The sequence below is a fragment of the Nocardioides sp. GY 10127 genome (genome assembly GCF_004919085.1).
Classification (GTDB): domain Bacteria; phylum Actinomycetota; class Actinomycetes; order Propionibacteriales; family Nocardioidaceae; genus Nocardioides.
The window spans coordinates 171393-227455 of record NZ_STGL01000007.1 but is presented as its reverse complement, the minus strand read 5'-3'; the positions used below and the strand labels follow the sequence as shown (position 1 = coordinate 227455).

Annotated in this window: 56 protein-coding genes (1 of these 56 only partly in view); 9 read left to right on the top strand and 47 right to left on the bottom strand. The window is 74.5% G+C overall.

All coding sequences use genetic code 11. From position 1 onward, the window contains the following. Nucleotides 1-45: 45 nt before the first annotated feature. Both tsf and rpsB read right to left on the bottom strand, forming a co-directional pair. Nucleotides 46-858: a translation elongation factor Ts gene (tsf, locus tag E8D37_RS13490; RefSeq protein WP_136570292.1), complete on the bottom strand. Its 813-nt coding sequence runs from the start codon at nt 856-858 to the stop codon at nt 46-48. Between the two features lie 94 nt (nt 859-952). Further along, complete coding sequence (rpsB, locus tag E8D37_RS13485; protein WP_136570291.1) at nt 953-1834, bottom strand: 30S ribosomal protein S2; 882 nt, start codon at nt 1832-1834, stop codon at nt 953-955. Between the two features lie 419 nt (nt 1835-2253). On the opposite strand from rpsB, the gene E8D37_RS13480 reads away from it, so the two are divergent. After that, a complete protein-coding gene (locus tag E8D37_RS13480; RefSeq protein WP_136570290.1) occupies nt 2254-2820 on the top strand; it encodes a M23 family metallopeptidase in 567 nt (188 codons plus the stop codon). A 48-nt stretch (nt 2821-2868) separates the two neighbouring features. On the opposite strand, the gene E8D37_RS13475 is transcribed toward E8D37_RS13480, so the two are convergent. The 35 genes from E8D37_RS13475 to E8D37_RS13305 form a co-directional block, all read right to left on the bottom strand. Next, complete coding sequence (locus E8D37_RS13475) at nt 2869-3756, bottom strand: tyrosine recombinase XerC (protein WP_168929765.1); 888 nt, start codon at nt 3754-3756, stop codon at nt 2869-2871. 104 nt (nt 3757-3860) lie between these two features. Continuing rightward, on the bottom strand, nt 3861-5060 hold the full coding sequence (dprA, locus tag E8D37_RS13470) for a DNA-processing protein DprA (RefSeq protein ID WP_136570288.1): 1200 nt from the start codon (nt 5058-5060) through the stop codon (nt 3861-3863). Then, nucleotides 5057-6649: a YifB family Mg chelatase-like AAA ATPase gene (locus E8D37_RS13465; RefSeq protein ID WP_136570287.1), complete on the bottom strand. Its 1593-nt coding sequence runs from the start codon at nt 6647-6649 to the stop codon at nt 5057-5059. Before E8D37_RS13465 ends, dprA begins: the two co-directional genes overlap by 4 nt. Then, nucleotides 6649-7035 carry a YraN family protein gene (locus tag E8D37_RS13460; protein WP_136570286.1) on the bottom strand — a complete coding sequence of 129 codons (387 nt, stop codon included), beginning with the start codon at nt 7033-7035 and terminating at the stop codon, nt 6649-6651. Before E8D37_RS13460 ends, E8D37_RS13465 begins: the two co-directional genes overlap by 1 nt. Before the next feature lie 161 nt (nt 7036-7196). Then, entirely contained in the window at nt 7197-8963 is a 1767-nt protein-coding gene (locus E8D37_RS13455; protein ID WP_136570285.1) for a hypothetical protein, read from the bottom strand. Nucleotides 8964-9034: 71 nt separating this feature from the next. Next, the gene (locus tag E8D37_RS13450; RefSeq protein WP_136570284.1) at nt 9035-9583 is read right to left on the bottom strand and encodes a TadE/TadG family type IV pilus assembly protein; all 549 of its coding nucleotides are present in this window, start codon (nt 9581-9583) and stop codon (nt 9035-9037) included. Nucleotides 9584-9691: 108 nt separating this feature from the next. Then, the gene (locus E8D37_RS13445) at nt 9692-10000 is read right to left on the bottom strand and encodes a DUF2469 domain-containing protein (protein WP_136570283.1); all 309 of its coding nucleotides are present in this window, start codon (nt 9998-10000) and stop codon (nt 9692-9694) included. Continuing rightward, the gene (locus E8D37_RS13440; RefSeq protein WP_136570282.1) at nt 9997-10731 is read right to left on the bottom strand and encodes a ribonuclease HII; all 735 of its coding nucleotides are present in this window, start codon (nt 10729-10731) and stop codon (nt 9997-9999) included. The genes E8D37_RS13445 and E8D37_RS13440 overlap by 4 nt, the downstream gene beginning before the upstream one ends. Nucleotides 10732-10737: 6 nt before the next feature. Next, nucleotides 10738-11571: a signal peptidase I gene (gene lepB / locus E8D37_RS13435; RefSeq protein ID WP_136570281.1), complete on the bottom strand. Its 834-nt coding sequence runs from the start codon at nt 11569-11571 to the stop codon at nt 10738-10740. A gap of 44 nt (nt 11572-11615) precedes the next feature. After that, nucleotides 11616-11966: a 50S ribosomal protein L19 gene (gene rplS / locus E8D37_RS13430; RefSeq protein ID WP_136570280.1), complete on the bottom strand. Its 351-nt coding sequence runs from the start codon at nt 11964-11966 to the stop codon at nt 11616-11618. A 212-nt stretch (nt 11967-12178) separates the two neighbouring features. Next, nucleotides 12179-13360 (bottom strand): tRNA (guanosine(37)-N1)-methyltransferase TrmD, encoded by a 1182-nt coding sequence (gene trmD / locus E8D37_RS13425; RefSeq protein ID WP_136570279.1) that lies wholly within the window; start codon nt 13358-13360, stop codon nt 12179-12181. 2 nt (nt 13361-13362) lie between these two features. Beyond that, nucleotides 13363-13911, bottom strand: coding sequence for a ribosome maturation factor RimM (gene rimM / locus E8D37_RS13420; RefSeq protein ID WP_206055745.1), 549 nt, complete (start codon nt 13909-13911; stop codon nt 13363-13365). Between the two features lie 139 nt (nt 13912-14050). Then, the gene (locus tag E8D37_RS13415) at nt 14051-14293 is read right to left on the bottom strand and encodes an RNA-binding protein (RefSeq protein WP_136570278.1); all 243 of its coding nucleotides are present in this window, start codon (nt 14291-14293) and stop codon (nt 14051-14053) included. 5 nt (nt 14294-14298) lie between these two features. Then, nucleotides 14299-14745 carry a 30S ribosomal protein S16 gene (gene rpsP / locus E8D37_RS13410; protein WP_136570277.1) on the bottom strand — a complete coding sequence of 149 codons (447 nt, stop codon included), beginning with the start codon at nt 14743-14745 and terminating at the stop codon, nt 14299-14301. Nucleotides 14746-14921: 176 nt separating this feature from the next. Beyond that, entirely contained in the window at nt 14922-16004 is a 1083-nt protein-coding gene (locus E8D37_RS13405; RefSeq protein WP_136570276.1) for an amidohydrolase family protein, read from the bottom strand. 56 nt (nt 16005-16060) lie between these two features. Further along, entirely contained in the window at nt 16061-16432 is a 372-nt protein-coding gene (locus E8D37_RS13400; protein WP_136570275.1) for a hypothetical protein, read from the bottom strand. Further along, on the bottom strand, nt 16429-17985 hold the full coding sequence (gene ffh / locus E8D37_RS13395; protein WP_136570274.1) for a signal recognition particle protein: 1557 nt from the start codon (nt 17983-17985) through the stop codon (nt 16429-16431). The genes E8D37_RS13400 and ffh overlap by 4 nt, the downstream gene beginning before the upstream one ends. A 61-nt stretch (nt 17986-18046) precedes the next feature. After that, nucleotides 18047-20281 (bottom strand): [protein-PII] uridylyltransferase, encoded by a 2235-nt coding sequence (locus E8D37_RS13390; protein WP_136570273.1) that lies wholly within the window; start codon nt 20279-20281, stop codon nt 18047-18049. A 121-nt stretch (nt 20282-20402) separates the two neighbouring features. Beyond that, nucleotides 20403-20741 carry a P-II family nitrogen regulator gene (locus E8D37_RS13385; protein WP_136570272.1) on the bottom strand — a complete coding sequence of 113 codons (339 nt, stop codon included), beginning with the start codon at nt 20739-20741 and terminating at the stop codon, nt 20403-20405. A gap of 191 nt (nt 20742-20932) precedes the next feature. Then, nucleotides 20933-21271: a P-II family nitrogen regulator gene (locus tag E8D37_RS13380; protein WP_136570271.1), complete on the bottom strand. Its 339-nt coding sequence runs from the start codon at nt 21269-21271 to the stop codon at nt 20933-20935. Next, the gene (locus E8D37_RS13375) at nt 21268-22545 is read right to left on the bottom strand and encodes an ammonium transporter (protein ID WP_240770417.1); all 1278 of its coding nucleotides are present in this window, start codon (nt 22543-22545) and stop codon (nt 21268-21270) included. The genes E8D37_RS13380 and E8D37_RS13375 overlap by 4 nt, the downstream gene beginning before the upstream one ends. 225 nt (nt 22546-22770) lie before the next feature. Next, nucleotides 22771-23934: a signal recognition particle-docking protein FtsY gene (ftsY, locus tag E8D37_RS13370; protein WP_136570270.1), complete on the bottom strand. Its 1164-nt coding sequence runs from the start codon at nt 23932-23934 to the stop codon at nt 22771-22773. Between the two features lie 119 nt (nt 23935-24053). After that, complete coding sequence (locus E8D37_RS13365) at nt 24054-24329, bottom strand: hypothetical protein (protein ID WP_136570269.1); 276 nt, start codon at nt 24327-24329, stop codon at nt 24054-24056. Nucleotides 24330-24528: 199 nt separating this feature from the next. Then, nucleotides 24529-28107, bottom strand: a complete 3579-nt coding sequence (gene smc / locus E8D37_RS13360) for a chromosome segregation protein SMC (RefSeq protein ID WP_136570268.1) — start codon at nt 28105-28107, stop codon at nt 24529-24531. Nucleotides 28108-28215: 108 nt separating this feature from the next. Beyond that, the gene (locus E8D37_RS13355) at nt 28216-29436 is read right to left on the bottom strand and encodes an MFS transporter (protein ID WP_240770458.1); all 1221 of its coding nucleotides are present in this window, start codon (nt 29434-29436) and stop codon (nt 28216-28218) included. A gap of 71 nt (nt 29437-29507) precedes the next feature. Beyond that, nucleotides 29508-29702 carry a hypothetical protein gene (locus E8D37_RS13350; protein WP_136570266.1) on the bottom strand — a complete coding sequence of 65 codons (195 nt, stop codon included), beginning with the start codon at nt 29700-29702 and terminating at the stop codon, nt 29508-29510. Between the two features lie 148 nt (nt 29703-29850). After that, nucleotides 29851-31041, bottom strand: coding sequence for a sulfotransferase (locus E8D37_RS13345; RefSeq protein WP_136570265.1), 1191 nt, complete (start codon nt 31039-31041; stop codon nt 29851-29853). A gap of 68 nt (nt 31042-31109) precedes the next feature. Further along, complete coding sequence (mutM, locus tag E8D37_RS13340) at nt 31110-31973, bottom strand: bifunctional DNA-formamidopyrimidine glycosylase/DNA-(apurinic or apyrimidinic site) lyase (protein ID WP_136570264.1); 864 nt, start codon at nt 31971-31973, stop codon at nt 31110-31112. Between the two features lie 4 nt (nt 31974-31977). Beyond that, entirely contained in the window at nt 31978-32796 is an 819-nt protein-coding gene (gene rnc, locus E8D37_RS13335) for a ribonuclease III (protein ID WP_240770416.1), read from the bottom strand. Next, nucleotides 32717-32902 carry a 50S ribosomal protein L32 gene (gene rpmF, locus E8D37_RS13330; protein ID WP_136570263.1) on the bottom strand — a complete coding sequence of 62 codons (186 nt, stop codon included), beginning with the start codon at nt 32900-32902 and terminating at the stop codon, nt 32717-32719. The genes rnc and rpmF overlap by 80 nt, the downstream gene beginning before the upstream one ends. A gap of 41 nt (nt 32903-32943) precedes the next feature. After that, a complete protein-coding gene (locus E8D37_RS13325; protein ID WP_136570533.1) occupies nt 32944-33498 on the bottom strand; it encodes a YceD family protein in 555 nt (184 codons plus the stop codon). A gap of 110 nt (nt 33499-33608) precedes the next feature. Next, entirely contained in the window at nt 33609-34109 is a 501-nt protein-coding gene (gene coaD / locus E8D37_RS13320; RefSeq protein WP_136570262.1) for a pantetheine-phosphate adenylyltransferase, read from the bottom strand. After that, complete coding sequence (gene rsmD, locus E8D37_RS13315) at nt 34106-34726, bottom strand: 16S rRNA (guanine(966)-N(2))-methyltransferase RsmD (RefSeq protein ID WP_136570261.1); 621 nt, start codon at nt 34724-34726, stop codon at nt 34106-34108. Before rsmD ends, coaD begins: the two co-directional genes overlap by 4 nt. Before the next feature lie 45 nt (nt 34727-34771). After that, nucleotides 34772-37018: an ATP-dependent DNA helicase RecG gene (locus E8D37_RS13310; protein ID WP_136570532.1), complete on the bottom strand. Its 2247-nt coding sequence runs from the start codon at nt 37016-37018 to the stop codon at nt 34772-34774. 65 nt (nt 37019-37083) lie between these two features. Then, nucleotides 37084-38844, bottom strand: a complete 1761-nt coding sequence (locus E8D37_RS13305) for a DAK2 domain-containing protein (RefSeq protein WP_136570260.1) — start codon at nt 38842-38844, stop codon at nt 37084-37086. Nucleotides 38845-39033: 189 nt separating this feature from the next. Between E8D37_RS13305 and rpmB the strand changes: the two genes are divergently transcribed. Beyond that, a complete protein-coding gene (gene rpmB, locus E8D37_RS13300) occupies nt 39034-39219 on the top strand; it encodes a 50S ribosomal protein L28 (RefSeq protein WP_136570259.1) in 186 nt (61 codons plus the stop codon). 127 nt (nt 39220-39346) lie between these two features. On the opposite strand, the gene E8D37_RS13295 is transcribed toward rpmB, so the two are convergent. Then, entirely contained in the window at nt 39347-40333 is a 987-nt protein-coding gene (locus tag E8D37_RS13295) for a thiamine-phosphate kinase (protein ID WP_136570258.1), read from the bottom strand. Between the two features lie 139 nt (nt 40334-40472). On the opposite strand from E8D37_RS13295, the gene E8D37_RS13290 reads away from it, so the two are divergent. The 3 genes from E8D37_RS13290 to E8D37_RS13280 are packed head-to-tail and all read left to right on the top strand — an operon-like array spanning nt 40473 to nt 42305. Then, nucleotides 40473-40709 (top strand): Lrp/AsnC ligand binding domain-containing protein, encoded by a 237-nt coding sequence (locus E8D37_RS13290; RefSeq protein ID WP_136570257.1) that lies wholly within the window; start codon nt 40473-40475, stop codon nt 40707-40709. Between the two features lie 16 nt (nt 40710-40725). Beyond that, nucleotides 40726-41271: a DUF3515 family protein gene (locus E8D37_RS13285; protein WP_136570256.1), complete on the top strand. Its 546-nt coding sequence runs from the start codon at nt 40726-40728 to the stop codon at nt 41269-41271. 41 nt (nt 41272-41312) lie between these two features. Next, nucleotides 41313-42305 (top strand): ATP-grasp domain-containing protein, encoded by a 993-nt coding sequence (locus E8D37_RS13280; protein ID WP_240770414.1) that lies wholly within the window; start codon nt 41313-41315, stop codon nt 42303-42305. A 105-nt stretch (nt 42306-42410) separates the two neighbouring features. Here the strand turns inward: E8D37_RS13280 and E8D37_RS13275 are convergent, their stop codons facing one another. The 3 genes from E8D37_RS13275 to E8D37_RS13265 all read right to left on the bottom strand — a co-directional run bounded on the left by E8D37_RS13275 (nt 42411) and on the right by E8D37_RS13265 (nt 45929). Next, nucleotides 42411-43523: a hypothetical protein gene (locus E8D37_RS13275; protein ID WP_168929751.1), complete on the bottom strand. Its 1113-nt coding sequence runs from the start codon at nt 43521-43523 to the stop codon at nt 42411-42413. A 118-nt stretch (nt 43524-43641) separates the two neighbouring features. Then, nucleotides 43642-45156 carry a UDP-N-acetylmuramoyl-tripeptide--D-alanyl-D-alanine ligase gene (murF, locus tag E8D37_RS13270; protein WP_136570254.1) on the bottom strand — a complete coding sequence of 505 codons (1515 nt, stop codon included), beginning with the start codon at nt 45154-45156 and terminating at the stop codon, nt 43642-43644. Beyond that, nucleotides 45153-45929, bottom strand: coding sequence for an alpha/beta hydrolase (locus E8D37_RS13265; RefSeq protein ID WP_136570253.1), 777 nt, complete (start codon nt 45927-45929; stop codon nt 45153-45155). The genes murF and E8D37_RS13265 overlap by 4 nt, the downstream gene beginning before the upstream one ends. Nucleotides 45930-46043: 114 nt before the next feature. Between E8D37_RS13265 and E8D37_RS13260 the strand changes: the two genes are divergently transcribed. Next, complete coding sequence (locus E8D37_RS13260) at nt 46044-47198, top strand: aminotransferase class I/II-fold pyridoxal phosphate-dependent enzyme (RefSeq protein ID WP_136570252.1); 1155 nt, start codon at nt 46044-46046, stop codon at nt 47196-47198. 43 nt (nt 47199-47241) lie between these two features. On the opposite strand, the gene E8D37_RS13255 is transcribed toward E8D37_RS13260, so the two are convergent. Both E8D37_RS13255 and E8D37_RS13250 read right to left on the bottom strand, forming a co-directional pair. Continuing rightward, a complete protein-coding gene (locus tag E8D37_RS13255) occupies nt 47242-48261 on the bottom strand; it encodes an NAD(P)H-dependent glycerol-3-phosphate dehydrogenase (protein ID WP_136570251.1) in 1020 nt (339 codons plus the stop codon). Beyond that, the gene (locus E8D37_RS13250; protein ID WP_136570250.1) at nt 48258-49061 is read right to left on the bottom strand and encodes a lysophospholipid acyltransferase family protein; all 804 of its coding nucleotides are present in this window, start codon (nt 49059-49061) and stop codon (nt 48258-48260) included. Before E8D37_RS13250 ends, E8D37_RS13255 begins: the two co-directional genes overlap by 4 nt. Nucleotides 49062-49164: 103 nt before the next feature. Here E8D37_RS13250 and cofC point away from each other — a divergent pair, with 103 nt between their 5' ends. Beyond that, nucleotides 49165-49866: a 2-phospho-L-lactate guanylyltransferase gene (gene cofC / locus E8D37_RS13245; RefSeq protein ID WP_240770413.1), complete on the top strand. Its 702-nt coding sequence runs from the start codon at nt 49165-49167 to the stop codon at nt 49864-49866. Between the two features lie 128 nt (nt 49867-49994). Here cofC and leuD read toward each other — a convergent pair whose 3' ends face one another. Together leuD and leuC are read right to left on the bottom strand one after the other, a co-directional pair. Then, nucleotides 49995-50594 (bottom strand): 3-isopropylmalate dehydratase small subunit, encoded by a 600-nt coding sequence (gene leuD, locus E8D37_RS13240; RefSeq protein WP_136570248.1) that lies wholly within the window; start codon nt 50592-50594, stop codon nt 49995-49997. 27 nt (nt 50595-50621) lie between these two features. After that, complete coding sequence (gene leuC, locus E8D37_RS13235; RefSeq protein WP_136570247.1) at nt 50622-52046, bottom strand: 3-isopropylmalate dehydratase large subunit; 1425 nt, start codon at nt 52044-52046, stop codon at nt 50622-50624. Nucleotides 52047-52309: 263 nt separating this feature from the next. On the opposite strand from leuC, the gene E8D37_RS13230 reads away from it, so the two are divergent. Beyond that, nucleotides 52310-53035, top strand: coding sequence for an IclR family transcriptional regulator (locus tag E8D37_RS13230; protein WP_136570246.1), 726 nt, complete (start codon nt 52310-52312; stop codon nt 53033-53035). A 29-nt stretch (nt 53036-53064) separates the two neighbouring features. Here the strand turns inward: E8D37_RS13230 and E8D37_RS13225 are convergent, their stop codons facing one another. Together E8D37_RS13225 and E8D37_RS13220 are read right to left on the bottom strand one after the other, a co-directional pair. Beyond that, nucleotides 53065-53547, bottom strand: a complete 483-nt coding sequence (locus tag E8D37_RS13225) for a methylated-DNA--[protein]-cysteine S-methyltransferase (RefSeq protein WP_136570245.1) — start codon at nt 53545-53547, stop codon at nt 53065-53067. Further along, nucleotides 53544-55070 carry an AlkA N-terminal domain-containing protein gene (locus tag E8D37_RS13220; protein ID WP_276606494.1) on the bottom strand — a complete coding sequence of 509 codons (1527 nt, stop codon included), beginning with the start codon at nt 55068-55070 and terminating at the stop codon, nt 53544-53546. The genes E8D37_RS13225 and E8D37_RS13220 overlap by 4 nt, the downstream gene beginning before the upstream one ends. Before the next feature lie 243 nt (nt 55071-55313). On the opposite strand from E8D37_RS13220, the gene E8D37_RS13215 reads away from it, so the two are divergent. Next, nucleotides 55314-56063 carry the 5' portion of an LCP family protein gene (locus E8D37_RS13215; RefSeq protein WP_136570244.1) on the top strand. 501 nt of this gene lie beyond the right edge of the window, so the window shows 750 of its 1251 coding nt (coding positions 1-750); its start codon is at nt 55314-55316; its stop codon lies off the right edge, out of view.

The following is a 56063-nucleotide window of genomic DNA, read 5'->3' as shown; positions in this document are numbered from 1 at the left end:
TCAGCATCGGGCGCGGGGCCCGGGGCGACGAGTGTCGTCAGACGCTCAGGCGCCGACCTCGAAGCGGGCGAAGCCAGAGACCTCGGTGCCCGCAGCGTCCAGGACCTGCTTGACCGACTTCTTGTTCTCGGTCACCGACGGCTGCTCGAGGAGGACGACCTCCTTGAAGAAGCCGCCGAGGCGACCCTCGGTGATCTTGGCGATGGCAGCCTCGGGCTTGCCCTCCTCGCGCGACTTCTGCTCGGCGATGGAGCGCTCCTTCTCGACGATGTCCGCGGGGACCTCGTCGCGGGTCAGCCACTGCGGGCGCATCGCGGCGATCTGCATCGCGGCGGCACGCGCGGCGTCGGCGTCACCGGTGTAGGAGACGAGCACGCCGACGGCCGGCGGGAGGTCGGCGGCACGCTTGTGCATGTAGGCGACGACCGGACCGTCGAAGTAGGCCACGCGGCCCAGCTCGATCTTCTCGCCGATGGTGATCGCGAGGTCCTCGACGACCGAGCCGATCGTCTTGCCGTCGAGCTCGACGGCCTTGAGGGTCTCGGCGTCGCCGGCCTGGGCGGCAGCGGCGGCGTCGGCGATCTTCTGGGCGGCGGCGATGAAGGGCTCGCCCTTGGCGACGAAGTCGGTCTCGCACTTGAGCTCGACCAGCGAGCCGCCGGAGGTGGCGACGAGGCCGGCAGCGGCCTCGCGCTCGGCGCCGCGCTGGGCGGCCTTGGCGGCACCCTTGACGCGGAGCAGCTCGACAGCCTTGTCGAAGTCGCCGTCGGTCTCGGTGAGCGCCTTCTTGCAGTCCATCATCCCGGCGCTGGTGAGCTCACGGAGCTTCTTGACGTCCGCCGCGGTGAAGTTGGCCATGGTGGGGTTCCCGTCCTGTTGGAGAGGTGGCGTGGGTGGAAGCAGGGTCGCCGCCGCCCGTGGGCAGGAACCCACGGGCGGCGGCGGAGGTGGCTCAGGCCGTGGCGTCCTCGGCGGCGGCCGGGGCGGCCTCCGCGGGGGCCTCGGCAGCAGCCTCGGCGGGCGCCTCGGCGGCGGGGGCCTCGGCAGCGGCCTCGGCCGGCTTCTCGGCCTCACCGGTGAGGAGCTCGCGCTCCCACTCGGCCAGGGGCTCCTCGGCGCCGGACTCGGCGGCAGCCTTCCCGCCGGAGCGGGAGATGAGGCCGTCGGCGACGGCGTCGGCGATCACGCGGGTCAGCAGGCCGACGGCGCGGATGGCGTCGTCGTTGCCCGGGATCGGGAAGTCGACCTCGTCGGGGTCGCAGTTGGTGTCCAGGATGCCGATGATCGGGATCCGGAGCTTGCGAGCCTCCTCGACGGCCAGGTGCTCCTTCTTGGTGTCGACGATCCACACCGCGGAGGGGACCTTGGTCATCTCGCGGATGCCGCCCAGGGTCTTGTCGAGCTTGTCGCGCTCGCGCTTCATCTGGAGGAGCTCCTTCTTCGTGCGGCCGGAGCCGGCCACGTCGTCGAAGTCGAGCTCGTCCAGCTCCTTGAGGCGCTGGATGCGCTGGTGCACGGTCTGGAAGTTGGTGAGCATGCCGCCCAGCCAGCGCTGGTTGACGTAGGGCATGCCGACGCGGGTCGCCTGCTCGGCGATCGCCTCCTGGGCCTGCTTCTTCGTGCCGACGAACATCACGGTGCCGCCCTTGGCGACGGTCTCCTTGATGAACGCGTACGAGCGGTCGATGTAGGACAGCGACTGCTGCAGGTCGATGATGTAGATGCCGTTGCGCTCGGTCATGATGAAGCGCTTCATCTTGGGGTTCCAGCGACGGGTCTGGTGCCCGAAGTGGACGCCGCTCTCGAGGAGCTGGCGCATGGTCACGACTGCCATGGTGATTCTCTCCTGTGGGTCCCGTCCTCGTGCGCGCGCCCTTGCCGAGCCCCCTCCCGAGGGCCAGGACGCACCGGGGACGGTCCCGGTCGTTGTGGTTGTCGTGCGGCGGCAGGCGCCCCGCACCCTGACGCCCGCGTGCCGTCCCACCTCCCCGCCGAGGCGGTGAGGACCGAGGTCCGGCACCCGTGCCGGACCACCCGTGAGGGCGGCGCCTGCGCGGAGTGCGGGCGTGCGTAGTCAGTCCTGGCGGACTGCACCGGAAAGAGTACGCGCTCCGTGCCTGGTCAGACCAATCCGTCGGACGCCGGGCCGGGTACCCGGGCCGGAGCCCTCCACAGCCTGCCACCGCGGGCCGTCCCTCCCCAGCCCGGACCGGGGCGGCGCCACGGGGACGTGACCGGGCGGAGGCTCCCCCCATGCTCTCCTCCCTCCTCCTCGCCGCGGCCCTCACGGGTGGGCCTCTCGCCGACCCGGCCGGCGTCTGGCCGCTGGCGCCCACGAGCGTCGTCCGCGGCTTCGAGGCGCCGCCCTCCCCCTACGCCGCCGGGCACCGCGGGGTCGACCTGGACGGCTCGGCCGGGCAGACCGTCCGCTCCGCCGTGGCGGGGACCATCACCTTCGCCGGGTCGGTGGCGGGTCGCGGCGTCGTGGTGGTCTCGCTCGGGGACGGCCGGCGGACCACCTACGAACCGGTGGTCGCCGACGTGGTCCGAGGCGACGAGGTGACGGCGGGTGCGCCCCTGGGCTCCCTGTCCGGTGCGGGCTCGCACTGCGCCCCCTCCGCCTGCCTGCACTGGGGCCTGGTCGACGCCTCGTCCGGGTCCGACGTCTACCTCGACCCGCTCTCGCTCCTCGGGGTCGTGCGGGTCCGGCTGCTGCCGTGGGGCGGGTCCGCGGACGGGGCCTGGTCGCCGGCGGTGAGCCCCGTGGGGGCCTCGCGCCCCGACGCCCTGCCCTGGTCCGCGTGGCGGTGGACGGGCTGACGGCCCGCCGCTGCGTGTCCTGCGCGCCGTCGGCGCGACCGCGGCTGCTCAGGCGCGCGGGTGCGCCTGGCGGTAGGCCTGGCGGAGCCGGTCGGTGCTCACGTGCGTGTAGACCTGGGTCGTCGCCAGGGACGCGTGCCCCAGCAGCTCCTGGACCGCACGCAGGTCGGCGCCGCCCTCCAGCAGGTGCGTGGCCGCGGAGTGGCGCAGGCCGTGCGGGCCGATGTCGGGTGCGCCGGGGACCTGACCGATCCGGCGGTGCACCAGCGTGCGGACCGCGCGCTGGTCCAGCCGCCCCCCGCGGGCTCCCAGCAGGAGCGCCGGCCCCGAGCCGGACGTGGCCAGGGCGGGTCGCCCGTCGCGCAGCCAGGCGCGCAGCGCCCGGTCCGCCGGCACCCCGAACGGCACCGTGCGCTCCTTGCGGCCCTTGCCGAGCACCCGCAGCAGGCGACGGTCGGCGTCCACGTCGTCCACGTCGAGGCCGACGAGCTCGCCGACCCGCATCCCGGTGGCGTAGAGCAGCTCGAGCGCCAGGACGTCGCGCAGGCCGACCGGGCTGCCGTCGTCCGCCGCCTCGAGGGCGGCGGAGAGCAGGTCCTCCGCCTCGTCCGAGCGCAGCACGCTGGGCAGGGTGCGGTGGGCCCGCGGGCTGGCCAGTGAGGCGCCCGGGTCCGCCGCGACCCGCCCGCTGCGCGCGAGCCAGGCCGTGAAGACCCGCGCGGCCGTCGCCCGCCGGGCCAGGGTCGTGCGCGCCCCGCCGCGGGTCTGCTGGAGCGCCAGCCAGGAGCGCAGCAGCCGCAGGTCCAGCCCGCCGGGCTCGACGACCCCGGAGCGGGTGGCGTGCTCGAGCAGGGAGGCCACGTCGCCGGAGTAGGCGCGGACGGTGTGCGGGCTGAGGTCGCGCTCGGCGACGAGGTGCCGCTCGTAGGCCGCCAGGAGCGAGGCCCACGACTCCGGGAGGAGGTCGGCCTGGTCGTGCGGCTGGTCGTCGGCAGGGCCAGCAGGCTGCCCCTCCGGGCCCGCCCCCGTCTGCGCCGCGCTCACGCCGAGGAGTCTAGGAGCGTCTCGTCGAGCCGGTCGGCGTCCGCGCCGGTGAGTCGGAAGCCCGGGCCGTCCTGCTCCACCAGCCCCCGCCGCACCAGCGTGCCCAGCGCGGTCGTCACCCCCAGGGTGCTGACGCCCGCGGCCCGGCCGATCTCGGCGAGCCGCGCCGCGTGGTGCCGGGGCAGCGCCTCGAGCACCTGGCGCTGGCGGGGCGTGAGCCGGTCCCGGACGGTCTGCGGGCTGGGCGGCACCGGCAGGAGGTGCTCCCCCGCGTGCCCGGTCACCTCGAGGACGTCCTCGGCGTTCGTGACCAGCACCGCCTCCCCGTCGCGCAGCAGCCGGTGCACCCCGGCGGACTGCGGCGAGCTGACCGGCCCGGGGACGCCCATGAGGTGCCGGCCGGTGCGGGTGGCCCAGTGCGCGGTCGAGAGCGCCCCGCTGCGCAGCGCCGCCTCCACGACGACCGTGCCGACGGCCAGGGCGGCGATGACCCGGTTGCGGGACAGGAAGCGGATGCGGCTGGGCGGCAGGCCCGGGGCCGTCTCCGAGACGAGGAGGTGCTCGGCCGCGCAGTGCTCGAGCAGGTGCTCGTGGGCCTGGGGGTAGACGCGGTCGACCCCGCAGGCGAGCACGGCCACCGTCCGGCCCCGGCCCGCGAGCGCGCCCCGGTGGGCCGCCACGTCGATGCCGAACGCCCCGCCGGAGACGACGGGGACGCCCACCCGCCCGAGGTCGTGCGCCAGGGCGCCGGCCTGCCCGGTGCCGTAGGTCGTGGCCGAGCGGGAGCCGACCACCGCCACCGACCGCCCCAGCTCGTCGAGCCGCAGCGGACCGCGCACCCACAGCCCGACGGGGACGCCCCCGCGCTCGTGCGCGGACCCGCTCCAGGCCAGGGCGTCGAGGCTGCGGGGCCACTCGGGGTCCCACGGGACCACGAAGCGGGTCCCCGTCCGCTCCGCCAGCTCCAGCGCCCGCGGGGCGTCCGCCTCGGCCGTGCGCAGCCGGACGTCGTCGGCGAGCCCGTCGGCGGCCGTCCCGTCGCGGATCTGTCGGTGGAGCTCGACCGGCCCGACGAGCGCGACGCCCTCGGTGATCCGCAGGTCGCCCGGCTCCCCCACCAGCGACAGGGTGGCCCGGATCAGCCGGTCCGCCTCGCGCTCCTGCCAGGAGGGCCCGCTGCCCGTTGTCCCGGTCATCCCAGCGCCCCGCTCACGGTCCGTACGTCCAGGGGCTCGCCCCGGCGCAGACGGAGGGCGACCTCCACCTCGTCGCGGCCGGGCGGCCCCTCCCCGCCGGCCAGGTCGTGGACGGTCCACGCGAGCCGGTGCACCCGCACCGCGCCCCGGGAGGTGAGCCGGCCGTCCGCGACCGCGCCGTGCAGCGCGTCGTCCGCCGGGCCTGTCAGCGGCCACTCCTCGCGCAGCGCTGCGCCGGGCACGTGGCCGTTGAGCCGCCAGGCCCGGCCCTCGTACCGCGCCGCCTGCCGGTCCCGGGCCGCGCGGACACGGCCGCGCACGACCGAGGACGACTCGGGGCGCTCGAACAGGTCGCGCCGCTCGTGCGGGGCCAGCGGCTCGACGTGCCGGGTGATGTCGATCCGGTCGGCCACCGGCCCGGTCACGCGCGCACGGTAGTCGCGCCGCGCCACCTCGCGGCACGAGCAGCGGCTGACCCGGGCGTCGGCCCGGTACTCCCCGCACGGGCACGGGTTGGAGGCCAGGACGACGAGCGCCCGGGCCGGGAGGGTGACGAGCTCGTCCTTGCGGGCCACCGTGATCTCGCCGTTCTCCAGCGGCTCGCGCAGCGCCTCGATGACGTCGGCGCGGAAGAGCGGGAACTCGTCGAGGAAGAGGACGCCGGTGTGGGCCTTGGAGAGCTCGCCCGGGCGGACGTGGCCGCTCCCGCCGCCGACGATGCTCGCCTTGCTCGCGTCGTGGTGCGGCGCGGCGTAGGGCGGGCGGCGCACCAGCCCGGCCGACGTGTCCAGGACGCCGGCCAGCGACTGCAGCGCCGTCAGCTCCAGCGCCTCCTCGTCGCTGAGGTCGGGCAGGATCGTGGGCAGCCGCTCCGCGAGCGTCGTCTTGCCGGCCCCCTTCGGCCCCGAGAGCAGCAGGTGGTGGCCACCGGCCGCCGCGACCTCCACGGCGTACCGGGCGTCGGCCATCCCCAGCAGGTCCGCCATGTCCACCTCCTCGTGCCGGGCGGAGCCCCGCCAGGCGAGCACGGAGGCGCCCGCGCTCGAGGCCACGGGCGGCGCCTCGGGCACCTGCTCCCCCAGCACGAGGGCCACGACCTGGCGCAGCGACCGCATCCCGAAGACGCTCGTGCCGGGCACCAGCGCGGCCTCGGCCGCCTGCGGCTCCGGCACCACCACCGTCCGCAGCCCGGCCTCGCGGGCGGCCAGCACCATCGGCAGCACGCCGGCGACCGGGCGCAGCCCGCCGTCGAGCGTGAGCTCGCCGACGAAGAGCGTGTGGTCGAGGTGCTCCGGCGGCAGCGACCCGTCGGCGGCGAGCACGGCCAGGGCCATGCCCAGGTCGTAGTGCGTCCCGCTCTTGCGCAGGTCCGCCGGGGAGAGCAGCACGGTGATCCGCTTGGTCGCCGGCCAGTGCAGGCCGGAGTTGATGATCGCCATCCGGCAGCGGTCGCGCGCCTCCGACAGCGCCTGGTCGGGCCTGCCGACGAGGGTCGTCCCGACCTGGCCGGGCGAGACGTCCGCCTGGACGTGGACCACGTGCCCGACCGCGCCGTGCAGGGAGACGGTGCGGGCCGTCGCGAAGGGCATCAGACCAGCCCCCGCACGTGCTCGACCTGCGCCGCGCCGCGGGGCGGGTGGTGGACCGCCACGAGGTCCACCCGCAGGTTCGGGGCCCGCAGGCCGTGCTCGACCTGCCACGACTCCCCCAGCCGGACCAGGCGCTCGAGCTTGGTCGGGGTGACGGCCTCGTGCGGCGTCCCGCCCGTGCTCCCCGTGCGGGTCTTCACCTCGCACACCACGAGCGTGTCGCCGTCGCGCAGCACCAGGTCGATCTCGCCCTGGGCGCAGCGCCAGTTGCGGTCGAGCACCACCATCCCCTGCTCGCGCAGGTGGGTCGCGGCCACCCGCTCCCCGTACGCCCCCAGCGCCTGCCCCGCGGTGGGGTGGGCCGGGTCGTTCGTCGCTGTCGTCATCGCTGGACCTCCTCGGGGCCCAGGCTGTCCGCCGACGAGTCGGCGCGGGGGCGACCCTGCGATGCCTGTGGACCGCCCCGTCCGCGGGCCCACCTGTGCACGACAAGTGGCCCCAGGACGAGCCCCAGAACGAACCCAGTACGAGCCGGGGAGCGGGCGGCTCAGCCCCGCAGCGCGATGTCGTCGCAGTCCGGGCTGGGCAGCGGGTACACGTCCGCGCCCGCGATGGTGAGCCCCAGCGCGTCGTGCAGCGGACCGGCCAGCAGGCCGTTCACCGTCTCCAGCAGCGGGTTCACAACATCTTCGAGGACGCCAGGAACAGAACCCACGCCGTTGACGATGGTGCCCAGCAGCGGATTTGCGGCCGTCTGAAGGAGCGAGAGACTCAGGCCCGTGGGCGCTGTGCCGGTCAGCACCCCGTCGGTCAGCTGGAGAGCGGTGTCCACCCCGGCCACCGTGACCACCACGTTGCCGCCCACGGTCAGCGAATCGGCGTCCAGCCGTTGGATCAGGGACCCCGAACCGAAGGACATGGCGGTGCCGTAGGAGCCTGGAGGGCTGCGGAAGGACTGCGCGGCCCCGTAGCCGGCAGGAACCGTGGCGAGGCTCGGCTCGGGCGAAAGCTCGAGCTCGAACGTGAGGGTGACTGGCAGCGAAAGCGGCCCGAGAGTGAGCGACGCCGTCGCGTGCACGCCGACCGGCTCCAGCGCCGCGCTGAGCGCGACGGCGGTCGAGGCGACGGCCGCGTCGATGCCCTCGGCGGTGCCGGTGTCGCCGACGCACTCCACGTCGGTGAGCTGCGCGGTGGCCCGCGCCGTGTCGGCGTCGAGGGTGAGTCCCACCGGGTCGACGGTCACGGACGTGAGGCCGGCGAGGCTCAGGGGCGTCACGGTGGCGGCGAGCGTCAGGTCGTCGAGGGAGACCGAGGCGGTGTCGGCCGTGGTCCCCACCGGGCCGCACGACGTGGAGGGGGCCGGGATCGCGTGCAGGTCCCCGGTGAGCCCCAGGCTCGCCAGCGAGGACGTGCCCGGCACGGCAGCCGTGCTGAGCGCGATGTCGGAGGCGTCCAGGAAGTACTCCCCGTTCGCGACCTGGACGGTCGAGACCAGGAGGTCCAGGGCGTTCACCTCCGCGGTGAGCGCCGCGGTGCCCCCGCCGGTGACCCCGAGCAGCTCGCCCAGGCTGATCGTGCCCAGCGCTGAGGCGTGCGCCGCCAGGGACGCACCGAGCGCGAGGGCCTGCGAGGAGAGCGTGCTGTCCCTGTTCGCGGCGGCGACGATCGCCGTGACGAGCGTCCCGACGCCCACCTGGGTGTCGAGGACCTCCTCGCGGGAGCCGGCCGTGAGCAGCGCGGACAGAGCCGGCACCTCCTGGGCCACCGCGAGCGCGGAGACGTCCGCGGTCGCGAGGCCCTGGTAGCCGACGAGGCTGGTGCTGACCCCGGTGCCGAGGACCTCCCCCAGCACCGCGTCGAGCACGGCGGCGTCGTTCGTGTCGACGCCGGCCACGTACGAGCCCACCGAGAAGCACGCCTGTGGCTCGGCGGCGGCCACCGCCGTGCGCGTGGCGCCGCCGCTGCCGGGGCGGAAGGCGAAGGAGACCGAGCCGCTGGCGCTCACCTCGACCCCGTCGGGCACGTCGGCGGTGGCGGCGTCGCTGACCGCGCCGGTGGTGGGGTCGACGTCGACCAGCCGGTAGGTCACGGTGGGCGCGTCGCCGAGGATGTCGGAGTTGCGCGCGGTCGCGGCCGCCAGCGCGGCGTCCCAGGCCGTGGCGTCCGCCTGGATCTCGGCGACCGTGCGCCCCCGGATCTCGCGGGCCATGTCGAGGGCCACCACGTCGGCGACCCGCTGCACGTCGGCCCGGACGACGCGCTGCATCCCCAGGTCCACGGTGAAGGCCGCCGACAGCACGATGACCGTCAGCATGATCGCCACGATCGGCAGGACGGCGCCTCGGTCGTCGCCTCCTTCCCGGGGCGCGCCGGGTCGCCGTGCCCTCACTGGTACCTCACCTGCGACTCCACACCCATGGAGTCCGGGACGACGATGCCCGTGAAGGGCAGCACCGGGTAGACGGGGTTGGCGTCGTAGGAGTAGTCGAGGGTCACCTCCACGCAGGACGCGCAGGTGGCGGTGCCCTCCACCAGGGAGCAGGCCCCCGCGGCGGCGCCGTCGTGGCTGAGCTTCTGCGTGCCGAGGTCGCAGGTGACGCCGTAGGGGTCGAGCGCCGCGTTGATGGCGTCCTGCGCGTTCGAGCGGCGCACCGAGTCCGAGATCGCGACGGCCGCGGCCCTGGCGCCCTCGTCGGCGGCCTGGCTCAGGCCCTGCCGGAAGGACAGCATCATCCCGTAGGTGAAGATCCCGAACAGCACCAGCAGGAGCAGCGGGAGGACGAGCGCGAGCTCGACGGCCGCGGCGCCCCGTTCCGTGCCGCCGGCAGGGCCGGCCAGCGGTGCGGGCTGCGGTGCGGACTGCGCTGCGGAATGGGGTGAAGGGCGCCTGCGCCGCTGGGGGACGACGCGGGAAAGGGGGCTGACGCCGGGCATGGGCCCTCCTCCGGGCTCGTGGCGGCTACCCGGGGTGGGGGGCTCCCGGGGACTCCCGTCAGGCTAGGACGGCACGCAGCCCCGTGGGCGCAAGATGGTCCGTTCGGACTACTTCTCCGGGAGATCCATGTCCGAAGGGCTGAGCTCCTCGACGTTCACGTCCTTGAACGTGAGCACCTTGACGCCCTTGGCGAAGCGGGCCGGGCGGTACATGTCCCAGACCCAGCAGTCGGTCATCGTCACCTCGAAGAAGACCTCACCGGCCTCGGTGCGCGCCTTCACGTCGACCGCGTTGCAGAGGTAGAACCGGCGGTCCGTCTCCACCACGTACTTGAAGATCCCGACGACGTCGCGGTACTCGCGGTAGAGCGTCAGCTCCATCTCCGCCTCGTACCGCTCCAGGTCCTCCGTGCTCACGCTGGCTCCTCACCACTCGGCCGTCGCTCGGTCCTGGCGCCATTGTGCCCGCCCGTGGTGAGCACCCGGCCCTCGGGCAGCGGGTCGAGACCGGCGGCGCGTCGGACGTTGACGTAGCGCAACCGGTGCACGGGCGACGGGCCGTGCGCGGCCAGCGCCTCGGTGTGCTCCTGCGTCACGTACCCCTTGTGCACGGCGAAGCCGTACGCCGGGTGGACGGCGTCGAGGTCGGTCATGATCCGGTCGCGCGTCACCTTCGCGATCACGGACGCCGCCGCGACGCAGGCCGCCACGCGGTCGCCCTTCCAGACCGCCAGGGTGGGCGTGCCGAGCCCGTCGACGGGGAAGCCGTCGGTGAGCACGTAGTCGGGCCGGACGTCGAGCAGCGCGACCGCGCGGCGCAGGGCCTGGACGTTCGCCACGTGCATGCCGAGGCGGTCGCAGTCCTCGTGCCCGACGACCACCACCGACCACGACAGCGCCCGCCGGACCACCTGCTCGTAGCAGCGCTCGCGCGCCCGGGCCGTGAGCAGCTTGGAGTCGGCCAGCCCCGGGACCTCGCCGTAGGGGCGCAGCACGCAGGCCGCGGCGACCAGCGGCCCGGCGCACGCTCCCCGCCCGGCCTCGTCGGCCCCGGCGACGACGTCCATCCCCCGGCGGCGCAGCGCGCGCTCGTAGCCGTAGAGGCCGGCGTCCCGACGCACGGTGACGCCCTTCGGCCGCACCGACACGACCGGCTACTCCCCCGCCCCGGCGGACGCGGTGGCCGCGCCCGAGGGGTCCTCGGTGCTCCCGGAGGACTCCGACGCCTCGGCCGCGGGCACGGCGGCGAGCGCCTCACCGCCCGCGGGCGCGCCGGCGTCGCCGAGCGGCCAGGCCACCGTCAGCACGCGGCCCACGACGTCGTCCACCGGCACCCACTCGTGCCCCTCGACGCAGTCGGTCACCGCGTCGCTGCACATCCGGGTGCTGGAGTCGGCGCTGGCGTCGCGGTGGTCGCCCATGACGAAGAGCATGCCGTCGGGCACCGGCCCGGCGGTCCAGTCGCAGGTGCCGGTCATCGGGCCGTAGCAGTCGGTGTCGTCGATCCGGGCGTAGGCGGTCTCGTCGACGGCCACCCCGTTGACCTCCAGGCGGCCGCGGTCGTCGCAGCAGTGGATGACGTCGCCAGCCACCCCGACCACGCGCTTGACCAGGTGGTCGTCGCTGGAGGCGAGGCCCAGGACGCTCAGGGCCCCCTGCAGGACGCCGCCGGAGCCGGTGTCCACCCCGTCGTCCTCGAGCCACCCACCGGGGTCGGTGAAGACGACGACGTCGCCGCGCTCGGGCGACTCCCCCAGCCAGGAGCCCCACCGCTCCACCACGAGCCGGTCGCCCACCTGGAGCGTCGGCTCCATCGAGCCGCTCGGCACGTAGAACGCCTCGACGACGAAGGTGCGGGTCAGGGCCGCGACCGCCAGCACCGCCACCACGACCAGGACGCCGCGCAGCAGGCTGCGGGCGGCGCCACCCCCGGGAACGCCGACACCCCGGACCGCGGGGTCCGGGGTGTCGGGGAGTTCGCTGCTCACGGTGCGTAGGTTCGCACGCGGGCGCGGGAGGGAGCCCAGGGGGCTCAGGCCTCGCGGCGCTCCTTGATCTTGGCAGCCTTGCCGCGCAGGTTGCGCAGGTAGTACAGCTTGGCGCGACGGACGTCACCGCGGGTCACGACCTCGATCTGCTCGAAGATCGGGGAGTGCAGCGGGAAGGTGCGCTCGACACCGACGCCGAAGGAGACCTTGCGGACGGTGAAGGTGCGGCCGATGCCCGCGCCGTGGATGCGGATGACGACGCCCTGGAACACCTGGACGCGGGAGCGGCTGCCCTCGACGACCTTGACGTGGACCTTGACGGTGTCACCGGCGCGGAAGGCCGGGAGGTCGTCGCGCTTGATGCTGTCGCCGAGCGCGGAGACGAGGTTGGTCATGATCTCTCCTCACGGTTGCCACAGGTCAGCCGCGGTATCAGGTGCAGATTCGGTGGTGGCCCGGTGCACGGGGCCGGCGGCGCCGAGCACCCCCTGTGGCAGGAGCGCGACGCAGACCCCCCGTGCGATCCTCGGGGCGGTCCTTCGGCCGACCAGGCCGAGGGTTGAGTCTGCCACAGCGTGGCGGGCGCCCCGAAATCCTCCGGCGCTGCTCAGCGGCCCCGCCGGCGCACCGGCTTGACCAGGACGACGGGCCCCGAGCGGCCGTCGAGGGTCTCGGTCACCCGGAAGCCGTCCCGCTTGTAGCGGCGCAGGTTGGCCTCGGAGCGGGCCCCCGTGAAGAGCCGGTACCGCTCCACGTCCCCCGGTGCCACGGCCTGGACGTGCGCGAGCAGCGCCCGGCCGAGGCCCCGGCCCCGCAGGTCCGGTGCCGCCATGAGCCGCCCCACCTCCCAGGTGGTCGGCTCCTCGGGGTCGCGTCGGCCGCGCACGGACCCGACGAGCCGCCCGGCGACCCGCACGACGTAGGTGTCCCACCCGGCGATCCCGGCCAGGACGTCGTCCAGCCCCTCGTGCAGCGGCGGGATGGCCAGGTCGTCGTTGACGAGCGCCTCGGTCACCCAGCAGGCCAGCTGGAGCGTCAGCAGCTCCGGGGCGTCGGCGGGCACGGCGGGCACGATCTCCCAGCCGCCCTCCTCGCCGCCGGCGAGCGCGCTGGCGTGGAGCAGGTCGGGTCGGCGCTCCGCCGTCCGCTCGCGGGAGCGCTCCTCGCGCCAGGCCGCGATGGCGCCGTGGTTGCCGCTCAGGAGGACCGGCGGGACCTCGTGGCCGCGCCAGGTGGCCGGCTTGGTGTAGACGGGGTACTCCAGGAGCCCGTCCGTGTGGGACTCCTCCTCCAGCGAGGCGGCGTTGCCCATGAACCCGGGCAGCAGCCGGACGACGGCCTCGGTGACGGCCAGCGCCGCCACCTCGCCGCCGTTGAGCACGTAGTCGCCCAGCGAGACCTCGACCAGCTCGGCGCGGGTCCCGACGTGGTCGAGGACGCGCTGGTCGATGCCCTCGTAGCGCCCGCAGAGGAAGACCAGCCGCTCCCGGGTCGCCAGGTCGGCCGCCAGCGCCTGCGTGAGAGGCCGGCCCGACGGCGTGGGCACGACGACGGTCGCACCGTCGACGGCCAGGGCGTCCAGGGCCTCACCGAACGGCTCGGGCTTCATCACCATGCCGGCGCCGCCGCCGTACGGCGTGTCGTCCACGGTGCGGTGCCGGTCGTGGGTGAAGTCGCGCAGGTCGTGGACGTGCAGCTCCAGCAGCCCGCTGGCGACGGCCTTGCCCGGCAGCGAGAGCTGCAGGGGGCTCAGGTAGTCGGGGAAGATCGAGAGGTAGTCCAGCCGCACGGTCAGTCCTCGTCGGGCAGCGGCACGAGCAGGCCCGGCCGGTCGGCCACGACCACGCGGCCGGCGTCCAGGTCGACCTCGGGCACGAGCGCGGTGACGAACGGCACCAGCCGCTCCCCGTGGGCCGTGCGCACGGCCAGCAGGTCCTGCGCTCCCCCGTGCACGAGCCGGGTGACGGTGCCGTGCTCGACGCCCTCGGTGTCGAGCACCGTCAGCCCCTCGAGCTGGTGGTCGTAGAACTCCTCGGGGTCCTCCGGCCGCTCGTCCGCGGGGAGCGTGGCGTGCAGGAGCACCCCACGGACCGCCTCCGCGGCGCTCCGGTCGGCCACCTCCTCGAAGGAGACCAGCAGGACGCCGGAGTGCGACCGCGCACGGCGCACGGTGAGGCTCGTGCCGGTCCAGGCGGAGCCGCGGGGCGCCTGCGCGCGCAGCACCGCCCCGGGGGCGAAGCGCAGCTCGGGCGAGTCGGTGCGCACGTCGACGGTGATCTCGCCGCGGATGCCGTGCGGCTTCCCGAGGCGTCCGACGAGGACCTCGATGGTCTCGGGCACGGTGCTCCTGACTGGTGGTGTGGCCGGGTGTGACGGGGTGGGCTCGGGACGTCGACGGGCGCGGGCCCTCAACGCAGACGACCCGCGTGACGCAGTCGGAGCTGCGTCACGCGGGTCGGTGCTGGTGCCGGGTGGCGGCTCAGCGACGACGGTCGGTGTCGACGAAGTCGACGCGCGCACCGTCCTTGCCGGCGAGGCCGCTGATCACGGTGCGGAACGCCGTGGCGGTGCGGCCGTGGCGGCCGATCACCTTCCCGAGGTCGTCCGGGTGGACCCGGACCTCGAGGACGGAGCCGCGACGCAGCTGCTTGTCGCGGACGCTCACCTCGTCGGGGTTGTCCACGACGCCGCGCACCAGGTGCTCGAGGGCCTCGGCGAGCACGACGCTCAGGCCTCGCCCTCGGTCGCGGCGGGCTCCTCGGCCTTCTCCTCGGCCTTCTCGGCCTTGGGCTCGGCCTTCTTCGCGGGCGTCACGGCCTCGGCGTTGCTGCCGTGGGCCTCCTTGAGCGCCTCGTTGAAGAGGGCGAGCTTGTCCGGCTTCGGCGGGGCGACCTTGAGGGTGCCCTCGGCGCCCGGGAGGCCCTTGAACTTCTGCCAGTCACCGGTGATCTTGAGGATGGCCTCGACGGCCTCGGTCGGCTGCGCGCCGACGCCCAGCCAGTACTGCGCCCGGTCGGAGACGACGTCGATGTACGACGGGTCCTCCTTGGGGTGGTACTTGCCGATCTCCTCGATCACCTTGCCGTCGCGCTTCTTGCGGGAGTCGACGATGACGATGCGGTACTGCGGCACCCGGATCTTGCCCAGGCGCTTCAGACGGATCTTGACGGCCACGGTTGTGGTGTCTCCTCTAGAGGTCGTGTGGTGTGAGCCCGCGCTTCCAGGTGGGGATACCGTGGCGAGGGCCCGATGGGCTCTGCCTCGGCGGAGTGAGAGGGTTCCCCCGGGGCAGGACTCAGCCGCCCATGTTGCCATGCGGCCCCGCACCGGGGCCAATCCGCCGGCGCAGGTCAGCCACGGCCCGCGACCACGCGCCCGCGCAGCACCACGCACACCGGCTCGGTGAGGGCCGAGGGGTCGAGCCGCGGGTCGCGGTCGAGCACCAGGAAGTCCGCCTGCGCGCCCTCCTCGACGCCGGCGAAGCCCAGCCACGAGCGCCCCTTCCAGGACGCGGCGGCGACGACGTCCGCGGCCGGCAGGCCCATCCCGACCATGGCGGCGATCTCCTCCCCCAGGTAGCCGTGCCGGCCGGTGCCGCCGCCGTCGGAGCCGACGAACAGGTCGACGCCGGCCTCGTGGGCGGCGAGCAGGACGTCGCGGCGCTGCGCGTACAGCTCGTCCATCGTCGCCGAGTACGCGGGGAACTTGTCGCGGCCCTGCGCGGAGAAGGTCGGGAACTTGCCGGTCTGCAGGACGGTCGGGACCAGGGCCACGCCGGAGGCCGCCATCTGGTCCAGCTGGTCGGTCGAGAGGCCGGTGCCGTGCTCGAGGCAGTCGATCCCGGCGTCCAGGAGGCCCTGGAGCACCTCGCGGCCGAAGCAGTGGGCGGTCACCTTCGCCCCCTCGACGTGGGCGGCCTCGATCGCGGAGGCGAACGTGTCGGGCCCGAAGGACGGCGAGAGGTCACCGGTCTCACGCGAGATCCAGTCCCCCACCAGCTTCACCCAACCGTCGCCCGCGCGGGCCTCGCGGGCCACGGCCGCGGCCAGGTCCTCCGGCTCGACCTCGTGGGCGTAGTGGCGGATGTAGCGCCGGGTGCGCGCCACGTGCCGGCCCGCCCGGACCAGCACCGGCAGGTCCTCGCGGGCCTGCACCCACCGGGTGTCGGCGGGCGAGCCGCAGTCGCGCAGCAGGAGGACGCCGGTGTCGCGGTCGGCGACGGCCTGGGCCTCGATCTCGGCCGGGTCCTCCACGGCGCCGCCGTCCTCGAGGCCGAGGTGGTTGTGGGCGTCGACCAGGCCCGGCACGATCCAGCCTCTCGCCACCACGTCCGCGCCCGGGTGCGGCTCGAACGTCACCCGCCCGTCGACGACGTGGACCTCGCGGCTCTCGCCGTCGGGCAGGACCGGACCGGTGAACCGCATCACGCTCATGGTCCGAACCTAGCGCCGTGGGCCGCCCCTCGGGGGCGCCTCGGCCGGTGCGTCCCTCAGCCGAGCTGGTCGAGGAGCCAGGTCGGCCCCACGACGTCCGCGCCGACGCCGTGCAGGTTCGCGGCCAGCGCCCGGTCCGCGGTCACGGCCAGCACCCGCCGGCCCTTGTCGACGGCCCGCCGGGCCTCCGCCAGGATCGTGGAGTCGCCGTCCTTCGGCGCGTGCACGGTGCGCACGTGCGCGTCCTTGCCCGCCCGGACGCCGGCCTTGGCGCCGCCCTCCAGGACGAGCACGACCTCGTCGCCGGGGACGTCCGCGGTGAGCAGCGCCTCGTGCAGGCGCAGCGCGGCACCCGCCCGGTCCTTCCACCAGCCGTCCGCCCGGGCGCCGACGACGTTGGCGCCGTCGACGACGACGGTCAGGCTCACTTCAAGAACTTGGAGAAGTCGGACGGCAGGTTGAGCTCGGCCGCCGCCTTCTCGTAGTCGATCTCGCCGCCGCCGAACGGGTTGCCCGTCGCGGCCGGGTTGCCGGACTTCTTCGCCGCTGCCTTGGCGGGGTTGCCGGAGCCGCGCTTGGCACCCTTGCCCCGCTTGGGCTGCTGCTTGGCCTTGCCGCGCTTGCCGGCGCCCGGCATGCCCATGCCCGGCATCCCGGGCATGCCCGGCATGCCGCCGCCGCGGGCCATCGACATCATCATCTTGCGGGCCTCGAAGAACCGGTCGACGAGCTGGTTGACGTCGGTGACGGTGCGGCCGCAGCCGGCCGCGATGCGCTTACGACGGGAGCCGTCGATGATCTTGGGGTTCGCGCGCTCGGCCGGGGTCATCGAGTAGATGACGGCCTGGATGCGGTCGATCTCGCGCTCGTCGAAGTTCTCGAGCTGCTCACGGAATTGCCCCATGCCCGGGAGCATCCCCATGATCTTCGACATCGAGCCGAGCTTGCGCAGCTGCTGCATCTGCTCGAGGAAGTCGTCGAGGGTGAACTCGCCGCCCTGGCCGCTGAGCTTCGCCGCGGCCTTGGCCGCCTGCTCGGCGTCGAAGGCCTTCTCCGCCTGCTCGATGAGGGTGAGGACGTCACCCATGTCGAGGATGCGGGAGGCCATCCGGTCGGGGTGGAACAGGTCGAAGTCGCTCGGCTTCTCGCCGTTGGAGGCGAACATGACCGGCTTGCCGGTGAGCGAGACGATCGAGAGCGCGGCACCACCGCGGGCGTCGCCGTCGAGCTTGGTGAGGACGACGCCGTCGTAGCCGACGCCCTCGAGGAACGCCTGGGCGGTCGTGACCGCGTCCTGGCCGATCATCGCGTCGACGACGAAGAGGACCTCGTCGGGGTTGACGGCGGCCCGGATGTCGGCGGCCTGCTGCATCAGCTCCGCGTCGATGCCGAGGCGACCGGCGGTGTCGACGATGACGACGTCGTGCAGCGTCCGCTTGGCCTCCTCGATGGAGGCCTGGGCGACCGCCACGGGGTCGCCGACGCCGTTGCCCGGCTCCGGGGCGAACACCGGCACGCCGACGCGCTGGCCGTTGACCTGGAGCTGGTTGACGGCGTTGGGGCGCTGGAGGTCGCAGGCGACGAGCAGCGGGGTCTTGCCCTGCTCCTTGAGCCACAGCGCGAGCTTGGCCGCCAGCGTGGTCTTGCCGGCGCCCTGGAGGCCCGCGAGCATGATCACGGTCGGGCCGGTCTTGGCGTAGCGCAGGCGGCGGGTCTCGCCACCGAGGATCGTCACCAGCTCGTCGTGGACGATCTTGACGACCTGCTGGGCGGGGTTCAGCGCCCCGCTGACCTCCTCGCCGCGGGCGCGCTCCTTGACCGCGGCCACGAACTCCTTGACCACGGGCAGGGCGACGTCGGCCTCGAGCAGCGCGATGCGGATCTCACGCGCGGTGGCGTCGATGTCGGCCTCGGAGAGCCGACCCTTCCCCCGGAGGTTCTTGAAGGTGTCGGCGAGCCGGTCGGACAGGGTGGCGAACACAGGTGTCCCTCGTGGAGTCGGTGGGTGGTGCGCGCGCCGGAGTCCGGCGCGAGGTCACAGCCTACCGACCCTCGGTGGGTCTGCCGCCCGTGAGGGCCGCACGCACGGCGTGGGCCGCGTCGGCCGCCCGCAGCTCCGAGAGCGCGCCGGCGCCCGCCTCCTGGAGGTAGAACACGTCCACCGCCTGCGGCCCGAGGGTGTCGACGTGGGCGCTGCGCACGTCGATGTCCATGGCGGCCAGCGTCGTGCAGACCAGGTAGACGACGCCCGGCTGGTCGGCGGCCCGCACCTCCAGGACGGTCGAGGTGCGCGAGGCGTCCCCCCGCACCTGGACCGTGGGGGCGAGCCGGGCCGGGTCGTGGATCCGCAGCCGCTCGGAGGGCTCCACGCGCCCCTCGAAGATGGCGGCCAGCTTGCTGCGCAGGAAGCCGACGTCGACGGACTCCTGGCCCAGGTGCCAGTGGGACACGCCCACCCCGTCCTGGTGCCAGACGCGCGCGGAGCGGACCGGGATGCGGTGGAGCGCGAACAGCCCGGCCAGGTCGGCCAGCAGCCCCACCCGGTCGGGGGCCAGGACGTGGACGAGCGAGCCCCCCGCCTCGCCGGCCTCGGCCGTGATCGTGAAGCCGCCCTCGAGGACCTCACGGGGCACGTCGGTGTCGGGCACCTCCGGCGCCGTCGGCATCCGGCCCTCCTCCAGCGCCCGGCCCACCCGCCGGGACAGGTCGAGGACGAGCTGGGAGCGCCACGAGGACCACGCCTGCGGGGAGGCGGCGCTGGCGTCGGCCTGGGTGAGGGCGGTGAGCAGCTCCAGCGCCTCGGGGCTGCCCACGTGCCGCACGACGAGCTCCACGGTCGCCGGGTCGTCGGGGTCGCGCGTGGTGGCGGTCTCGGAGAGGAGGAGGTGCCAGCGCACGAGCTGCGCGATGAGCTCGACCGAGTCGGGCGCGAACCCCATCCGGGTCGCCACCTCGCGGGCCACGGGCTCCCCCGCGACGCTGTGCTCGGTGAGCCCGCCCTTGCCGATGTCGTGCAGCAGCGACGCCACCATGAGGACGTCGGGCCGGCTCACGTGCCGGATCAGCGCCGAGGCCTCGATGCAGGTCTCCACCACGTGCCGGTCGACGGTGAACCGGTGGATGGCCGAGGCGTGCGGGAGCAGCCGGATGCGCTCCCACTCGGGGAGGATCTTGTTCAGGGCGCCGGTCTCCTCGAGCGTCTCCCACACGGGCAGGAGGCTCGGGCCGGCGGCGAGCAGGCGCACCAGCAGCTGGCGGGCCTCGTCGGGCCACGGGTCGGGCAGCGGGGCGGCGTCCCGGGCCAGGCGCCCCGCCGTGGGCGGCGCCAGCAGGACGTCGCGCTCGGCCGCCTCGGCGGCCGCGCGGAGGAGGAGCAGCGGGTCCTTGCGCGGGTCGGCGCCGCGGTCCAGGACGATCTCGGCCCCGGAGAGGGCGACGCCAGGGGCGACCGTGGTCAGCTGCGGCCGGCGCGGGCCGGTGGTGCGGGGCCGTCGCAGGACGTCGTCCACGCGCCGCCAGGTGAGGCGGGACAGGTGGGTGATGCGCCGGCCGATGGCCCGGACGTGGACCTGCGCGCTGCGCGCGTCGGGGAGGTCGAGGCCGGTGGCCAGGTCGCTCCACATCTCCGGGGAGATGCGGTCGACCGCGCGGCCGGCCACCCCGTGCACGAGGTCGCGCACGTCCAGCAGCTGCTGGCGGCTGACCTCGAGCTCGGCGTGCGGCACGTCGACCAGCCAGGTCGCGGTGAGGGCCTTGAGGACGGTGGCGTCGCGCAGGCCGCCCGCCGACTCCTTCACGTCGGGAACCGAGCGGTGGCCGAGCTCGCCCATCAGCTCGTGGCGCTTGCGCACCATCGCAGCGAGGTCGGGGAGGCGGTCGCGGGCGTCGCGCCGCCACTGCGCCAGGACGGCCGTGCGCAGCCGCAGCGTGAGGCTGGGGTCGCCGGCGAGGTGGCGCAGGTCGAGCAGGCCGAGGGCCACCTTGAGGTCGGCCTGCGCGGCCGTCAGCATCTCGGGGAGCAGCCGGACCGAGTGGTCGAGGTTCACCCCCGAGTCCCAGAGCGGGTACCAGACCTGTGAGGCGACCTCGCCCGGGTCGGTGGACTCGTCGTGGACGAGGACGACGTCGAGGTCCGAGAACGGCGCCAGCTCGCGGCGTCCGTAGCCTCCGACCGCCACGAGGGCCATGCCGTGCGGCGTGCCCCCGGACTTCTCGTAGGCGCTCTCGCACAGCGCGTCGGCCTCGGCGGTGCGCCTGGTGCGCTCCTCGGCGGTCATCGGTCCCTTCCGTCGGGGGTGTGGAACGCGCGACGCCCGCCCCGCGAGTGCCCGGCGGTGCCGGGACGCTCGCGGGGGCGGGCGTCAGCGTGGAACATCGAGCGTGGGCTCAGGGGCGGGCTCAGAGAGCGGCGTCGTCCTTGTCGCCGGTGCGCACGCGCACCACCGACTCGAGCGGGCTCACCCACACCTTGCCGTCACCGATGCGACCGGAGGCCGCGCTGGTGACGATCGCCTCGACGACGGGCGTCACGTCCGCGTCGTTGACGGCGATCTCGATGCGGATCTTGGGCACGAGCGCGATGTCGTACTCAGCACCGCGGTAGACCTCGGTGTGGCCCTTCTGACGGCCGTAGCCCGACACCTCGGAGACGGTCATGCCGGTGACACCGACACCCTCCAGGGCGACGCGCACGTCCTCCCACTTGTGCGGCTTGATGACCGCGGTCACGAGCTTCATGGTTTCCCCTCTCGTCCGACTGCTGCCGGTCCGTCGGGAGGCAGCCTCCCGACGTCTGTCACGATCATGCCCGAGTCGGGACCGACCCGGACACCTCCCGCGCCGAGCACGGGTGAGACGGACCGGGCCCGGACCTCCTGCGAGGGCCGGGCCCGGTCTTCGTCACTGGAACGCTGCTGGCGTCCGGGTGCTCAGAGAGCGGCCGCGTCGCGGTCCCCGGTGCGCACGCGCACCACGGACTCGACGGGGCTGACCCAGACTTTGCCGTCACCGATCCGACCGGTCTGGCCGGTCTTCACGATCAGGTTCGCGATGTCGTCGGCGTCGCCGTCCTCGACCACGATCTCGATCCGGATCTTGGGGACGAGGGCCACGTCGTACTCAGCACCGCGGTAGACCTCGGTGTGACCCTTCTGCCGCCCGTAGCCGGAGACCTCGGAGACGGTCATGCCGGTGACGCCGAAGTTCTCCAGCGCCTCGCGGACGTCCTCCCACTTGTGCGGCTTGATGACCGCGGTCACCAGCTTCACGCGTGGCTCCCGTCGACCTTCAGGGTGCTGCCGCCCAGGCCGGGGGCGAGCTCGTAGCCCTGCTCACCGTGCTGGTCGAGGTCGATGCCCTCGACCTCGGCGTCCTCGGTCACGCGCCAGCCCATGGTGAACTTGATCGCGTAGCCGATGATGGCGGTCATGACGGCCGACCAGATGACCGCGATGAGGGCGGCCATGAACTGGTTGCCCAGCGAGCTCAGGCCACCGCCGTAGAGGAGGCCGTCGACGCCGCCGGGGGCGTCGGCGTTGGAGAAGATGCCGATCAGGATGGTGCCGGCGAGACCGCCGACGAGGTGGACGCCCACCACGTCGAGGGAGTCGTCCATGCCGACGACGTACTTGAGGCCGACGGCCCAGGCGCACAGGGCACCGGCGATGAGGCCGATCCAGATGGCGCCACCGATGGTGACGGCGCCACACGCCGGGGTGATGGCGACCAGACCCGCGACGACGCCGGAGGCGGCACCGAGCGAGGTGATCTTGCCGTGCAGGAGGCGCTCGACGATCAGCCAGCCGATCATCGCGGCCATCGTGGCGAGGGTGGTGTTGAGGAAGGTGAAGCCGGTCTCGGTGATGAACTGCTGCACCATCTCGGCCTCGTCGTCGGAGGCGAAGACGATCGAGCCGACGTTGAAGCCGTACCAACCGAACCAGAGCAGGCCGGCGCCGATCATGGTGAGCGGCAGGTTGTGGGGCTTCATCGGCTCCTTGCCGAAGCCGACGCGCTTGCCGATGATGAGCGCGAGCACGAGGCCCGCGACACCGGCGTTGATGTGCACGACGGTACCGCCGGCGTAGTCCTGCGCCGGGAAGTGCGAGGAGATGAAGCCGCCGCCCCACACCATGTGGGCGATCGGGAAGTAGCTCAGGGTGACCCAGAGCGGCATGAAGACGATCCAGGACGAGATCTTCACGCGGTCGGCGATCGCGCCCGAGATCAGGGCGGCGGTGATGATCGCGAAGGTCATCTGGAAGGCCACGGCCACGTAGCCGTCACCGCCGATGCCCTTGAGGAAGAAGATCTCCCCCGGGTTGCCGAAGAAGCCGCCGGCGACGTCCGTGCCGAACGACATCGACCAGCCCCAGAGGACGTAGACGATGCCGACGACGGCGACCGCGAGGTAGCTCATCATCATCATGTTGAGCACGGACTTCGAGCGGGTCATGCCACCGTAGAAAAGCGCGAGCGCCGGGGCGGTCATCATGAGGACCCAGGCAGTCGCCACCAGCATGAAGGCGGAGTAGCCGTCCACCAATACCTCCAGTGAGTCGGAAGGGGGACGGGCTCGAGCGGCTGACTGCACTGTCGATCGCGAACCGGCCCCGGTTCGGACGAAACCTTCGTCACCCCAGATTTCGCGACTCCACCGGGTTTGTTTCACACAGGTAACGAGTTACCTCGTTGTGTTACAAGTGGCTGAACGATCTCAGGTGGACGTGTGGGTCCCCTCATCTGGGGGAAGCGCCGGCGTTCCCCGTCAGCCCAGGAGGGCGTCGACGAAGGCGCCCGCGTCGAACGGGGCCAGGTCGTCGGGCCCCTCGCCGAGGCCCACCAGCTTCACGGGGACGCCGAGCTCGCGCTGCACCGCCACGACGATGCCGCCCTTCGCGGACCCGTCGAGCTTGGTGAGCACGATGCCGGTGACGTCCACGGCCTCCGCGAAGACGCGCGCCTGGACGAGGCCGTTCTGGCCCGTGGTCGCGTCGAGGACGAGCAGCGTCTCGGTCACCGGCGCCTTCTTCTCGACCACCCGCTTGACCTTGCCGAGCTCGTCCATGAGCCCCTTCTTGTTCTGCAGACGGCCGGCCGTGTCCACGAGCACCGTGTCGACGCCCTGCTCGGCGCCGGCGTCGACCGCGCGGTAGGCCACGCTGGCCGGGTCGGCCCCCTCCTCGCCCCGCACGACGGGGACGCCCACCCGGTCGCCCCAGGTCGTGAGCTGCTCGGCCGCGGCCGCACGGAACGTGTCGGCCGCGCCCAGCACCACGGTGCGCTCCTGGGCGACGAGGATGCGGGCGATCTTGCCGACGGTGGTGGTCTTCCCGGCGCCGTTGACGCCGACGACGAGGACGACGCCCGGGGTGTCCCCCGCGCCGGAGACGGCCAGCGACCGGTCGGTGTCGGCGCCGATCAGCGCGACCAGCTCCTCGCGCAGCACCGTCCGCGCGTCGCCGCCGCCCTCGACCCGCAGACGGGTGCGCAGCTTCTCGACGAGCTCGGTGGTCGCCGCGACCCCGATGTCGGCGGTGAGCAGGGTGTCCTCGATCGACTCCCACGTGTCCTCGTCGAGGGAGTCGCGGGAGAGCAGCGCCAGCAGGCCACGGCCGAGCGCGCTCTGCGAGCCGGCCAGGCGCTGGCGCAGGCGGACCAGGCGGGAGGCCGGGGCCTCCGGGCGGTCCAGGGCCGGCTCGGGCTCGGGCTCGGTCTCCGGGGCGACCCCCGGGACGTCCTCGGGCTCGACGGCCTCCGCCTCCGTCGGCTCGACCTCCTCGAGCCCCGCGGGGGGCGGGACCAGCCGCTCGGAGTGGCTCTCGGGCAGCGGCGCCGGCTTGCGGCGGGCGACGACCAGGCCGATGACGAGGCCGATCAGGGCCACGCCGACCACGGCGACGAGGAGGATCAGGAGGGCGAGCGTGCTCATGGCGTCATCCAACCATCAGGGGTGGGCGGGGGTGGAACGCGACAGCGCCGACCGGGGCGGGGGCTTCCCGTCCGGCCGGCGCTGCGGTGCGTGCGTGCTGGGTGCTGCTGGTGCGCTGGTCAGCCCCGCGACGAGACCGCGTGCTCCTGGGCACCCTGCTCGACGTCCGGCTCGACGTCCTGCTGCTCGACGGCGGAGCGGGCCGGTGCGGCGTCCGACTCGTCGTGGAAGACGAGCGGGTCGGCCTCGACGTCGCCGTCGCGCAGCACCGGGACGCGGAAGGCCGCGTCGATGAGGCGCTTGCTGAGGCCGGAGGCCTGCTCGAGCTCACGGCCCTGGTGCGGGTAGGCGACGTAGAACAGGATGCCGACGGCGAGGCACACGATCACGGTCATGGAGACGAGGACGCTGAGCACAGGAGATCACTTCCGAGAGGACGAGCAGGGGGACGCTGTCCCCGAGACTGCCACGCGCCCGCGGTGATCCCCAGATCCGCGAGGGTGGTCCCAGGGGGCCTCGCGCGGCGGGTGCAGCGAACGTCACATTCGTCACATCCGGCCCCGGGGTCCCAGCCCGCCGCGGACGCCGAGGCCGTCAGACCGAGGCGTCCTCACGCAGCCTCTGGCTGATCACCGTGGAGACGCCGTCGCCGCGCATCGTCACCCCGTAGAGGGCGTCGCCGACCTCCATCGTCCGCTTCTGGTGGGTGATGACCAGCAGCTGGGAGGACTCGCGCAGCTCCTCGTAGATCTGGAGCAGCCGACCGAGGTTGGTGTCGTCCAGGGCCGCCTCGACCTCGTCGAGGATGTAGAACGGGGAGGGTCGCGCCTTGAACAGCGCCACGAGGAACGCCACCGCCACGAGCGAGCGCTCGCCGCCGGAGAGCAGCGAGAGTCGCTTGACCTTCTTGCCGGGCGGCCGGGCCTCGACCTCGACCCCGGTGGTGAGCATGTCGGAGGGGTCGGTGAGCACGAGCCGGCCCTCGCCGCCCGGGAAGAGACGGGCGAACGTGGCGTCGAAGGCCTTCTCCACGTCGGCGTAGGCCTCGGTGAAGACCTGCTCGACCCGGGTGTCGACGTCGGCCACGATGTCCAGCAGGTCCTTGCGGGTCTTGCGCAGGTCCTCCAGCTGCTCGACGAGGAACCGGTGCCGCTCCTCCAGGGCGGCGAACTCCTCGAGCGCCAGCGGGTTCACCTTGCCCAGCTGGGCCAGGGCCCGCTCGGCGGAGCGCAGGCGCTTGGCCTGCTCCTCGCGAACGTAGGGGACGGTCTCGGGGGCCGCGTCCTCGTCCGGCTCCTCCCCCGCGGCCGAGCCCTCACCGGGCGCGCGCAGGACGGGGACCGGCTGGTCGGGGCCGTACTCGGCCACGAGCGTGTCCGGCTCGACCCCGAGCTCCTCCACCGCCCGGTTCTCGAGCTGCTCGATGTGCATGCGCTGCTGGGTCCGGGCCAGCTCGTCGCGGTGGGCGCCGGCCACCAGCTCGGCCTGCTGCTGGGTGAGGTCGCGCAGCCGGGCGCGGACCTCGCGCAGCTGCTGCTCGCGGCCGGCCCGGGCCTGCTCGATGCCGCTGCGGCGGGCGGCGGCGGTCTCCACCGACCGCTCGAGCGCGAGCAGCACCCAGCCGACACCGGCCAGCACGCCCTCGGCCGCACGGGCCTCCCGGCGCAGCCGCTCCCGACGCTCCGCGGCGCGAGCGCGGGCGTCGCGCTCCTTGGCCGCGGCACGCCGCAGGCCGTCGGCACGGCCGTGGACGGCGCGGGCCCGCTCCTCCGCGGTGCGCAGCGCCAGGCGGGCGTCCATCTCGACCTGGCGCGCCTCGCGGGCCGCCTCGGCGAGACGCTCCTGCTCCCCGGTGTCAGGCTCCTCCTCGGGGACGTCCTCCGCGGCCGCCAGCCGCTGCTCGAGGTCGGCCAGGCCGGCGACCGCCTGCTCGCGGGCCTCCTCGGCCCGGGTCACCGACTGCGCCAGCCGCTCGGCCTCGCCCTGGGCGGCGCGGATGGCCGAGCCGTGCTGGGCGAGCTGCTCGGCCACCGCCGCCAGCCGGGCGTCGGACTCGTGCAGCCGGTCCAGGGCGACGTCCACCCGCTGCTGGAGGTCGTGGCGCTGCGCCTCGAGCCGGCTGGTCTCGAACGTGGCCCGCTCCCCCGCGGCGACCGCCTCCGCCAGCCGCGCGGCGGTCTCCTCGACCGCCGCCGCGATCTCGAGCAGGCTCGGCCCGCCGGTGGAGCCACCGGCGCCGAGGTGGCCGGCGAGGAGGTCTCCCTCGCGGGTGGCCACGACGAGGCCGGGGTGCTCGGCCACCAGGTCACGGGCGGTACCCAGGTCGGGGGCCACGACGGTGCCGCCCAGCAGGCGCTCCACCGCCGGGCGCAGGTCGTCGGGGCACGTGACCACGGACAGCGCGGGGACTGCCGCGGCGGGCAGGTCGGGCAGGGGCGGGGCCTCGGCGGCGGGGGCGCCCGCCAGGACCAGGGTCGCCCGCCCGTGGTCGCCGGCGACGAGGTGGGCCAGCGCCGCCAGCGCCGCGTCGGTGCCGCTCACCGCGACGGCCTCGGCGGCCGCGCCGAGGGCGGCGGCGACGGCCGCCTCGTGGCCGGGCGCCACGTCCAGCAGGTCCACCAGGGTGCCGAGGACGCCCTGGGGGCCGTCCGGGGCCACGAGGGCGCCCGAGCCGTCCTTGCGCGCCAGGCTCAGCTCGAGGGCGTCCTTGCGGGCGGCGAGGGTGTGCTTGTCGCGGTCCGCCGCGCGCAGGCGCTCGGCCACCCCCGCCAGCTGCTCGGTGACCTCGTCGAGGGCGGCGACCGCCTCCTCGTGCTCGGCGTCCAGCCCCTCCTCGCCGGCGTCGAGGCCGGCGACCTGGGACTCCAGGGAGTGGAAGTCGCGCTGGGCGGCCTCGGCACGGCGCAGGGCTTCGGCCCGGGCCTGCCCGAGGCGGGCGACCTCCTCGTCGGCGCCGGCGGCGCGGGAGCGCAGGGCGTTGACCTGACCGGTGAGCCGCGCGAGGCCCTCGCGGCGGTCCGCGGCCGCGCGGACGAGGGCGGCCACGCGGCGCTGCTCCGCGCCGGCCGCGTCCTCGGCCGCCCGGCGGGCGGTGAGCGCGTCCTCGAGCCCCGCGCGCAGCCGCTCGACCTCCGCGGCGGCCTCCCGCTCGCGCTCCTCGGCCGTGACGGCCTCGGCCTCGAGCTCCTCGGGGTCCCGCCCGCGGGAGGGCTCGTCGTCGCCGGCGCCGGCCGCGTTGCGCAGCCGCTCGCGGGCCAGGGACTCCGTGCCGCGCAGGCGCTCGCGCAGGCCGGAGAGGTCGAACCACGTCTGCTGGGCCGCGGAGAGGGCGGGGAGGTCCTCCCGCAGCGCTTCCTCGACCAGCGCCTCCTGCTCGCGCCCGGCCTCGAGGTCGTGGTCGACCTGGGCCCGCCGCTGGGCGATGACCGACTCGTCCGCCAGCTCCTTCTCCAGCACGGCCCGGGCCCTGCCCAGGTCGTCCGCCAGGAGGCGCGCCTTCGCGTCGCGCACCTCGGCCTGGACCGTGGCGGCCCGGCGCGCCGCCTCGGCCTGGCGGCCCAGCGGCTTGAGCTGCCGACGGATCTCGGAGATCAGGTCGCCGAGGCGGTTGAGGTTGCCCTCGCACGCGTCCAGCTTCCGCAGCGCCTTCTCCTTGCGCTTGCGGTGCTTGAGGACGCCGGCGGCCTCCTCGATGAACCCGCGACGGTCCTCGGGGGTGGCGTGGAGGATCGTGTCCAGCTGGCCCTGGCCGACGATGACGTGCATCTCGCGGCCGATGCCGGAGTCGCTCAGCAGCTCCTGGACGTCGAGCAGCCGGCACGCCGTCCCGTTGATGGCGTACTCGGAGCCGCCGGAGCGGAACATCGTCCGGCTGATCGTCACCTCGGTGTACTCGATCGGCAGCGCGCCGTCGGTGTTGTCGATGGTGAGCACGACCTCGGCCCGGCCGAGCGGCGGCCGTCCCGACGTGCCGGCGAAGATGACGTCCTCCATCTTGCCGCCGCGCAGCGACTTGGCTCCCTGCTCCCCCATCACCCAGGCCAGCGCGTCGACCACGTTGGACTTGCCGGAGCCGTTGGGGCCGACGATGCAGGTGATGCCCGGCTCCAGCTGCAGCGTCGTGGAGGACGCGAACGACTTGAAGCCCCTGAGGGTCAGGCTCTTGAGGTACAAGCCGGGGCTCCTGGGTCGGGTCGGGGGCGGGCGTGGGGGCCATCATGCCGCGTGGCCGGGCCCCACGGGCGCGTGACTCCCGTTCCGGCCCCGGACCCCGGCCCTCGTCTACCCCCCGACGACCTCCGGGCCGACGCGCTCCCCGTGGTCGATGTGCCGCAGCTGCGGCCAGATGGCGACGACGAAGACGGCCGAGCCCACACCGGCGAACCAGAAGGGGGCGGTCACGCCGTGCGCCGAGGCAAGCACCCCACCCAGGACGGACCCCACGACCAGTCCCGCGAAGCAGCCGACGCTGTTGACGGCGTTGACCCGACCCTGGAGCGCGGTGGGGACGGCGCGCTGGCGCACCGTCATCGAGGTGGTCCCCCAGACGAACGCGTGAGCACCGAAGACGAAGAAGACCGGCAGGGCCACCCACGCCGACGTCGTCGCGGCGAGGACGAGGTGGGTGAGGGTCTCGATCACCAGGCCGATGCGCATGAGCGAGGCCAGGGAGAGGACCGCCGTGAGCCGGCCGTAGGCGAGGGTGCCGGCCAGTCCCCCGAGCGCCCCGACGGTCGTGACGGTGCCGTACCCGACCTCGCCGAGCCCGAGCCGCTGGGTGGCGTAGAGGACGAGCACGGACCAGGCCGCCCCGAAGGTGAGGTTGAAGACCAGGAGGGTCAGGACGAGGGTCCGGACCGCGGCGTGGTGCAGCGTCCAGGTGAAGCCCTCGGCGACGTCGCGGCCGACCTGGCCGAGGGCGGTGCGCCACCCGCTCGACCGGGCGGGGCCCGCGGCCTCACGCGTGGTCGCGGGCAGGGCGACGCGCAGGAGCGTCGCGGCACCGGCGGCCACCAGGACCGCCTGCGCGGCGAACGGCACGTGGGCCCCCAGCACGAACAGGGCGGCGCCCAGCGGCGGGCCGGCCAGCTGGTTCAGCGTCACGTAGCCGACCATCAGCCGCCCGTTGGCCAGCGCCAGGTCGTCGCGCGCCACCAGCATGGGCGTCATCGCGCCCGAGGCGCTGTCCGCCACGGTCTCCGCGGAGGCGAGAAGGAACAGGCACACGAGCACCCCGGCCACCGGCGCGGAGTCCAGCAGGACGGCCAGGGCCAGGAGCGCCAGGACGCCGACGCGGACCGTGTTGACGGCCAGCGAGAGCCGACGGCGGTCGAGGCGGTCGGTGAGGACGCCCGCGGGCAGGGCCAGCAGCAGCGGCGCGAGCCACTGGACGCCGGCCGCGGCGGAGATCCAGAAGGGGTCGCTCGTCTGCCGAGCGACGAGCAGGGGGGCCGCGGCGAGGGCGAGCCCGTCCCCGAGGTTGGTGGTCCAGGCGCTGAGCAGGAGGTAGCGGTAGGACCTACCGAGACGTGCAGGAACGGCCGCCTCGAGGAGGCGGCCGTGGGTCAGTCCGCTCAGGCGGGCTGCATCTCCTGCATGGCGGCCTCGAGCTGCTCGGTGTGAGCGGCGACGAGGCGGTCGTTCTCGGCGGTGAGCCGGGCGACGAGCGCCTCGAGGTCGGCGACGCGGCCACGCAGGCGCGCGTTGTCGGACACCAGGCGGGCGTCACGCAGGTCGCTGTTCATGTAGCCGATCAGCGCCTTGGCCATGGGCTTGACCTTCCGGAGAGGGCGGACGACCCGTTGTCGGGCCGTCGTCAAGACTCCCACTCCGAAGGGGGCCGGTCAAACCCGCGCGCCATACCATCCCCGGTTTCGGCGACGTTTCGCCCCCAGGTCACCTCACGGTCACCTGACGTCACAGCGCGGCGGCCCGCCCGGGCTCCTGCGGCACCGCCGGGAGGGTGTCCTCCCCCGGCCCCTGCGAACGCAGGACCGCGATCTGCTCCAGCAGGTCCGCGAGGACCGCCGGCAGCCCCTGGAGCATCTCGGCGTCGGTCACGTCGTCGGGCGAGCCGACGGCCGCGATCCCCGACGACGAGGACAGGTCCGCGAGGTCGCCGACGACGTCGTAGCCCTCCGCCTCGATCCGCGCCACCCACCGGTCGACCACCGCGTCCAGGGCCTCCGCCACGTGGAGCGGGACCTCCGGCCGACGCCCCCCGATCGCGGCCAGCTGCGTCTGGGCGAACCCCCGCTTGACCACGTGCGAGTAGTGCGGCTGCCCGATCCGCCCGTCGAGGGCCTCGTTGACCCGCCGCAGCAGGGCGATCTGCCCGACGCCGAGGGACGAGTTCGTCCGCGGGACCTCGTCGACGCGGACGCTCGAGGGGTCGAGGCCGACGACCGAGGCGAACCGCTCCCACAGCACGGAGGGGGACGCACCGGCGGGTGGCACCGTCACCAGGTGCAACCGCTCCGGGGGGACCGCGACCCGCCAGCGGTCCAGCACCGAGTCCAGGTCCTGTGCCCGCCAGAAGCCCCGGCCGTCGCCGACCGTGTACCCGCCGGCCCCGCCTCGCAGCAGCCGGGCCTCCCGCTCCTCGGCGAGCGTCGTGCTGCCGTCCTCGCCGGCCAGGAAGCGGTCGAGGACGCGGTGCTCGAACTCCTCGAAGCTCCAGGAGCGACCGTTCTTGACCTGCTCCTGCCAGTAGGCGACCGCCTGTCGCGCCAGGTCCCGCATCGTCACGACCACGTGCAGCTCGAAGGCGTCGGTCGCGGCGACGATCGCGGCGACCTGCTGCGGCGTCGCGCCGGCGTAGAGCTCGTGGGAGATCACGGCCGCGACGGACGCCTTCCGGGCGTCCCGCAGCAGGCGGGCGAACGTGCCCTGTACCCCCCTCGGCCCGTCGACGGGGAAGCCCCATCGCGCGTGCTGGCCCCGGACCTCCACGGCGGCCCTGAACATCGACTCGCGCCCCGCGTACGGGTAGACGACGCCGGTCGCGCGCAGGTCGGGACGGTGCCGCGCCAGCACGGCCTGCAGGTAGGTCGTCCCGCTCTTGGGGAGTCCTACGTGGAGGTAGAGGGGCAGCGCGCCGGAGCCCATGTCGGCAACCTAGGACGGCCTCTCAGGGCTGCCAAGGGCACACGGGCACCGTCCCGCGAGGACTCGCGTCACGCCGTGCGTCTGGCCCGGGGCGCGGGCTGGCAGGCGGGGCAGAAGAAGGACGACCGGTTCATGAACCCCACGCGGCGCACCGGGGTGCCGCACCGGCGGCACGGCTCGCCCTCGCGGCCGTAGGCGTTGAGCGAGCGGTCGAAGTAGCCCGACTCCCCGTTCACGTTCACGTACAGGGCGTCGAACGACGTCCCGCCCTGGGCGAGCGCGTCGTTCATGACGTCGCGGGCGTGGCCGAGCAGCTCGACCACCTGGCCGCGGGTCAACCGGTCCCCCGGCCGCTCGCCGTGCACGCGGGCCCGCCAGAGGGCCTCGTCCGCGTAGATGTTGCCGACCCCGGAGACGAGGGTCTGGTCGAGCAGCTGGCGCTTGATCGCGACGCCGCGGCGCCGCACCCGGGCGACGAAGGCGTCGTCGTCGAACGCGGGGTCGAGCGGGTCGCGGGCGATGTGGGCGATCTCCGGCGGGAGCTCCGCGCCGCCGGCCGAGACCAGCAGCCCGCCGAACATCCGCTGGTCGACGAAGCGGAGCTCGCGGCCGTGGTCGAGCCCGGCGAGGGCCAGCCGGACCCGGAGGTGCCGCTCGCGAGCGGCGTCCGGCGGCTGCACCAGCAGCTGCCCGCTCATGCCGAGGTGGGCGAGCAGCGCGTCGCCGTCGTCGAGGCCCAGCCAGAGGTACTTGCCGCGGCGACGGGCGGAGACGAGACGACGCCCCGCCAGGGCGGCCGCGAACCCCTCGGGGCCTCGCGGGTCACGACGGACGGGGCGTTCGTGGAGCACCTCCACCGCGGTGACGGTGCCACCGAGGACGTGGCGCTCGAGGCCGGCGCGGACGACCTCGACCTCGGGGAGCTCGGGCACGCCGTCAGGCGCTCTCGGCCCCGTCGCCCTGCGCGGAGAGGGCAGCCTCGATCTCGGTGTAGGCGGTCTGGGCGGCGGCCTGCTCGGCCTCCTTCTTCGACCGGCCCTGACCGTCGCCGTAGAGACGGTCGCCGACCCGCACCTGGGCGCGGAAGGACTTCATGTGGTCGGGGCCGGAGTCCTCGATGACGTACTCCGGGACCCCGAGCTCGCGCTCCGCGGCCAGCTCCTGGAGGGAGGTCTTCCAGTCGAGACCGGCGCCCAGGGCGGACGCCTTCTCCAGCAGCGGGTCGAAGAGCAGGTGCACGACCACCGCGGACGACTCGAAGCCGCCCGAGAGGTGCACGGCACCGATCACGGCCTCGACCGTGTCGGAGAGGATCGAGGACTTCTCGCGGCCCCCGGTCGTCTCCTCGCCCCGGCCCAGCTTGATGTGGGGTCCGAGGTCGATGTCCCGCGCGACGCCGGCGAGGGCACGCGCGTTGACCACCGCGGCCCGCAGCTTCGCCAGGCGACCCTCCGAGAGGTCCGGATGGGTCCGGTAGAGGGTCTCGGTCACGACGACGCCGAGCACCGAGTCGCCCAGGAACTCCAGGCGCTCGTTGGTCGGCAGGCCGCCGTTCTCGTAGGCGAAGCTGCGGTGGGTGAGAGCGCGCTCGAGCAGCTGGGGGTCCAGTGACGGATTCCCCAGCGCTGCCCGCAGCGCGGTGTGGTCCAGCTCCTCGGTCAGGACGCGACCTAGGTCAGAGGACCTGGCGGCGAGCGCCGCGGGCGCCGTACTGACCGCACTCGCCGCACGCGCGGTGCGGGAGGTGCTTGGCACCGCAGGCGGGGTTCGCGCAGGTCACCAGGGTCGGGGCGCTGGCCTTCCAGGCCGAGCGACGGTGCCGGGTGTTGCTGCGCGACATCTTCCGCTTCGGGACTGCCACTGTTGTCTCCTCGTCGTTGCCGGTGCGGTCTCCCGCTCCGGTCAGGTGTTCTCGTCCAGGTCCTGCTTGAGGCCGGTCAGGCCCGCCCATCGCGGGTCGATCGGGTCCTCGTGCCCGTGGTCCGGCTCGTCGGCCAGCCGTACCCCGCACTCGGGGCAGAGGCCTTCGCAGTCCTCCGAGCACAAGGGTTGGAACGGTAGTGCAAGCACGACCGCGTCCCGTAACTGAGGCTCCAGGTCGAGCAGGTCGCCCTCGAGCCGGCTGACGTCGTCGTCCTCGTCGTGGGGGGTCCGGTGCTCGTCGTAGACGTACAGCTCCTGGAAGCCGGTGTCGATCTCGTCGTCGATCGGCTCCAGGCACCGTGCGCACTCGCCGTCGAGGGAGGCTCGCACCTCACCCGTGACCAGAACCCCCTCCATGACCGCCTCGAGACGCAGGTCCAGCTGGACCGGCGACCCCTCGGGGACACGGAGGACTTCGATGCCGAGATCTGTCGGGGCCGGCACCGTCAGCGACACCTCACGCTGGGACCCCGGGCGGCGGCCGAGCTCGTGAGTGTCGAGCACGAGCGGCGCTCTCGGGTCCAGGCTGGTCAGGAGTTCACTTTCGGTTTCCGGGCACGACAGATCGCTGAGAATCGTAGCCGTGGGCGGGTGCGCCACCAAACTGCTGCGTCCCGGGGCGTGCCCGGACACCGATGGCGGGCTCAGCCGCCCTGCTGCTCCCGACGCTCGGCGAGCCGTCGGGCCAGGGCGTCGTGGACGAAGTCCGGCAGGAACGGGGAGGCGTCACCGCCCAGGGCTGCGACCTCCTTGACCAGCGAGGAGGACACGAAGGCGTGCTCTGGGCTCGTGGGCAGGAAGAGCGTCGTGACCCCCGAGAGGCGGGTGTTCATGTGCGCCATCGGCAGCTCGTACTCGTAGTCCTGCGCGGTGCGCAGTCCCTTCACCACGGCGCCGGCCCCGATCTCGGTGCAGAAGTCGGTGACCAGGCCCGAGAAGCCGCGCACCCGCACGCCCGGCAGGTGCCCGCAGGCCCGCTCGAGCAGCGCGATCCGCTCCTCGGCGGAGAAGAGCCGGTTCTTGGAGGCGTTGACCCCCACGGCCACCACCACGTCCTCGAAGAGGGCCGCGGCCCGCTCGACGACGTCGAGGTGCCCCAGCGTCACCGGGTCGAACGACCCCGGCACGACCACGGTGCGCGTCACTGCTCCCCCTCCACTGCTGCCTCCGCTGCGGCCTCCCCTGCTGCCTGGCCCGCCCCCGGCCAGTCGGCGGCCCACAGGGCGGTCTCACCGTACGTGCGGGCGCGTCGCGGGGCGAAGCCTTCCGGCCAGGTCGGCGAGGCCGAGCGGGCGGAGCGCTCCACGACGACCAGCGCGTCGTCCGCGAGCCAGCCGGGCACCGCCAGGGCGGCGAGGTCCGCTGCCACGGCGTCGTCGGCCAGCGGGTAGGGCGGGTCGGAGAGCACCAGGTCGAAGGGCTCGGCGGGCGGCGGGCCGGCCAGGAACGTCCGCACGGTGCCGGACACCACGCGCGCGGGCCCCAGCCCCAGGTCCCGGGAGTTGCGGACGACGAGCGCGGCGGTGCGCTTGTCGTGCTCGACCAGCGTCGCGGCGGCCGCGCCCCGCGAGAGCGCCTCGAGCCCGAGCGCCCCGGTGCCGGCGTAGAGGTCGAGCACCCGCAGGCCGTCGAAGGAGCCGGCCCAGGCCTGGACCGCGGAGAACAGCGCCTCCCGGACCCGGTCGCTGGTGGGCCGGGTGGCGCTGCCCCGGGGCGTGGCCAGCGAGCGGCCGCCCGCGCGGCCGGCGATGATCCGGGTCATGGCCCCCGATCGTAGGGCGGCGGGCCAGGGCGCGACGCCGGCCCCTCAGGAGCGGTCGACGAACGCCGCGGCCGCGGTGCGCTCCAGGTCCGTCACCCGCTCGGCCAGCAGCGGCGCCGCGGCGAGGTCCGGCGAGGCGTCCAGGAGGCTCGTGGCGACCTCCCGGGCCGCCACGATCGTCTCCTCGTCCCGGAGCACCCGCAGCGTCTGGAGGCTGGAGCGCAGGCCCGACTGGCTCGCCCCCAGCACGTCGCCCTCGCGCCGCAGCTCGAGGTCGACCCGGGAGAGCTCGAAGCCGTCGCTGGTGGAGGCGACGGCGTCCAGCCGCTCGCGCGCCGGGGAGAGCGCCTCGGCGTGCGTGACGAGCAGGCACAGCCCGGGCAGCCCGCCACGACCGACGCGACCCCGGAGCTGGTGCAGCTGGGAGATGCCGAAGCGGTCGGCGTCGAGCAGGATCATCGTCGTGGCGTTCGCGACGTCCACGCCGACCTCGATCACGGTGGTGGAGACGAGGACGTCGACCTCGCCGGCGGCGAACGCGCGCATCGTGGCGTCCTTCTCGTCGGCGGCCATCCGGCCGTGCAACGGCCGCACGCGCAGGCCGGCCAGCGGACCGCCGGCGAGCTCCGCCACGACCTCCTCGACCGCCGCCAGCGGCCGCTTGGCCGCCTCCTGGTCGGCGGGCTCCTCGGCCCGGGTGGGGGCGTCGGCGGGGGCGTCGGCGGGGTCGGCGGGCTCGTCCTCGTCCCCGCTGATCCGCGGGCAGACGACGTAGACCTGGTGGCCCTTGCCGACCTCCTCCCGGGCGCGCGCCCAGATCCGTTCGGCCCAGTGCGGGGCCTCGGCGAGGGGCACCACGGTCGACTGGATGGGCGCGCGGCCGGCGGGCAGCTCGTCGAGGACGGAGGTCTCGAGGTCGCCGAAGACGGTCATGGCCACCGTCCGCGGGATCGGGGTGGCCGTCATGACCAGGACGTGCGGGGGCACCCCGTCGGCCTTGTCCGCGAGGGCGGCGCGCTGCTCGACGCCGAAGCGGTGCTGCTCGTCGACGACCACGAGGCCGAGGTCGGCCAGCTGGACGGTGTCCTGGAGCAGGGCGTGCGTGCCCACCACGATCCCGGACTCCCCCGAGGCCAGCCGCAGCAGCGGCTCGGTGCGCTGCGTGCGGGTCATGGAGCCGGTGAGGAGCTCCACGCGCGTCGCCTCGTCGGCACCGCCGAGCATCCCGCCGGCGGCGAGGTCGCCCAGCATGGCCACGAGGCTGCGGTGGTGCTGCTGGGCGAGGACCTCCGTGGGGGCGAGCAGCGCCGCCTGGCCGCCGGAGTCGACGACCCGGAGCATGGCGCGCAGGGCCACCAGCGTCTTGCCGGAGCCGACCTCGCCCTGGAGGAGCCGGTTCATCGGCCGGTCGCGCGCCAGGTCGGCGAAGATCTCCTCCCCCACCCGCACCTGCCCCGCGGTGAGGGTGAACGGCAGCCGGGCGTCGAACGCGGCCAGCAGCCCTCCGCCACCGGTGCGCGGACGCGCGCCCTGCGCGGCGGCGGCGCGGCGGCGCCGGCCGAGCACCAGCTGCGTCACGAGGGCCTCGTCGAAGGCCAGCCGCTTGCGGGCCCGGGTGACCTGGGCGAAGTCGTCGGGCGCGTGGATCCAGGCGAGCGCCTGGCGCAGGTCGACGAGGCCCTGCTGCTCGCGCACGTCGGCGGGCAGCGGGTCGGGCAGGTCGTCGAGGACGGTGAGCGCGAACGCGACGGCCCGCTGGAGGTCCCACGACTCCACGCCCTTGGTGAGCGGGTAGATCGGGTAGAGGTCGCCGAGGTTCTCGAGCGCGAGCTGGGCGGCGTCCTCGCCGGGGGTGCCCATGAGCACCATCTGCGGGTTGGTGAGCTGCCACTGGCCGTTGAACCGGCTGGCCTTGCCCTGGAAGATCCCGCGGCGGCCCGGCGGCAGCCGACGCGCCTGGTAGGCGGCGACGCCACCGCTCTTGGCGAAGAACGTCATCCGCAGGTCGGGGCCGCCCGTGGCCAGCGTGACCTCGAGCCGGAACGCCGGCCGCCCGGTGCGCCGGTCGGTGTACTTCCGCTCACGCGACTCCGCGACCTTCCCCACGACCGTGAGCACCTCGCCCTCCGTGAGGGCGTCGAGCTCGGTGAGCTCCCCGGTGCGCACGTAGCGGCGGGGGTGGTGGGCGAGAAGGTCCCCCACCGTCCGGATGCCGAGGCCCTCGACGATCCGCTTGCGCTTGGCGCCCGCCTCCCCCAGGACGGTCTCGACCGGCGAGTCCAGGGTGATCACGGCTGCGGCCTCCTCGTGCCGGTGCGGCTGGTGCGGCTGGTGCGGCTGGTGCGGGACAGCGTCGCTCACTCCACCGACAGCAGCAGCGGGTAGCGCTCCTGGCCACCGTCGTACACGACGACCTCGACCACCGGGTGGTGGCGCTCCGCCCAGGCCGCCACCCGCGCGGCGGCCCCGTCGGTGTCCTCGGCGCCCGCGACGACGGTGAGCAGCTCGCCGCCGCCGGCGAGCAGCCGCTGGACGACCTCGACCGCGACCGTGTCCAGGTCGTCGCCGACCACGGCGAAGTCGCCCGCGACGACGCCCAGCACGTCGCCGGGCGTGCACGGCCCGGCCATGGTCATGGCGGGGCGGGCCGCCACGGTGACGGCGCCGTCGCGGACCTGCCGCGCGGTCGCGGTCATCTCGCGCACGTCGGAGTCGAACCCGCGGTGCGGGTCGTGCACGGCCAGCGCGGCCAGCCCCTGCACCTGGGCGCGGGTCGGCACGACGGCGACGCGGACGCCCGTGTCGTCCTGCGCCGTGGAGGCCGCCACCTCGGCGGAGCGCACGACGTCACCGGAGTTGGTGAGCACGACGACCTCGTCGGTGCCCGCGGCCAGGATCGCCTCGAGCAGCTCCCCGGTGGACGGCAGCCGCCCCGGGCCGCCCCGCACGACGACCGCGCCGGCCTCGACGAACAGCGCGTCCAGACCGGGCCCGGCGGAGACGACCACGACCGTGCGGCCGCGGGCGCGACCGGGCGTCCCGAGCGGGACGGTCGGCTCGGGCGGGGCCGCGGCGCGCCCGACGCCGCTCACCGCCACGTCCGCCAGGTGCGGGTGCACGCCGGCGTGGTCGTGCCCGTGCCGGGCGTGGTGACGGTGGACGTCCTCGGCGAGGTGGGTGACCCGGATGCGGTGCGGGCGACCCGCCTCCATGCCGGCCTCGATCGCCGCCCCCGCGTCGTCCACGTGGACGTGGACGTTCCAGAGCCGGTCCTCGCCGACGACCACGAGCGAGTCGCCGAGGGCGTCGAGCCGGGCCCGCAGGGCGGGCAGGCGCTCGGCGTCCGCCTCCAGCAGGTACATGACCTCGAAGGCCGGGGACGGGTGGGCCTCGCCGCCCTCCCCCTCCTCCACGCCGGGTCGCGCCACGCGGGCCGACGGGTCGGGCTCGACCCGGGAGACCACCGGCTCGGGCCGGTGACCGGTGAGCAGGGAGGTCGCGGCGTCCAGGACGGCGGTCAGGCCGCGTCCACCCGCGTCCACGACCCCGGCGGCGGCCAGCGTCGGCAGCTGGCCGGGGGTGGCGGCCAGCGCGGTGCGCGCGGCCGTCGAGGCGGCCACCAGGACGTCGCGGACCCGTGCGTCGGCGGCGTCGGCCGCCTCCTGGGCGGCCTCCGCCGCGGCGCGGGCCACCGAGAGGATCGTGCCCTCGACCGGGGAGCCCACGGCCTCCCACGCCGCACGGGCAGCGGCGGTGATGGCGTCGGCCAGCACCGTGGCGTGCCGGCGACCCGGCTCCGCGGCGGCGACGTGCACGGCGATCGCGCGGAGCATCTCGGAGAAGATGACCCCCGAGTTGCCGCGGGCCCCCAGCAGCGCGCCGCGGCCGAGCGCGGCGAGCGCCGCGCCGGGCTCCTCCGCCCCCTCGGCGAGGTGCTCGACGAAGGAGTCGCGGCCGGAGCACAGCGTCAGGTACATGTTGGTGCCGGTGTCGCCGTCGGGCACCGGGTAGACGTTGAGGTCGTCGACCTCCTCGCGCACCTGGGCCAGCGCGTCCGTCGCAGCGTCCACGAACCGCTGCACGACGGCGAGGTCGACGCTGGTCGGTGCGGTGGTCACGGCGGCGAGCCTAGTGGCGCCGACCGCGATTCGTCCGGACCGCCCCGCCTCGGCTACTCTCTTGTGGTTGCCCCGGCCGGACCGGTGCGCCCCCGCCAGGGGAGGCACTCGTCACGGAAGGGCCCGACATCGTCGACCTCGTGTCGAACATCGTACGTAATCCCCGATCCCGATCCACAGGAGTTCACGGTGGCTGCCGTCTGTGACATCTGCGCCAAGAAGCCGACCTTCGGCAACAACCGGCCGTGGTCCCGCAAGATCACGAAGCGTCGCTTCGACCCCAACATCCAGCGCGTGCGTGCCACCGTCAACGGCACCCCCAAGCGCCTCAACGTCTGCACCGGCTGCCTCAAGGCCGGCAAGGTCTCCCGCTGACCCAGCGGTCCTGACGTACCGGCTGCGGCCGTCGCCCCTCGGGGCGGCGGCCGCTGCTGCTTTTCGGTGACGCCGCGCCCCTGTGCCCGGGCAGGGGCGGGTGCAGGGGGCGGAACGGGGTCCGGGGTCAGAAGTGGGTCCAGCCGGTCGCGCCCTCCCACGGCCCGCCGTCGACGGTGACGCCGCTGCCCTCCGCGACGGTGCCGATCTCGCGGAAGCCCGCGGGCAGGTCGGCGCCGGCGGGGAACGTGGCCAGCAGCGCGTGGTCGTCGCCGCCGCCCAGGACGAGCTGGAGCGGGTCGCTGCCCAGCGCCGCGCCGACCGCGGCGACCGGCTCGGCCACCTCGAGGGCGTCCGTGCGCACGTCGATGGCCACACCACTGGCCTCGGCCAGGTGCCCCGCCTCGGCCAGCAGGCCGTCCGAGACGTCGATGAGCGAGGTGGCCCCGCCCTCGGCCGCCGCCGGGCCGGCCGCGTAGGGCGGCTCGGGGTGCCGGTAGGCCTCGACCACCGCGCGCGGCGACCGGAACCCCCGGGCCAGGACGGCGAGGCCGGCGGCCGCCCAGCCCTGGCGACCGGCCAGGGCGAGCACGTCGCCCGGGCGGGCGCCGGAGCGCAGGACCGGCGCCACCGTGCACGTGCCGAGCACCGTCACGGAGATGACGACCTGGTCGGCGCGCGTGACGTCGCCGCCGACGATGCTCGCACCCACGAGGCGGCACTCCTCGGCGAAGCCCCGGGCCAGGTCGAGCGCCCACGCCAGCGGCAGGTCCGCCGGGGCGGCCAGGCCCACCGTGAGCGAGTGGGCGCGACCGCCCATGGCGTTGACGTCGGAGATGTTCTGCGCGGCGGCCCGCCGGCCGACGTCGGCGCCGTCGCACCACTCGCGTCGGAAGTGCCGGCCCTCCACCATGAGGTCGGTCGAGACGACCACGTGGCCCTTGCGGATGCGCAGCAGCGCCGCGTCGTCGCCGGGCCCCACGAGCACGTGCTCGCCCATCTCGAACAGGTCGACCATGCGCGAGATGAGGCCGAACTCGCCGGCGTCGGCGACGGTCGCGTCGCCGGGGAGCGGCTGGTGGCCGGGGAGGGACCGGGGGTGGGACGACGCCATGGCCCCATCCCACCAGACGGGCCCGGGCGACGCCGTGCCCGCCCCGCGCACGGACCGGGAGGATAGGGTGCCCCCCGGCGACGGAGCCCCTCCCGAGCCCGCGGCAACGGCGCCGCGCACCCGCTGCGAGGAGACCCCCATGGGCGTGCAGGCCTACATCCTGATCCAGACCGACGTCGGCAAGGCCGCGGAGGTGGCCACCGCCATCGGTCAGCTCCAGGGCGTCACCCTCGCCGAGGACGTCACCGGCCCCTACGACGTCATCGTGCGCGCCGAGGCCGCCAACGTCGACGAGCTGGGCCGGCTGGTCGTCTCCCGCGTGCAGGGCCTGCCGGGCATCACCCGGACGCTCACCTGCCCCGTCGTCCACATCTGAAGGAGCCCGGTCGAGAGTGCCCCCGAGAGTCACCGCCGCACCGGTGCGCCCCCGCCGCGCGCTCGCCGCGCGGGTCGCCGCCGCCGTCCTCGCCCTCCCGCTGGCGCTGACCGGCTGCACCGCGGAGGACGCCACCACGACGGCCACCGACGTGCCCGGTCGGGTCGACCTCTCCCCCGCCGCGCAGCAGCGCTGCGACGACCTGCTCACCGGGCTCGGTGACGAGCTCGGCGGGCTGGCCCTGGACGGGGACGTGGACCTCGACGCCGGCACCGCCACCTTCGGCGAGGACGACCCGGTGACGGTCGTCTGCGGCACCGCCGCGCCCGACGAGCTCGCGCTGACGTCCTCGTGCCAGGACGTGCGGGGGGTCGGCTGGTTCATCCCGGACGAGCAGCTCGCCGACTCCTCCGTGGACGCCGTGGCCACCGCCGTCGGCTTCCGGCCGCGCCTGTCCGTGGTCGTCCCGGCCGCCCGCCGCGGCTCGGACTCGCTCGCCGTCCTCTCGGCGCTGGCCGGGCCCGTCAAGCGCGAGCTCCGGCTGGTCCACCGCTGCAAGTGAGGCGCCCGCGGGTGCCGCGGGGGGTGTGGGAGGCTTCTCCCATGAGCGAAGACCCTGCCGGCGCAGACCGTCCCAGCGAGCACCCGCTCGCCGAGCTGTCGGGCCCCGTCGCCGTCATCGCCGGTGGCCTCTCCCACGAGCGCGACGTCTCCCTGGCCAGCGGCCGCGTGCTCGTCCGCGAGCTGCGGGCGATGGGCGTCGAGGCCGCCGCCTACGACTTCGACCGCCAGCTGCTCACCGCCCTGGAGAACGACAAGGTGGCCGTGGCCGTCCCGGCCCTGCACGGGCAGTTCGGCGAGGACGGCGAGATCCAGACGCTGCTCGAGCTCATCGACATGCCGTTCGTCGGCTCCCCCAGCGCCGCCTGCCGGGTGGCGTGGGACAAGGCCACCAGCCGCGAGCTCCTGCGCCGGGCCGGTATCCCGACCCCGGAGTGCGTCGGGCTGTCGGCGCAGACGTTCCGCGACGTCGGCCCCAGCGCGCTCATGGAGCACGTCATGGCCCACCTGGGCGAGCGCGTGGTGGTCAAGCCGACCCGCGGCGGTTCCGCCCTGGGCGTCACCGGCGTCGACGGGCTCGCCGCCCTGCCGTCCGCGCTCGTGCGCGCCTACTCCTACTGCGACGACGCCCTCGTCGAGCGGTTCGTGGAGGGCGTGGACGTGAGCGTCGTCTGCATCGAGGACGCCGAGGGCCTGCGCGCGCTCACGCCGGTCGCGATCGAGTACGAGAAGGGCCACGAGTTCGACTTCTCGGCGCGCTACACCGCCGAGTACGTGGGCCTGTCGCGGCCGGACTTCCCCGAGGACGTCATCGCCGAGCTCGGCCGGGCGGCCTGCCAGGCGCACCAGGTGCTGGGCCTGCGCGGGATGAGCCGCAGCGACTTCATCGTCTCCCCGGACGGCTCCTACGTCGTCCTGGAGACCGCGATCACCCCGGGCACGACCGAGACCTCGGTGATGCCCTTCGCGTGCACCCTCTCGGGGACCACGCTGGGGGCGGTCACGCGCGACCTCATCGCGCACGTCGTCGGCTGACGCCCGACGTCACCGCCCGCGGGGCGCGGACGCACGAACGGGGAGGTCCCCCGGGGTCCTCCCCGGGCGGCCTCCCCGTTCCGCGTGTGCGGTGCGGGTCCGCGCTCAGCGCTCCCCGGGCAGGCCCGCCAGCTTGGAGGCGATGCCACCGGCCGCGCGCAGCGCGACGCCCTCCTCGTAGTTCCAGGTGGCGCGCGGCGGCAGCTTCTCCGCCTCGGCCAGCGCGGAGGTGAGCACCTCGGCCGGGGTGGTCTGCGGCCACAGGTAGAGCGCGAGCGCACCGGGGATCGAGTTGACCTCGTTGACGTACAGCTCCTCGGCGCCGTCGGAGAGGAAGTCGATGCGCAGGACGCCGGTGAGCCCGGTCAGCTCGACCACGCGCCGGGCCAGCTCCTGCATCCGGTCGCGCAGCGCGTCCGGGATGTCGGCCGGGAACTCGCGCGGTGCGGAGGCCAGGCCCTCGGTGTGCAGGTACTTCGCCGAGTAGTCGTAGATGGCGCCGTCGGAGGGGCGCAGCGGGCGCTCGACGTCCGAGACCTGCAGGGTCGGGGCGGTGCGCACGGAGACGTTGAGGTCGAACAGGTCCGGCCGGTTCGGCTCGACGACCGCGCCCTCGCGCAGGTGCGGGCTGGTGGCCAGCAGCGCGCGAGCGGTCTCGAGGTCCTCGACGACCTCGATGCCGATCGAGGAGCCGCCGAAGCGCGGCTTGATGATGTAGGGGCCCTCGAAGCCCGGCTCGGCCGTGGCGCTGAGGAGCTGACGGTCCAGGCTCGGGACGCCGGCGGCGGTCATGACGCCGCCGAAGGCCAGCTTGTCCATGCCGAGGGCCGCGGCGGCGAGCGTGCCGCCGGTGGCGGGGATGCCGAGCATCGAGAACAGCGCCTGCGCGCCGCCGGACTCGCCGGCGCCGCCGTGCAGGGTGGAGAGGACCGCGCCGAGCTCGACCTTCTTGGCCCGCATGCCGGGCAGGTAGAAACCGCTGCCCTTCTCCGCGCCCAGCCGGATCTCGACCTTCTTCGACCCGGCCGGCGGGCCACCCAGGTAGTCCCGGGCCTCGGTGCCGGTGGGCACGAGGTGGAAGTCCTCGCTCCGGGCCCAGTAGAGGCACTGCACGTCCACACCGGCACGGCTGAGCACGCGCTCTGCCTGGAGCCCGGTCAGGATGCTGATGTCGTGCTCCGCGGACGGGCCGCCGAAGACGACGGTTGCCTTGCTCACCACGTGTGGGTCTCTCCTGCTGCGTCTGGGGTCAGGGCCGGCGGGGCCGCGTCACGGCCCGGGGAGCAGTCTCGCACCTCGTCGGTGCGACCGGCTCCCCACGGGGTGGGGCTGCCTGTCACGGGTAGTGGTCGGGGAGGTCGTTCTCGAAGAGGATGACGTCGCCGGCGCGTGCCTGCTTGCGCACCCAGGCGGTCGCGGCCTCGCGGCTGGCGAAGCGCTTCGTCCGCTCCTTCTCACCGGCCAGCAGCGCGGGGGTGTTGGTCCGCCCGACGACGCAGAGCGTGCTGCGGGCCTCGGAGGTGGCGTCCACGGCTAGCGCGGCGTTCCGCTCGGCCTGGTGGTGGCCGAGCTCCATCATCCCGGGGGTGATCGTCCAGACCCGTCCGGTCTCCCCCGCCAGCTCGCGGGCGTGGGCGAGGGCCCGGGCCGCGCCGGTGGGGTTGGAGTTGAAGGTGTCGTCGATGATCGCGACGCCGTCGGCCCCCGTGGTGGCCTCCGCCCGGTGGGGCGTGGCGGGGATGCCGGGCAGCCGGTCGAGGATCGTCTTCTCGGGGACGTCGAGGGCCAGCGCCAGGCCGACGGCCACCGCCACGTTGGTCGGGTGGCCGACGTCCGCGGGCAGTCGCACCGGGTGCGCGGTGCCGTCGAGGACGAGCTCCCACCCGGCGTCCACCTTGCGCACGACCACCTCGGCGTCGGGCTGCTCCCCGGCCGAGACGGCGATGACGCGCTTCTCCGAGCGCAGGCGGGCGGCGATCTCCGCGAGCTCCGGCACGTCGACGTTGAGGACGACGGTGGAGGCGGGCGGAAGGATCTCGCTCTTCGCGCGGACGATCGTCTCGCGGGTCTTCATCCGCTCGAGGTGGGCCTCGCCGATCGTGGTGATCGCGGAGACCTCGGGGCGGAAGATCTCGCACAGCGAGGCGATCTCCCCGGGCCCGTAGGTGCCCATCTCGGCGACGAACACGTCGGTGCCCGGCTCGAGCCGGTCGTTGACGGCGCGCGAGAGGCCGAGCACGTTGTTGAAGGACGCCGGGCTGGCCAGCGTCGACCAGCGGCCCTGGAGCAGGTGGGTGACGTAGTTCTTGGTCGAGGTCTTGCCGTAGGAGCCGGTGATGGCGACGACCCGCGGGTCGACCCGCTTGATCTTCTCCGCGGCCGAGACCTGCCAGCGCGCCGCCAGCCGGGCCTCGACCGGCTGGGCGATCAGCAGGGCCAGCTCGAGCAGCGGCACGGCGAGGAGCGGCAGCAGCGAGACGGCGCCCACGAGCGAGAGCAGCATCGCGGCGACGAGCTGCACGGCGACGCTGATGGCCACCAGCCGCTTCACGCGGGCGGTGAAGGCCAGCTTCTTGGACGCCTTCCAGAGGGCGAGCCCGGGCGGCCAGGCGACGAGCACCAGCGCGGCCAGCGGCCCACCGGGCGGGGCGGTGAGCCCCGCGAGCCCCGTGACGATCATGGCGGCGACGCCGATCCACGTCATGGGGACGGCCCGCAGCCAGATCCTGGTCATCGCCAGGAGCCGTCCAGGCCCGTAGTGCTCGCGCTGCGCCACCCGCCACCAGCGCAGGTCGGCGACCAGCACCAGCACCACGACGAGCAGGGTGCTCACGACCTCCGGGGGCGTCATCGGTCCTCCTCCGACCGGGCCGCCTCGTCCGTGGCGAGCACGGCGACGGCCTGCTTGAGCTCGGCCACCAGGGCGGCGTCGAGCAGGTGCGCGGAGCCGGGGACGACGGCCAGGGTGGCCACGTCGCCCAGCAGGTCGACGGCCTCGCGGGCCATCGGGACGGGGGCTGCGGTGTCGTGCTCGCCCCACACCATCGCGACGGGGACGCCGCTGGTGGACAGGGTGGTGAGCTGCTCGCGGTAGTCCTCGTTGACGAGGCGGACGAGCACGTCGCGCATCACGCCGCGGGCGGCCGCGTAGTCGGTGGAGCCGTGCTTGCGCCGCAGGGCCTCCATCCGGTCGTCGGAGACCAGGCCCCGGCGGTGCAGGGCACGGACGACGCGGTACCCCAGCGCCGGCTTCGAGCCCCCGCCGGCGGGCTGGCGGCGCAGGAGCGGGACGCCGGTGAGGACGAGGCCGCGCACCAGGTCGGGCCGCTTGGCCGCGACCTGGACCGCGACGCGTCCGCCGAAGGAGTGCCCGGCCAGGACCGGCCGGTCGAGCGTCGAGAGGATCTCGATGACCCAGTCGGCGTACTCCGCCGAGCCCCAGGCGGACTCGGGCTCGGGGGTGGCCCCGTGGCCGGGGAGGTCGAGGGCGAGGGCGTCGGTGTCGTCGAGGACGGGGGCCCAGTCGGCGCGGTTGCGCGCCCACCCGTGGAGCGCCACCACCTGCGTCGGACCGGAGCCCGTCTTCTCGGCGAAGGCGCGTCCGCCCAGGAGCGTGGTCAGCACGGGTCAGAGACTAACGGGGACCGGGGCCGCGGGCCGATCCCGACACCCACCCCTTCGGTGAGGCCCCGCGCACGCCCGCGGTACCTCGGGTGGCCAGCACCTAGGCTGGCCCCGATGAGTGACAGCGACCAGACCCCCTCGCTCCCGGCCGTCCCCGACGACTCTCCCCTGGCTCCCGGCGGCCCGGCTCCCGACGGCCTGCCCGCCGGGTTGAGCGCCGCCACGCGCGCCGTGCACGCCGGACGACCCGCGCACGTCCCGGACGCCCCCCTCAACGAGCCCCTCACGATGGCCTCGGTCTACGTCGCCACGGGCGACCGCGAGTACGGCCGCTACGGCAACCCGACCTGGCAGGCGTTCGAGGCCGCGCTCGGGGACCTCGAGGGCGGTGACGCGCTCGCGTTCTCCTCGGGCCTCGCGGCCGTCTCCTGCGTCCTCGACCTGGTCGGCCAGGACGCGCTGGTCCTGGCGCCGGACGCCGCCTACCAGGGCACGCTCGGCCAGCTCGCCGACCTGGAGATGCGCGGGCGGCTGCGCTCGCGCCTCGTGGACGTCTCGGACACCGAGGCGGTGCTCGCCGCGCTGGACGACGACGTCGCCCTGGTGTGGATCGAGTCCCCCACCAACCCCAACCTGGACGTGGCCGACGTGGAGGCGATCTGCGCCGCCGCGCACGAGGTCGGCGCGTACGTGGTCGTGGACAACACCTTCGCCACCCCGCTGCTGCAGCAGCCGCTGGACCAGGGCGCCGACATCGTCGTCCACTCGGCCACCAAGTACCTGGCGGGCCACTCCGACGCCCTCCTCGGCGCGCTCGTCACCCGGGACGAGCAGCTGCGCGGCGTCCTCAAGGGGCGGCGCGACCTCCTGGGCGCCGTGCCCGGCACGCTGGAGGCCTGGCTGGCCCTGCGGGGCATGCGCACCCTGCACCTGCGCCTCGAGCGGGCCTGCGCGAACGCGGCCGAGCTCGCCGGGCGGCTGGCCAGGCACGACGCGGTCGGACGGGTCCGCTACCCCGGCTGGGGCGCCATGGTCTCGATCGAGCTCGGGGGCGGCGCGCTGGCCGCGGACCTGCTCCCCCGCAAGACCCGCCTGTGGGTGCACGCCACGTCGCTGGGCGGCGTGGAGTCCACCCTCGAGCGGCGGCGCCGGTGGGCGGGCGAGCCCCGCACCGTCTCCGACGCGCTCGTGCGGCTCTCCGTCGGCGTCGAGGACGTCGAGGACCTGTGGGCCGACCTCTCCTCAGCCCTGGACGACCTCGTCGGCTGAGCCGGCTGGGTAGGCTGGTCGGCTGCCGCGGAGGAGCCCGCGGTCAGTCCGTCTCGGCCTTGGTGTCGCGCGCCAGGGTGATGTCGACCATCTCCTGGGCCGTCAGCCGGCCGGTGACCACCTCGTCGACGATGGAGACCAGCGGGGCGTCCACGCCGTGCTTCGCGGCGAGCGCCCGCAGCGAGGAGCAGGACTTCGCACCCTCGGCCACCTGACGGGTCGAGGCGTAGATCTCCTCCGTCGTCATCCCGCGCCCCAGCTTCTCGCCGAACGTGCGGTTGCGCGAGAGCGGCGAGGAGCAGGTCGCCACGAGGTCCCCCAGGCCGGCCAGGCCCATGAGCGTGAGCGGGTTGGCCCCCAGCCGCGTCGCCAGCCGGGCCGTCTCGGCGAGGCCGCGGGTGATGATCGACGCGGTGGTGTTGTCGCCGAACCCCAGGCCGACCGCCATGCCCACGGCGAGGGCGACGACGTTCTTGTAGGCGCCGCCGAGCTCGCAGCCCACGACGTCGGTGGAGGTGTAGGGCCGGAACGCGGGCGAGTGCACGCGGAGCTGGAGCTGTTTTGCGACGTCCTCGTCCGCGCAGGCCACGACGGAGGCGGCGGGCTCCCGGCGGGCGATCTCCCCCGAGAGGTTGGGGCCGCTGATGACGGCGACCCGGTCCGCGTGCGCGCCCGTGACCTCGTGGATCACCTCGCTCATCCGCTTGAGCGTGCCGAGCTCGACGCCCTTCATGAGGGAGACGAGGACCGCGTCGGGCTCGAGGTGGGGCGCCCAGCCGACGAGGTTCTCGCGCAGGGTCTGCGAGGGCGTGGCCAGGACGACGACGTCGGCGCCGGACAGGGCCCGCTCGATGTCGTGGGTGGCGCTCACGGCGTCCGGCAGCGTGAGCCCGGGGAGGTAGTCGGGGTTCTCGCGCCCCGAGGTGATGGCCGCGGCGACCTCCTCGCGACGGGCCCACAGCGTCACCTCGTTGCCGGCGTCGGCCAGCACCACCGAGAAGGCGGTGCCCCACGACCCGGCGCCGAGGACGGCGACCTTCCCGAACGGTCCTGCCTCGGTCATGCGCGACCCTCCTCGTCGATGGTGGTGCTCGAGTCCTGACCCTGCTCGGCGGCCTCCTGGGCCTCCCGGGCCGCACGCTCGGCGGCGCGGGCCCTGCGCAGGTCGAAGCGCTCGGTCGGCGCCGTCTCCCCCCGCAGCGCCTCGACCTCGGCCACGATCGCTGCCTGGATGCGCTCGGTGCCGGCCTGCACCGTCTCGGGGGTCAGCCCCCGCTCGCGCAGGTCCGAGAGGTCGACGGGCTCGCCCACCGAGACGTGGATCGTCTTGGGCGGCCACAGGTCGGGCCGGGAGGCGTACGGGCCGAGCAGCAGGTGGGCGCCCCACTGCCCGACGGGGAGGACCGGGCAGCCGGTCTCCAGGCCGATGCGGGCGGCTCCCGACTTGCCCGTCATGGGCCACAGGCCCGGGTCCCGGGTGATCGTCCCCTCCGGGTAGACCACCACGCACTCGCCACGGCGCACGGCCTCCACCGCCGCCGCGTAGGCCAGCTGGCCCTGGCCCTCGCGCTCGACCGGGATCTGCCCCGCGGCACGCAGGAAGAACCCGAGGAACCTGTTGCGGAAGAGCCCGGACTTCGCCAGGAACCGGCCCAGGCGGCCGTGGTCGTAGACGAGGTGGGCGGTGGTGAGCGGGTCGACGTGCGAGGTGTGGTTGACCGCGAGCACGACGCCGCCGGTGGCGGGGATGCGCTCGCCGTGGCGCCAGTCCCGGCGGGTGAGCAGCAGCAGCAGCGGCTTGAGGATGACGACCGCGATCGTCCACGCCCAGCCGCGGGGCTGCTGGAGGCTGCGCACGGTCACGGGGGTCGTTCTCCTCTGGTCACGGTTCGGGCCGGCCACCGGCCGCGCCCGGGGGCAGGCTACTCGTTCGTGCCCGCCAGGTGGTTTGGCAGGATCGACACCCGTGACCCCCGACCCCTCCGCGCTCCCCGTCCCCGGCGCCCTCCCCGGCGCCCTCCCCGGCCGGTTCGTCGCCCTGGTGCCGGTCAAGCCGCCGGTGCGGGGCAAGAGCAGGCTCCAGGGCGTGGACGACGAGGCGCGGACCGCCCTGGCCGACGCGTTCGCCGCCGACACGGTGGCCGCGTGCCTCGCCGCGCGGGGCGTGGCCCGGGTGCTGGTCGCCACGGACGACGCCGCCCTGGCGACGACCCTCGCCTCCACCGGGGCGACCTGCCTGCCGGACGGTGCCACCGGCCTCAACGAGTCGCTGACCCAGTCCGCGGCCGAGGCCGCCCGGCGCTGGCCGGACCTGTTCCCCGTCGCGCTCACCGCCGACCTGCCCGGTCTGGTGCCCGACGAGCTGGACGCGGCGCTGGTCGCCGCCCTCGGCGTCCTCGAGGACGACGGCCAGGCGTTCGTGCCGGACGCCGCCGGCACGGGGACGACCCTCTACACCGCCCCGGCCGCCCGGTTCGTCCCGCGGTACGGCGGCGGCTCGGCGTCCGCCCACACCTCCGCGGGCTGCGTGGACCTCACGACCCGCACCGACGTCCCCCTCGGGTCCGTGCGCCGCGACGTGGACGACCTCGTCGACCTCGCCACCGCGGCGAGCTTCGGCGTCGGCCCCCGCACCCGCGGCGTGCTGGACCGCCTCGGCCTCTTCTGAGCCCCGGAAAAACGCACGGTCCCCGACCCAGGACCCCCGACGGCGCGTCGGTGGTCGTGGGTCGGGGACCCGTGCGGGCCCGGTCAGCGCCTTGTCAGCGCCCGGGTCAGCGCCTTGTCAGCGCCCGGTCAGAGCGTGACGGGCTTGAAGGACGGGCGGGTCTTCTCGAACGCGTCGATGTCGTCGGCGTGCCCGAGGGTGATGCCGATGTCGTCGAGGCCCTCGAGGAGGCGCCAGCGGGTGTAGTCGTCGATCTGGAAGGACTCCTCGATCGCGTCGTCGCCGGAGCCGGCGCGCACGACGCGGGCCTCGAGGTCGACGGTGATCTCGGCGCCCGGCTGGTCCTCCAGCAGGGTCCACAGCTTCTGGACGACCTTCTCGTCGACCTGGGCGGCCAGGAGGCCGGCCTTGCCGGAGTTGCCGCGGAAGATGTCGGCGAACCGGGCCGAGATGACGGCCTTGAAGCCGTAGTTCTGCAGCGCCCAGACGGCGTGCTCGCGGGACGAGCCGGTGCCGAAGTCGGGGCCGGCCACCAGCACGGTGCCCTGGGCGTACGCCTCGTTGTTGAGGACGAACTCCGGGTCGTTGCGCCAGGCGGCGAACAGGCCGTCCTCGAAGCCCGTGCGGGTCACGCGCTTGAGGTAGACGGCCGGGATGATCTGGTCGGTGTCGACGTTGCTGCGCTTGAGCGGGACGCCGACGCCGGTGTGGGTGGTGAACTTGTCCATGTCAGTGGCTCCTTGTGACTCGCGCGCTCAGGCCTGGACGGGCTCGAGGTCGGCCGGGGAGGAGAGGGTGCCGCGGACGGCGGTGGCCGCCGCGACCGGGATGGAGACGAGGTGCGTGCGACCGCCCTTGCCCTGGCGACCCTCGAAGTTGCGGTTCGAGGTCGACGCGCTGCGCTCACCGGGGGTGAGGGTGTCGGGGTTCATGCCCAGGCACATCGAGCAGCCGGCGCCGCGCCACTCGGCGCCCGCCTCCTTGAAGATCACGTCCAGGCCCTCGTCCTCGGCCTGGAGGCGCACGCGCACCGAGCCGGGGACGACCAGGAGCCGGGTGTCGGCGGCGACCTTGCGGCCCTTGATGACCTCGGCGGCCAGGCGCAGGTCCTCGATGCGGCCGTTGGTGCAGGAGCCGACGAACACGGTGTCGACCTTCACCTCGCGCATCGGGGTGCCGGCCTCGAGGCCCATGTAGGTGAGGGCCTTCTCGCAGGCGATCTGGTCCTGCTCGTCCTCGAAGTCGGCCGGGGCCGGCACGGAGGCGCCGAGCGGCACGCCCTGGCCCGGGTTGGTGCCCCAGGTGACGAACGGGGTCATCGTCGAGGCGTCGAGCACGATCTCCTTGTCGAAGGTCGCGTCGTCGTCGGTGCGCAGCGTCTTCCAGTGGGCGACGGCGGCGTCCCAGTCGGCGCCCTTCGGCGCCTCCTTGCGGCCCTCGATGTAGTCGAAGGTGGTCTGGTCGGGGGCGATCATGCCCGCCTTCGCGCCCCACTCGATGCTCATGTTGCAGATGGTCATCCGGCCCTCCATGGAGAGCTCCTCGATGGCCTGGCCGCGGTACTCGACGATGTAGCCCTGGCCGCCACCGGTGCCGGTGTGGGCGATCAGGTTGAGCACGAGGTCCTTGGCGGTGACGCCGTCGGGCAGCGAGCCGTTGACCGTCACGGCCATCGTCTTCGGCTTGGCCTGCGTCAGCGTCTGGGTGGCCAGCACGTGCTCGACCTCGGAGGTGCCGATGCCGAACGCGATCGCGCCGAACGCGCCGTGCGTGGAGGTGTGGGAGTCGCCGCACACGATGGTCATGCCGGGCTGGGTGAGGCCGAGCTGGGGGCCGACCACGTGGACGATGCCCTGGTCGATGTCGCCGAGCGGGTGCAGCCGGACGCCGAACTCCTCGGCGTTCTTGCGCAGGGTCTCGACCTGGGTGCGGGAGACCGGGTCGGCGATCGGCTTGTCCCAGTCCAGCGTCGGGACGTTGTGGTCCTCGGTGGCGAGGGTGAGGTCCGGGCGGCGGACCTGGCGACCGGCCAGGCGCAGGCCGTCGAAGGCCTGCGGGCTCGTCACCTCGTGGATGAGGTGGAGGTCGATGTAGAGCAGGTCCGGCTCCCCGGCGGTCGAGCGGACGACGTGCTCGTCCCAGACCTTCTCGGACAGCGTCCGACCCTGTGTCTTGCCCATGACGCACTCCTTCGTGGCGACCGTTGTGGTTCGTGGCCCCGCCGCGGCCGGCCGGCGGGGGCCGACGTCGGGCGGGACGCGTCGCGGCGGGCGGTCCAGGAGGACGCACCTCACCCGGCGACAGGAGAACTGTACGCCTACGAGTCCAATGTATGAGACAGTTGTCCCGTCATCCGAGATGGACGACGCACGGGCCGGGGCCTCGCACCGGTCCTGACCTCGTACGACGCGGGCCGCGTGCCCGCCGCGCAGCAGGAGAGCAGATGGACAGCAGCGGAGTCGGCGTCCTCGACAAGGCCGCCCTCGTCCTCACCGCGCTGGAGTCCGGCCCGGCGACCCTCGCCGGTCTCGTGACCGCCACCGGACTGGCCCGACCCACCGCCCACCGCCTCGCGGTGGCGCTGGAGCACCACCGCCTGGTGGCGCGGGACATGCAGGGACGCTTCGTGCTCGGTCCGCGGCTGGCGGAGCTGTCCGCCGCCGCCGGTGAGGACCGCCTCCTCGCCACCGCCGGGCCCGTCCTGGCCCGGCTGCGCGACATCACGGGCGAGTCCGCCCAGCTCTGGCGCCGCCAGGGCGAGCACCGCGTCTGCGTCGCCGCGGCCGAGCGTCCCTCGGGCCTGCGCGACACGATCCCGGTCGGCAGCCAGCTCACCATGCGCGCGGGCTCCGCGGCCCAGGTGCTCCTCGCGTGGGAGGACCCGGAGCGGCTCCACCGCGGGCTGCAGAACGCGGCCTTCTCCGCCGCCGCCCTCTCGGGCATCCGTCGCCGCGGCTGGGCCCAGTCGATCGGCGAGCGGGAGCAGGGCGTCGCGTCCGTCTCCGCGCCCGTGCGCGCGCCCAGCGGCAAGATCATCGCGGCGGTCTCGGTCTCCGGCCCGCTCGAGCGCCTCTCGCGCCAGCCCGGCCGGATGCACGCACCCGCCGTCATGGCCGCGGCCGAGCGCCTCTCGGAGTCCCTGCGCCGCGCCGCCGGCGAGACCGTCTGACCCTCAGACCCGACCCTCAGACCCGACCCTCAGAAGAGGGCGTCGGTGACGTCCCGCTCCAGGTCCAGCAGCACCTGCTTGCGCGCCAGCCCGCCCGCGTAGCCGGTGAGCGTGCCGTTCGCCCCGATCACCCGGTGGCACGGCACGACCACCGGGATCGGGTTGCGCCCGTTGGCCAGCCCGACGGCGCGGGAGGCGGCCGGGGTCATCCCGAGCCGCACCGCGATCTCGCCGTAGCTGGCGGTCTCGCCCCAGGGCACCGCCACCAGCTCGGCCCACACCCGCTGCTGGAAGTCGGTGCCCGCGGGCGCCAGCGGCAGGTCGAAGTCCCGCCGTGCCCCGGCGAAGTACTCCGCCAGCTGGCGCGCGGTCTCGACCAGCACCGGGCTGGCGTCGTCGCGCTCGCTCGCCGGCGGCACCTCGTACGGCTCGAAGGCGATGGCGCAGAGAGCTCCGTCGTGCTCGCGCAGGAGCAGGGCTCCCACCGGGCTGTCGGTCACGGTCCAGGTCATCGGTTCTCCTGAGGGTGGGGAGCGGGCACGGCGGACGGCATGAGCGTCTGCCACAGGTGCAGGAGGGCGTAGCTGCGCCACGGCGACCAGGCGCCGGAGCGGGCCACCACCGCGGCGGGGTCCTCCCCCAGCCGGGTCGCGGCGGTGCGCACGCCCACGTCGGTGGGCAGGAAGACGTCGGGGTCGGCCAGCGCCCGCATCGCCACGTAGTCGGCGGTCCAGGGGCCGATGCCGGGCAGCGCCAGCAGGGCCTCCCGGACGGCGGGCCGCTCGGCCCCCCGCTCCAGGTCGACGTCGCCTCCGGCCACGGCCGCCGCCAGCCCCACGAGGGCGCGTCCCCGTGCACGCGGCATCGGCAGGCCCTCGGGGTCGACCTCCGCGAGCACCGCCGGACGCGGGAAGAGGTGGGTCAGGCCCGGCACGCCTGTCTCCACCTCCTCGCCGTGCTCGGCGACGAGCCTGCCCAGGACGGTGCGGGCGCCCGTCACGCTGATCTGCTGCCCCACGACCGTGCGCAGCGCGGTCTCCGCGCCGTCGGTCTGGCCCGGGACGCGCAGACCGGGTCGCTGCCGGACGAGCGGGCCGAGCAGCGGGTCACCACCGAGGTGGGCGGCGACCGCCGCGGGGTCGACGTCGGCGTCCACCAGTCGCCGGGTGCGCTCCAGGGCCGCGCCGAGGTCGCGCAGGTCCTTCACCCGCACCTCCGCCACGAGGATCGCGGTCCCGGGCGGGGCGGACGCGGTCGACGGGTCCGAGAGGTCGAGCCGCAGGACGCCCGGGCCGTGGGGCAGGTCGAGCGTCCGGGCGTACCAGCCGTCGCGGGCCACCTCGACGCCCGGCACCAGGTGGTAGGCGAGGAAGTCGAGCAGTGCCGGCCCGTCGAAGGGCGTGCGGACCGCCAGCCGCAGGGCCAGGGCACCCTCGAGCGTCGCGGGCTGCGCGCTCCCCCGGCGCAGCGCCCCCGGCGCGACGCCGTACACCTCGCGCACCGTGTCGTTGAACTGGCGGACGCTGGAGAAGCCCGCCGCGAACGCGACCTCGCTCATCCGCAGGTCCGTGCTCTCGACGAGCGCGCGCGCCGTGAGCGCACGACGCGCCCGCGCCAGCGCGAGCGGCCCCGCCCCCAGCTCGGCGGTGAGGACCCGCCCGAGGTGGCGGGGCGTGTAGCCCAGGCGGGCCGCGAGGCCGGGCACCCCCTCGCGGTCCACGACGCCGTCGGCGATGAGCCGGACGGCGCGGTCGGCCGTGCCGGCCCGCAGGTCCCAGTCGGGGCTGCCCGGGGTCGCGTCCGGCTGGCACCGGCGGCAGGCCCGGAAGCCGGCGGCCTGGGCCGAGGCGGCGCTGGGGTGGAACTCGACGTTGCGGCGGGCAGGGGTGCGCGCGGGGCACGAGGGTCGGCAGTAGATGCCGGTGCTGCGCACCCCGGTCCAGAAACGCCCGTCGAAGCGGCGATCGCGCGCGAGCACCGCCGTGTAGCGGGCGTCGTCGTCCATGACCGGACGCTCGACCGAGGGAGTGCTCATGGCCGCCATCATGCCTGGGCCCGCCGACGGGCTCCGGCGGGAATCGGACACCGCTGGAAGGGCCGCGGATCGAACACCCAGGCGACGCCGGGAGCCCGCTCCCCCACGCCCGCGGGCAGGAGGTGGCCCGAGTCACTCGGCACGGCAAAGACACTGTGCCTTCTCTGAGAATGCGCTGCGAGTCACCCGCTCAGGTGTTCGGCATGCGCGCGATCTCGCCTTGAATTTGTCACTATCTCTTCCATGCCCGACGAGGACCCCTCCGCGAACGACGCCGCGACGCCCGGCACCACCGGCGACCCGGCTGCGGACGCCCCCCGCCGAGGACGCCGGCGACACCGCCGCGTCCGCTCCCGCCGCCTGTGGCGCCACCCCGTGCTGATCGCCCTGGTGGCCACCCAGATGGTGCTCGCGATCGCGACCGCCACCGGCGTGACCGTGGTCTACGACCACCTCAACAGCAACCTGGACGTCGAGGACGTGACCAGCCAGCTGAGCGACCGGCCCACGAAGGCCACCGAGACGGCCAGCACGGACTCCGAGCCCACCACGGCGCTCAACATCCTGGTGATGGGCAGCGACACCCGCTCCTGCGACGGCTGCGCCATCGACGGCGAGGCCGGGGGCGGCGGCTCGGACACCACGATCCTGCTGCACATCTCCGCCGACCGGACCCGCGCCTACGGCGTCTCGCTGCCGCGCGACGCCCTCGTCACCCGGCCGGACTGCACCGACTCCGACGGCAACACCATCGCCGGCGGCGACCTGGAGATGTTCAACACCGCGTTCGCGGTGGGCGGCGCGGCCTGCACCATCCAGACCGTCGAGCAGCTCACCGGCATCTACATCGACGACTACGTGGTGGTCGACTTCGCCAGCTTCGAGGACATGGTCGACGCCGTGGGTGGCGTCGAGGTGTGCATCCCGACCGAGGTCGACGACTCCGAGCACCACATCCACTTCGACGCCGGCACCCAGGTCCTCACCGGCCGT

Excerpts from the sequence above, each read along its gene's own strand:
- tsf (WP_136570292.1), bottom strand. The coding sequence starts at position 858 with ATGGCCAACTTCACCGCGGCGGACGTCAAGAAGCTCCGTGAGCTCACC.
- rpsB (WP_136570291.1), bottom strand. The coding sequence starts at position 1,834 with ATGGCAGTCGTGACCATGCGCCAGCTCCTCGAGAGCGGCGTCCACTTC.
- E8D37_RS13480 (WP_136570290.1), top strand. The coding sequence starts at position 2,254 with ATGCTCTCCTCCCTCCTCCTCGCCGCGGCCCTCACGGGTGGGCCTCTC.
- dprA (WP_136570288.1), bottom strand. The coding sequence starts at position 5,060 with ATGACCGGGACAACGGGCAGCGGGCCCTCCTGGCAGGAGCGCGAGGCG.
- E8D37_RS13465 (WP_136570287.1), bottom strand. The coding sequence starts at position 6,649 with ATGCCCTTCGCGACGGCCCGCACCGTCTCCCTGCACGGCGCGGTCGGG.
- E8D37_RS13460 (WP_136570286.1), bottom strand. The coding sequence starts at position 7,035 with ATGACGACAGCGACGAACGACCCGGCCCACCCCACCGCGGGGCAGGCG.
- E8D37_RS13455 (WP_136570285.1), bottom strand. The coding sequence starts at position 8,963 with ATGCTGACGGTCATCGTGCTGTCGGCGGCCTTCACCGTGGACCTGGGG.
- E8D37_RS13450 (WP_136570284.1), bottom strand. The coding sequence starts at position 9,583 with ATGCCCGGCGTCAGCCCCCTTTCCCGCGTCGTCCCCCAGCGGCGCAGG.
- rplS (WP_136570280.1), bottom strand. The coding sequence starts at position 11,966 with ATGACCAACCTCGTCTCCGCGCTCGGCGACAGCATCAAGCGCGACGAC.
- E8D37_RS13405 (WP_136570276.1), bottom strand. The coding sequence starts at position 16,004 with ATGAGCGTGATGCGGTTCACCGGTCCGGTCCTGCCCGACGGCGAGAGC.
- E8D37_RS13390 (WP_136570273.1), bottom strand. The coding sequence starts at position 20,281 with ATGACCGCCGAGGAGCGCACCAGGCGCACCGCCGAGGCCGACGCGCTG.
- E8D37_RS13385 (WP_136570272.1), bottom strand. The coding sequence starts at position 20,741 with ATGAAGCTCGTGACCGCGGTCATCAAGCCGCACAAGTGGGAGGACGTG.
- ftsY (WP_136570270.1), bottom strand. The coding sequence starts at position 23,934 with ATGAGCACGCTCGCCCTCCTGATCCTCCTCGTCGCCGTGGTCGGCGTG.
- E8D37_RS13365 (WP_136570269.1), bottom strand. The coding sequence starts at position 24,329 with ATGACCGTGATCGTGTGCCTCGCCGTCGGCATCCTGTTCTACGTCGCC.
- E8D37_RS13350 (WP_136570266.1), bottom strand. The coding sequence starts at position 29,702 with ATGGCCAAGGCGCTGATCGGCTACATGAACAGCGACCTGCGTGACGCC.
- E8D37_RS13345 (WP_136570265.1), bottom strand. The coding sequence starts at position 31,041 with ATGGGCTCCGGCGCGCTGCCCCTCTACCTCCACGTAGGACTCCCCAAG.
- rsmD (WP_136570261.1), bottom strand. The coding sequence starts at position 34,726 with ATGACCCGGATCATCGCCGGCCGCGCGGGCGGCCGCTCGCTGGCCACG.
- E8D37_RS13295 (WP_136570258.1), bottom strand. The coding sequence starts at position 40,333 with ATGGCGTCGTCCCACCCCCGGTCCCTCCCCGGCCACCAGCCGCTCCCC.
- E8D37_RS13290 (WP_136570257.1), top strand. The coding sequence starts at position 40,473 with ATGGGCGTGCAGGCCTACATCCTGATCCAGACCGACGTCGGCAAGGCC.
- E8D37_RS13280 (WP_240770414.1), top strand. The coding sequence starts at position 41,313 with ATGAGCGAAGACCCTGCCGGCGCAGACCGTCCCAGCGAGCACCCGCTC.
- murF (WP_136570254.1), bottom strand. The coding sequence starts at position 45,156 with ATGACGCCCCCGGAGGTCGTGAGCACCCTGCTCGTCGTGGTGCTGGTG.
- E8D37_RS13260 (WP_136570252.1), top strand. The coding sequence starts at position 46,044 with ATGAGTGACAGCGACCAGACCCCCTCGCTCCCGGCCGTCCCCGACGAC.
- E8D37_RS13255 (WP_136570251.1), bottom strand. The coding sequence starts at position 48,261 with ATGACCGAGGCAGGACCGTTCGGGAAGGTCGCCGTCCTCGGCGCCGGG.
- leuD (WP_136570248.1), bottom strand. The coding sequence starts at position 50,594 with ATGGACAAGTTCACCACCCACACCGGCGTCGGCGTCCCGCTCAAGCGC.
- leuC (WP_136570247.1), bottom strand. The coding sequence starts at position 52,046 with ATGGGCAAGACACAGGGTCGGACGCTGTCCGAGAAGGTCTGGGACGAG.
- E8D37_RS13230 (WP_136570246.1), top strand. The coding sequence starts at position 52,310 with ATGGACAGCAGCGGAGTCGGCGTCCTCGACAAGGCCGCCCTCGTCCTC.
- E8D37_RS13225 (WP_136570245.1), bottom strand. The coding sequence starts at position 53,547 with ATGACCTGGACCGTGACCGACAGCCCGGTGGGAGCCCTGCTCCTGCGC.
- E8D37_RS13220 (WP_276606494.1), bottom strand. The coding sequence starts at position 55,070 with ATGAGCACTCCCTCGGTCGAGCGTCCGGTCATGGACGACGACGCCCGC.